The 57671-nt window shown below is 68.3% G+C and carries 54 protein-coding genes (2 of these 54 cut by a window edge); 18 read left to right on the top strand and 36 right to left on the bottom strand.

All coding sequences use genetic code 11. The annotated features are described in order from the left end of the window. Positions 1–359 carry the 3' portion of a TetR/AcrR family transcriptional regulator gene (locus tag NM2_RS15340; RefSeq protein WP_067669004.1) on the top strand. It extends 286 nt beyond the left edge of the window, so the window shows 359 of its 645 coding nt (coding positions 287–645); its start codon lies beyond the left edge, outside the window; it ends in the stop codon at positions 357–359. 17 nt (positions 360–376) lie between these two features. On the opposite strand, the gene NM2_RS15335 is transcribed toward NM2_RS15340, so the two are convergent. Both NM2_RS15335 and NM2_RS15330 read right to left on the bottom strand, forming a co-directional pair. Next, positions 377–598 carry a Trm112 family protein gene (locus tag NM2_RS15335; protein WP_067669002.1) on the bottom strand — a complete coding sequence of 74 codons (222 nt, stop codon included), beginning with the start codon at positions 596–598 and terminating at the stop codon, positions 377–379. A gap of 59 nt (positions 599–657) precedes the next feature. Beyond that, entirely contained in the window at positions 658–3612 is a 2955-nt protein-coding gene (locus tag NM2_RS15330) for an AMP-binding protein (protein ID WP_067669000.1), read from the bottom strand. Positions 3613–4405: 793 nt separating this feature from the next. Here NM2_RS15330 and NM2_RS15325 point away from each other — a divergent pair. From NM2_RS15325 to idi, 4 genes are all read left to right on the top strand, one after another. Further along, positions 4406–5812: a family 2B encapsulin nanocompartment shell protein gene (locus NM2_RS15325; protein ID WP_067668998.1), complete on the top strand. Its 1407-nt coding sequence runs from the start codon at positions 4406–4408 to the stop codon at positions 5810–5812. 13 nt (positions 5813–5825) lie between these two features. Continuing rightward, on the top strand, positions 5826–7439 hold the full coding sequence (locus tag NM2_RS51610) for a family 2 encapsulin nanocompartment cargo protein terpene cyclase (RefSeq protein WP_245718042.1): 1614 nt from the start codon (positions 5826–5828) through the stop codon (positions 7437–7439). A gap of 80 nt (positions 7440–7519) precedes the next feature. After that, complete coding sequence (locus NM2_RS15315; RefSeq protein WP_067668996.1) at positions 7520–8392, top strand: geranyl diphosphate 2-C-methyltransferase; 873 nt, start codon at positions 7520–7522, stop codon at positions 8390–8392. Continuing rightward, complete coding sequence (idi, locus tag NM2_RS15310) at positions 8389–8970, top strand: isopentenyl-diphosphate Delta-isomerase (RefSeq protein ID WP_067668994.1); 582 nt, start codon at positions 8389–8391, stop codon at positions 8968–8970. The genes NM2_RS15315 and idi overlap by 4 nt, the downstream gene beginning before the upstream one ends. 102 nt (positions 8971–9072) lie before the next feature. Here the strand turns inward: idi and NM2_RS15305 are convergent, their stop codons facing one another. The 7 genes from NM2_RS15305 to NM2_RS15270 all read right to left on the bottom strand — a co-directional run bounded on the left by NM2_RS15305 (position 9073) and on the right by NM2_RS15270 (position 15000). Then, positions 9073–9372: a helix-turn-helix domain-containing protein gene (locus tag NM2_RS15305; RefSeq protein ID WP_067668993.1), complete on the bottom strand. Its 300-nt coding sequence runs from the start codon at positions 9370–9372 to the stop codon at positions 9073–9075. 13 nt (positions 9373–9385) lie between these two features. Next, entirely contained in the window at positions 9386–9730 is a 345-nt protein-coding gene (locus tag NM2_RS15300; protein ID WP_067668991.1) for a type II toxin-antitoxin system RelE/ParE family toxin, read from the bottom strand. 233 nt (positions 9731–9963) lie between these two features. Beyond that, on the bottom strand, positions 9964–10506 hold the full coding sequence (locus tag NM2_RS15290) for a hypothetical protein (protein ID WP_067668989.1): 543 nt from the start codon (positions 10504–10506) through the stop codon (positions 9964–9966). Between the two features lie 9 nt (positions 10507–10515). After that, a complete protein-coding gene (locus tag NM2_RS15285; RefSeq protein WP_067668987.1) occupies positions 10516–11118 on the bottom strand; it encodes an NUDIX hydrolase in 603 nt (200 codons plus the stop codon). Positions 11119–11265: 147 nt separating this feature from the next. After that, positions 11266–12687: an argininosuccinate lyase gene (argH, locus tag NM2_RS15280; RefSeq protein WP_067668985.1), complete on the bottom strand. Its 1422-nt coding sequence runs from the start codon at positions 12685–12687 to the stop codon at positions 11266–11268. 70 nt (positions 12688–12757) lie between these two features. After that, a complete protein-coding gene (locus NM2_RS15275) occupies positions 12758–13651 on the bottom strand; it encodes a class I SAM-dependent methyltransferase (RefSeq protein WP_067669086.1) in 894 nt (297 codons plus the stop codon). A 146-nt stretch (positions 13652–13797) separates the two neighbouring features. Beyond that, complete coding sequence (locus NM2_RS15270) at positions 13798–15000, bottom strand: argininosuccinate synthase (RefSeq protein ID WP_067668983.1); 1203 nt, start codon at positions 14998–15000, stop codon at positions 13798–13800. A 466-nt stretch (positions 15001–15466) separates the two neighbouring features. Here NM2_RS15270 and NM2_RS49035 point away from each other — a divergent pair, with 466 nt between their 5' ends. Continuing rightward, positions 15467–15622, top strand: a complete 156-nt coding sequence (locus NM2_RS49035; RefSeq protein WP_157121097.1) for a hypothetical protein — start codon at positions 15467–15469, stop codon at positions 15620–15622. A gap of 59 nt (positions 15623–15681) precedes the next feature. Here the strand turns inward: NM2_RS49035 and NM2_RS15265 are convergent, their stop codons facing one another. Continuing rightward, positions 15682–15876 carry a hypothetical protein gene (locus NM2_RS15265; protein WP_067668981.1) on the bottom strand — a complete coding sequence of 65 codons (195 nt, stop codon included), beginning with the start codon at positions 15874–15876 and terminating at the stop codon, positions 15682–15684. 150 nt (positions 15877–16026) lie between these two features. Then, complete coding sequence (locus tag NM2_RS15260) at positions 16027–16956, bottom strand: ketopantoate reductase family protein (protein WP_245718041.1); 930 nt, start codon at positions 16954–16956, stop codon at positions 16027–16029. 262 nt (positions 16957–17218) lie between these two features. On the opposite strand from NM2_RS15260, the gene NM2_RS15255 reads away from it, so the two are divergent. Then, complete coding sequence (locus NM2_RS15255; protein WP_084531010.1) at positions 17219–18532, top strand: MFS transporter; 1314 nt, start codon at positions 17219–17221, stop codon at positions 18530–18532. A 42-nt stretch (positions 18533–18574) separates the two neighbouring features. Here the strand turns inward: NM2_RS15255 and NM2_RS15250 are convergent, their stop codons facing one another. Genes NM2_RS15250 through argC form a run of 6 tightly spaced genes read right to left on the bottom strand, consistent with a single transcriptional unit; the run spans position 18575 to position 24496 of the window. Then, positions 18575–19099, bottom strand: a complete 525-nt coding sequence (locus NM2_RS15250) for an arginine repressor (protein ID WP_067668979.1) — start codon at positions 19097–19099, stop codon at positions 18575–18577. 13 nt (positions 19100–19112) lie between these two features. Beyond that, positions 19113–20054 (bottom strand): ornithine carbamoyltransferase, encoded by a 942-nt coding sequence (gene argF, locus NM2_RS15245; protein ID WP_067668977.1) that lies wholly within the window; start codon positions 20052–20054, stop codon positions 19113–19115. A 2-nt stretch (positions 20055–20056) separates the two neighbouring features. After that, positions 20057–21265 carry an acetylornithine transaminase gene (locus NM2_RS15240; protein WP_067668975.1) on the bottom strand — a complete coding sequence of 403 codons (1209 nt, stop codon included), beginning with the start codon at positions 21263–21265 and terminating at the stop codon, positions 20057–20059. Then, positions 21262–22233: an acetylglutamate kinase gene (gene argB / locus NM2_RS15235; protein WP_067668973.1), complete on the bottom strand. Its 972-nt coding sequence runs from the start codon at positions 22231–22233 to the stop codon at positions 21262–21264. Before argB ends, NM2_RS15240 begins: the two co-directional genes overlap by 4 nt. Next, on the bottom strand, positions 22230–23435 hold the full coding sequence (gene argJ / locus NM2_RS15230; protein WP_067668971.1) for a bifunctional glutamate N-acetyltransferase/amino-acid acetyltransferase ArgJ: 1206 nt from the start codon (positions 23433–23435) through the stop codon (positions 22230–22232). Before argJ ends, argB begins: the two co-directional genes overlap by 4 nt. Continuing rightward, entirely contained in the window at positions 23432–24496 is a 1065-nt protein-coding gene (gene argC, locus NM2_RS15225; RefSeq protein WP_067669080.1) for an N-acetyl-gamma-glutamyl-phosphate reductase, read from the bottom strand. Before argC ends, argJ begins: the two co-directional genes overlap by 4 nt. Positions 24497–24589: 93 nt before the next feature. Between argC and NM2_RS15220 the strand changes: the two genes are divergently transcribed. After that, positions 24590–25072: a MarR family winged helix-turn-helix transcriptional regulator gene (locus NM2_RS15220; RefSeq protein WP_067668969.1), complete on the top strand. Its 483-nt coding sequence runs from the start codon at positions 24590–24592 to the stop codon at positions 25070–25072. A gap of 34 nt (positions 25073–25106) precedes the next feature. Next, positions 25107–26450, top strand: a complete 1344-nt coding sequence (locus NM2_RS15215; RefSeq protein WP_067668967.1) for an FAD-dependent oxidoreductase — start codon at positions 25107–25109, stop codon at positions 26448–26450. An 11-nt stretch (positions 26451–26461) separates the two neighbouring features. Here the strand turns inward: NM2_RS15215 and NM2_RS15210 are convergent, their stop codons facing one another. Genes NM2_RS15210 through NM2_RS15195 form a run of 4 tightly spaced genes read right to left on the bottom strand, consistent with a single transcriptional unit; the run spans position 26462 to position 31500 of the window. Further along, positions 26462–27922 carry a GntP family permease gene (locus NM2_RS15210; protein WP_067668964.1) on the bottom strand — a complete coding sequence of 487 codons (1461 nt, stop codon included), beginning with the start codon at positions 27920–27922 and terminating at the stop codon, positions 26462–26464. Positions 27923–27929: 7 nt separating this feature from the next. Further along, positions 27930–28550 (bottom strand): bifunctional 4-hydroxy-2-oxoglutarate aldolase/2-dehydro-3-deoxy-phosphogluconate aldolase, encoded by a 621-nt coding sequence (locus NM2_RS15205; RefSeq protein ID WP_067668962.1) that lies wholly within the window; start codon positions 28548–28550, stop codon positions 27930–27932. Then, positions 28547–30172, bottom strand: a complete 1626-nt coding sequence (locus NM2_RS15200; protein WP_067669078.1) for an N-acyl-D-amino-acid deacylase family protein — start codon at positions 30170–30172, stop codon at positions 28547–28549. Before NM2_RS15200 ends, NM2_RS15205 begins: the two co-directional genes overlap by 4 nt. A 14-nt stretch (positions 30173–30186) precedes the next feature. Beyond that, positions 30187–31500, bottom strand: a complete 1314-nt coding sequence (locus NM2_RS15195; RefSeq protein ID WP_439956874.1) for a type III PLP-dependent enzyme domain-containing protein — start codon at positions 31498–31500, stop codon at positions 30187–30189. A 92-nt stretch (positions 31501–31592) separates the two neighbouring features. Between NM2_RS15195 and NM2_RS15190 the strand changes: the two genes are divergently transcribed. From NM2_RS15190 to NM2_RS15180, 3 genes are read left to right on the top strand one after another with little or no spacing between them, the layout of a single operon-like run. After that, positions 31593–32660, top strand: a complete 1068-nt coding sequence (locus tag NM2_RS15190; RefSeq protein ID WP_245718040.1) for a sugar kinase — start codon at positions 31593–31595, stop codon at positions 32658–32660. Continuing rightward, complete coding sequence (locus tag NM2_RS15185; RefSeq protein ID WP_067668960.1) at positions 32657–33442, top strand: IclR family transcriptional regulator; 786 nt, start codon at positions 32657–32659, stop codon at positions 33440–33442. The genes NM2_RS15190 and NM2_RS15185 overlap by 4 nt, the downstream gene beginning before the upstream one ends. Next, positions 33439–33846: a RidA family protein gene (locus NM2_RS15180; protein ID WP_067668958.1), complete on the top strand. Its 408-nt coding sequence runs from the start codon at positions 33439–33441 to the stop codon at positions 33844–33846. Before NM2_RS15185 ends, NM2_RS15180 begins: the two co-directional genes overlap by 4 nt. Before the next feature lie 16 nt (positions 33847–33862). On the opposite strand, the gene NM2_RS15175 is transcribed toward NM2_RS15180, so the two are convergent. From NM2_RS15175 to pheS, 6 genes are all read right to left on the bottom strand, one after another. Further along, complete coding sequence (locus NM2_RS15175) at positions 33863–34903, bottom strand: hypothetical protein (protein WP_067668956.1); 1041 nt, start codon at positions 34901–34903, stop codon at positions 33863–33865. A gap of 33 nt (positions 34904–34936) precedes the next feature. Beyond that, entirely contained in the window at positions 34937–35431 is a 495-nt protein-coding gene (locus NM2_RS15170; protein ID WP_067668954.1) for a PspA/IM30 family protein, read from the bottom strand. A gap of 80 nt (positions 35432–35511) precedes the next feature. Then, entirely contained in the window at positions 35512–36300 is a 789-nt protein-coding gene (locus tag NM2_RS15165; RefSeq protein ID WP_067668952.1) for an alpha/beta hydrolase, read from the bottom strand. A gap of 211 nt (positions 36301–36511) precedes the next feature. Continuing rightward, complete coding sequence (locus NM2_RS15160) at positions 36512–37288, bottom strand: L,D-transpeptidase family protein (RefSeq protein ID WP_218025918.1); 777 nt, start codon at positions 37286–37288, stop codon at positions 36512–36514. 207 nt (positions 37289–37495) lie between these two features. Beyond that, positions 37496–39997 (bottom strand): phenylalanine--tRNA ligase subunit beta, encoded by a 2502-nt coding sequence (gene pheT, locus NM2_RS15155; RefSeq protein ID WP_067668950.1) that lies wholly within the window; start codon positions 39995–39997, stop codon positions 37496–37498. Between the two features lie 73 nt (positions 39998–40070). Continuing rightward, positions 40071–41219, bottom strand: coding sequence for a phenylalanine--tRNA ligase subunit alpha (gene pheS, locus NM2_RS15150; RefSeq protein ID WP_067668948.1), 1149 nt, complete (start codon positions 41217–41219; stop codon positions 40071–40073). Positions 41220–41398: 179 nt separating this feature from the next. Here pheS and NM2_RS15145 point away from each other — a divergent pair, with 179 nt between their 5' ends. Beyond that, the gene (locus NM2_RS15145; RefSeq protein WP_174575636.1) at positions 41399–44062 is read left to right on the top strand and encodes an ATP-dependent RNA helicase; all 2664 of its coding nucleotides are present in this window, start codon (positions 41399–41401) and stop codon (positions 44060–44062) included. A 196-nt stretch (positions 44063–44258) separates the two neighbouring features. Here NM2_RS15145 and NM2_RS15140 read toward each other — a convergent pair whose 3' ends face one another. Together NM2_RS15140 and NM2_RS15135 are read right to left on the bottom strand one after the other, a co-directional pair. Beyond that, positions 44259–45044 (bottom strand): N-formylglutamate amidohydrolase, encoded by a 786-nt coding sequence (locus NM2_RS15140; RefSeq protein ID WP_067668946.1) that lies wholly within the window; start codon positions 45042–45044, stop codon positions 44259–44261. Next, a complete protein-coding gene (locus NM2_RS15135; RefSeq protein ID WP_067669069.1) occupies positions 45041–45604 on the bottom strand; it encodes a TetR family transcriptional regulator in 564 nt (187 codons plus the stop codon). The genes NM2_RS15140 and NM2_RS15135 overlap by 4 nt, the downstream gene beginning before the upstream one ends. 141 nt (positions 45605–45745) lie before the next feature. On the opposite strand from NM2_RS15135, the gene NM2_RS15130 reads away from it, so the two are divergent. Then, positions 45746–46621: an SDR family oxidoreductase gene (locus NM2_RS15130; protein ID WP_067668944.1), complete on the top strand. Its 876-nt coding sequence runs from the start codon at positions 45746–45748 to the stop codon at positions 46619–46621. Positions 46622–46681: 60 nt separating this feature from the next. Here the strand turns inward: NM2_RS15130 and NM2_RS51605 are convergent, their stop codons facing one another. The 5 genes from NM2_RS51605 to infC all read right to left on the bottom strand — a co-directional run bounded on the left by NM2_RS51605 (position 46682) and on the right by infC (position 49494). Further along, positions 46682–46888, bottom strand: coding sequence for a hypothetical protein (locus tag NM2_RS51605; RefSeq protein WP_245718039.1), 207 nt, complete (start codon positions 46886–46888; stop codon positions 46682–46684). A gap of 274 nt (positions 46889–47162) precedes the next feature. After that, positions 47163–48032, bottom strand: coding sequence for a TrmH family RNA methyltransferase (locus NM2_RS15120; RefSeq protein WP_067668940.1), 870 nt, complete (start codon positions 48030–48032; stop codon positions 47163–47165). Between the two features lie 42 nt (positions 48033–48074). Next, positions 48075–48455 carry a 50S ribosomal protein L20 gene (gene rplT / locus NM2_RS15115; protein ID WP_025348785.1) on the bottom strand — a complete coding sequence of 127 codons (381 nt, stop codon included), beginning with the start codon at positions 48453–48455 and terminating at the stop codon, positions 48075–48077. Positions 48456–48541: 86 nt separating this feature from the next. Then, positions 48542–48736: a 50S ribosomal protein L35 gene (gene rpmI / locus NM2_RS15110; RefSeq protein ID WP_040821367.1), complete on the bottom strand. Its 195-nt coding sequence runs from the start codon at positions 48734–48736 to the stop codon at positions 48542–48544. Positions 48737–48804: 68 nt separating this feature from the next. Then, complete coding sequence (infC, locus tag NM2_RS15105) at positions 48805–49494, bottom strand: translation initiation factor IF-3 (protein ID WP_067669066.1); 690 nt, start codon at positions 49492–49494, stop codon at positions 48805–48807. A 343-nt stretch (positions 49495–49837) separates the two neighbouring features. Between infC and NM2_RS15100 the strand changes: the two genes are divergently transcribed. From NM2_RS15100 to NM2_RS15090, 3 genes are all read left to right on the top strand, one after another. Then, a complete protein-coding gene (locus tag NM2_RS15100; protein WP_067669065.1) occupies positions 49838–50185 on the top strand; it encodes a DUF1844 domain-containing protein in 348 nt (115 codons plus the stop codon). Positions 50186–50309: 124 nt separating this feature from the next. Next, entirely contained in the window at positions 50310–50534 is a 225-nt protein-coding gene (locus NM2_RS15095) for a hypothetical protein (protein WP_067668938.1), read from the top strand. Beyond that, on the top strand, positions 50531–51841 hold the full coding sequence (locus NM2_RS15090; RefSeq protein WP_067668936.1) for a hypothetical protein: 1311 nt from the start codon (positions 50531–50533) through the stop codon (positions 51839–51841). The genes NM2_RS15095 and NM2_RS15090 overlap by 4 nt, the downstream gene beginning before the upstream one ends. A gap of 49 nt (positions 51842–51890) precedes the next feature. Here NM2_RS15090 and uvrA read toward each other — a convergent pair whose 3' ends face one another. Together uvrA and NM2_RS15080 are read right to left on the bottom strand one after the other, a co-directional pair. Next, positions 51891–54887, bottom strand: coding sequence for an excinuclease ABC subunit UvrA (gene uvrA, locus NM2_RS15085; protein WP_067668934.1), 2997 nt, complete (start codon positions 54885–54887; stop codon positions 51891–51893). A 216-nt stretch (positions 54888–55103) separates the two neighbouring features. Next, positions 55104–56246, bottom strand: coding sequence for a beta-ketoacyl synthase N-terminal-like domain-containing protein (locus tag NM2_RS15080; RefSeq protein ID WP_067668932.1), 1143 nt, complete (start codon positions 56244–56246; stop codon positions 55104–55106). A 252-nt stretch (positions 56247–56498) separates the two neighbouring features. Between NM2_RS15080 and NM2_RS15075 the strand changes: the two genes are divergently transcribed. Then, positions 56499–57671: the 5' portion of a diguanylate cyclase domain-containing protein gene (locus tag NM2_RS15075; RefSeq protein ID WP_067668930.1), read on the top strand. The gene runs 162 nt beyond the window's last position; 1173 of the gene's 1335 nt are visible here — the first part of the coding sequence; it begins with the start codon at positions 56499–56501; its stop codon lies off the right edge, out of view.

Genomic DNA, 57671 nt, shown 5'->3' with positions numbered 1-57671 from the left:
ACGGGCTCGGCGAAACGATCGTGCGCACGGTGATCGGCGTGTGGGACTCACCCGTCGGCGCCTCCGCGATCGCCGCGTTCCGCGCCATACTCGGCGGCGGTGACGCCGCGCTGGTACGCAGCTTCGTACTCGAGGTCATCCTGAGAGACGTTCGCGACCGGGTGGATTCGCCACCCGGCTCCGGGTATGCGCGGGTGGCACTGGCGGTGGCGCAGATGGGCGGGGTGCTGATGGCCCGCAAGATCATCGGCATCGAACCGATCGCCTCGATGAGCGCCGACGAACTCGCGCGGCTCGTCGGGCCATCACTGCAGCGCTATCTCACCGGCGACCTGGACCTGCCGCCCTCGGACGCCTGACGGCCGGCCAACGGCATTCAGCCCTGGGCGATGAACGCCTCGTGCTCGGCGTCGCCGACCTCGCGGGCCTCGTCCACCAGCAGCACCGGAATCCCGTCATCGATCGGGTAGGCCCGGCGCAGCCGCGGGTTGTAGAGCACGCTCGCGCCGTCCTCGGTGCGGACCAGCGACAGCGGGCCCTTGTCCTGCGGGCAGGCCAGCAGGCTCAGCAGAGTGGGGTCCAAGGTTTCCTCCGGCATGACCGACAACCTACCGGGCCGCCCGCGGGCCCCGATGACGGCATGGGCGGCTCGCGGAGTCAGGCGGTGAGGGTGGCCAGGACCGCGTCGCTGAGGGGTTCATAGGTTTCGGCGGCGGGAGCGCGATACCAGACCGTGGGGCCCGACCGCAGTTCGAATGCCGCCTCCACGGCTCGGGTCGAGGGACGGTAGGTGGAACTGCGGGGGATCTCGTCGACCAGATAGATCAGATCGGGGCGACGGGCCGGATCCAGCGAGCGCAGCGCCTCGGTGACGTCCTTGGGTTCGAGGCGGTGCCCCTCGCGCACACTCACCCCGGCCACGGCCAGGACGCGGCCCGGGGCGGCGGCGTATCCGAACGCGACCTCCATGTCCACGGCGCTGATGTCGTTCAGCGCATCCACGATCGGCTGGGTGTAGACCGGGCCCCGCGGGGTCTGGATGACGGTGTCGCGACGATCCATCAGCCAGTAGTCGCCGTCGCTGTCGCGGCGGAACAGATTCTCCGTCGGCATCCACGCATCGCCCGGCGCGAATACCCCGCGCAGGCCGCCCTGGGAGATGTCGACGGCTTCGGATGCCTTGCCGATCAGCAGACCGACCTCGTTGTCCGCCGCGCGGCGCGCGAAACCCTGTGCGTCGGTGAGGATCCGGCCGGTCGCCGAATCGTAGGAGATCAGCTCGACCCGTGCGGTCCCCGGCACCGGACGGCCCTTGCAACCGATCTTGGTTCCGGCCACATTGGCCAGCACCACGTCACCCTCGATCGAGGCGTAGAACTCCAGAACCCGTGCGGGCGCGAATCTCTCGACCGTCCGCCGCCACAGGCCCGCGGGCATGCCCGAACCGATGAACAGCCGGATCGGATGCGAGTGACCGTTGGGGAAGGTGTCCGCGTCGAGGATGTCGCGCAACATCGTCCAGGTGTAGGTGACGACGGTGACCCCGTAGCGGTGCACCTCCTCGGCGAATCGGGGCGGATCCAGCGAACGGGCCAGCGCGATCCGGCTGCCGCCCGCCACCGCGCCGCCCAGGCTGACCAGCAGACCGGACGAATGATGCAGCGGCGCAAGGCAGTACACGGTGTCGCGGCGGTCCAGATCCGCCGCTGTCGCGGTGCCGAACGCGGACAGCGCCCAGCGATGATTGGTGATGTACTTCAGATCCAGTTTCACGCCGGTGCCGGTGACCAGGACGAAGGCCAGCTCGCGCGCCAGCCCGGGATCCGGGCGGTACCAGCCTGGCAGACTCACCCGCGCCGGATCGACCTGCTCGAGGTCGATCACGTCGGCGCCCGGCGGGATCAGCAGCTCGCGAGCATCGCCGCCGCCGAGCACCAGAACCCGCCGGGCCGCGGCGGCGGCGTCGCGCAGATTCTCCGGATCGGCGATGATCGTGCTCGCGCCGGTCAACTCCACCGCCCGCGCGATCTCGCTGCCCGGCGCCAGCAGCACCGCCACCGCGCCCAGGCGCGAGAGCGCGGCCACCGCCGCCAGCGCACTGGGGCGGGTCTCCATCAGGACCCCGACCCGGCTCGCCGGACGCACACCCGCCGAGATCAGCCCGCGCACCACATTATCGATCCGCGCGCCGACTGCCTCGTTGGTGTGCGCGCGATCGTCGAACAGGAAGCATTCCCGCAGCGGCGCGCCGCGCTCCTGCTCGGACAGCAAGCGGCCCAGGGATATCCGGGTGTGCGGCTGGATCATCCCCAACCGGGTCAGCCGCGGCAGCGCGCGGGCGGCCTCACCGGTCAGCTCCACCGAACCGCGCAACGTATTGTTCGCGATCGCACCCAGCGCACTGCCCAGTCCGGCGCCCGCCTCGGCCAGCGTGCCCGCGGCGTGCACGACCCGCGTCGCGGCCGAACGCTGTGGATTCACCTCGACGTGCTCGCTCATCGGAACGATCGCCTCGGGCAGTTCGCCCTGTCCGGCGAGCCACCGCACCCAGTCGCGCACCAGCGGCCAGGTCCGGTTGGTGGCCGTACTCCCGGCCACGAGCCCGAAATGTCCGGCCACCACCGACGCCTCGTAGACCTCCGCCTTCGGTGCGGCGCGCACGATACCGCGCACGGCCGCGGGCTGGCCGATGTCGTCCACCTCGCCGACGAAGGCCAGGATCGGGCATTCGAGTTCGGCCAGCGAAACCGGACGGTCGCGAATCACGAAGCCGCCCACCATCATCCGGTTGTGCGCGACGAACTGTTTGAGCAGGTCGGCGGCGGCGGGCCCGGAATAGCCCACCCAGCCGTCGTGTTCGAGGAACCGGCGCTGACGTTCCTTGGGCAGCAACGCCTCCCGATCGTGCAGCTGGCGCAGGAAGTCCACGCGGGATTTGGCGGTCTTGACCGGATCGAGCAGCTGGAAACCCAGCCGGACCATCGAATCGGTGATCGGCAGCCTCGTCAGCACGTGGTCGGCGACGAAATCCGCGACCTCGGACACCAGCCCCTGCGGCAGCCCGAAGGGCAGTCCGGCGACGATGTCGACCGGGCTGCCGAAGGTGACGATGCTGTCCACGCCCTTGCCGTAGCGGTACGCGGCGGTCTGGTAGGCGAACATGCCGCCCTGGGAATATCCCATCAGGTGCACGCCGCGGCCGGTCAGCTCGTTCACCGTGTCTATGGCGCTGTTCAGGGCGACGACGTGGTCGGCCAGGTCGCGCTGCCAGCCGCCCTCCTCGGTGGCCGGAGAGCCGAAATCCAGGACCCAGCAGTCGATTCCGGCGCGATTGAGGATGCCGACCGCGCCGCCCTCGGCGTTCACGTCGTAGATGTCGGCACTGACCATCAGGGGCGGGACGAGCAGTGCGACCGGCCGGGTCGCGCCGTCGGGGACGTCGTCGGGGAAGTAGTGGCGCAGCCGGTACATCCGCTTGCGTTCGGTGACCTCGTACGGTGAGGCCTCCACGTCATGGGCCAGCCCGCCGAACCGGATCACTTCCAGCCCGTTCTGCGCGGTGGCCACCAGCCGCCGCACCGATCCGATCACCGACCGCCCTGTCAACTTCACGCTAGCTACCAGCCCTCACCGTCGTGCGTGGCTCCCCACCACGGACCACCTAGTCTGACAAAGTCGAGCTTAGCCGGATCTTCGGCTGGATTTTCTGCCTCCGCTTCGCTCCGTCGGGTTTGCGGCCCCCTGAGTCCCGCCGCCCGGCCCCGTGTCGGGCACTCGTTCCCCGCACCCGCCACGCGTCCGAGCGACGGGACGGGCCGCAAACCATGGGTGGGTGTTGTCAGGGGTCGGCGGAACGCGGTGTGCGAAACGCTCGAGTCGCCGCGGAGGGGTGGTCCGACGGTGAGCATCATGGTGACCTCTTCGTTGCGGCCCGGTTCCGGGCCGAACTCCCTCGGCACGAACGGTCGCGGCGGCGCGATACCCGGGTAGGTCATCACTACCGGTGTGCCGGTGGGGAATCCGCGCCGGGGCGGGGATATGCCCGAGTCGGTCGAAAATATGAACTCCCAAGGCCTACACAGGGATACGGGCCGGAGAGGAGATGCGGCGGGTGCCACGACACGCGGTAGCCGGACGGCTCCGCGTGTCTGTGAAAACCGTCGCGGATTGGTCCTTCTCCCGCGCCGTTGCTACATCGTTACGAGCTGTTTGCTGTTGCGTCGTCTTCTGCGATTCCGCCACGATCCCGTGCGCGTGCCGCCTATCATCTAGATGCTGGATCGCACTGTCGCGCTACCCAATTCGCTCGATCGACCGGTTTCCGCAGGCATTTCTCGCCTGCCGCATCTCCCTGTACGCATTTGCCCCCAATGTCGTGTGGCAATCTCGAGGTGAGGACCGCAGCATGACCATCGAACTTCCGGTTAATACCGACAACCACGTCCGTAAAACCCTGTCCACCACCGCCGCTCACCAACTCGCGCACACCACCAAGTCCGAACCGCAGATGCAGGGCATCAGCTCCCGGTGGCTGACCCGCGCACTGCCGTGGGTCCAGGTGCACGGCGGCATCTACCGGGTCAACCGGCGTCTGACCCACACGCTCGGCAACGGCGAGGTGGAATTCGCCATCGACGGCGGGCAAGCCCGCGTCATTCCGCTGGAACTGCGGGAACTGCCGCCACTGCGCGACTTCGAGGATGAGGAGATCCTGCGCGCGCTGGCACAACGCTTCGAGCAACGGGATGTCGAACCCGGCACTGTCCTGGCCGAATTCGGCAATCCGGTGGACCAGATCCTGCTCGTCGTGCACGGCAAACTCAGCAAGATCGGCACCGGTGATTACGGTGAGACGACCAAGCTCGGCATGTTCGCCGACGGCGACTACTTCGGTCACGACATGCTCATCGATCCCAACGCGATCTGGCCGGCGACCGTCCGGACCGCGACGCACACCACCCTGCTTTCCCTGCCGCGCACCGCATTGGACCAGATCACCGAGGAGATCCCCGCACTGCGCGAACAGCTCGACCGGATAGCCGCGATACCGGCCAAGGCACAGAACAAGCACGGCGAGGCCGAGATCGAGATCCACTCGGGCCACGCGGGCGAGCCGCTGTTGCAGGGCACGTTCGTGGACTACGACGCCTCGCCGCGGGAATACGAATTGAGTTTGGCCCAAAGCGTTCTGCGCGTGCACAGCCGCGTCGCGGATCTGTTCAACGAGCCGCACAACCAGATCGAGCAGCAGTTGCGGCTGACCATCGAGGCGCTGTACGAGCGGCGCGAGAACGACCTGGTCAACAACCCGGATTTCGGCCTGCTGCACAACTGCGACCTCAAGCAGCGCATCTACACCGAGCACGGCGCGCCAACCCCGGACGACATGGACGAGCTGCTCAGCATGCGCCGGAGCACGAAACTCTTTCTGGCACACCCGAAAGCGATCGCCGCGTTCGGCCGCGAATGCAACAGGCGCGGGCTGTACCCGGACCCGGTGGAGATCAACGGCCACCGAATTCCGTCCTGGCGCGGCGTGCCGATCTACCCGTGCGGCAAGATTCCGGTGAGCGAGAACCAGACCACCTCGATTCTGGCGATGCGCACCGGCGAGAAGGAACAGGGCGTCATCGGCCTGCACCAGACCGGAATTCCCGATGAGTACGAGCCGAGCCTGAACGTCCGTTTCAAGGGCATCGACGACCAGTCGATCATCTCCTACCTGATCAGCTGTTACTACTCCGCGGCGGTCATGGTGCCCGACGCGCTGGGCATCCTGGACAACGTCCTGGTCGCCCGGCAGAGCGACTGACGAAAGGGCCGCCATGTCGGTGCTCTCACGCGCCGCGGCGCCCCCGGCCACCACCGAGGTGGCCTCGGTGATCGCGGCTCTGCTCGGTAATCTCGACAACGCTCCCCCGGCCACGCCCACGTGGTCGGAGAAGCTCGACACCGCACTCCCCCAATCGGATTCGGATGCGCTGACCGCGATGACCGCGGGCACCACTCCGCTGCGCCTGCTCGGCCCGGCCGGGCTCGGCTCGGCGGGACTGCTGCTCACGCCCCCGTCCGCGGGCACGTCGGTCCCCGACACGTCGGCCTCCGGCATCGGTGGCGAACCCAGCTCTGCCGGAACGGAATCCGCCGCTCGTCCCGGCACGCGAGCGGCGCCGGAGCCCGAAACTCCGGACAGGTCGCGGGCGCGTCCACGGATCCCATTGGGGCCCACCGGGATCGGGACGGCATCGACCCGCATCCCCGCTCTGCGCGGTACCGCACCCGAACTCACGCCGGAATCGCCGATCCTGCCCGCACGCGACGACCCCCTACTATTCGGATCACCCAGCAGCGCAACAGATTCGGGCCTGTCCCGAATACTGGCAACCGGGCCTGCCACCGGCTCGACCGGTCCCGATGATGCGACATCCGGCGATTCCGGACGGGACTCACGCCCGCCGATCCCGACGCTGTACTGCCCGCCCCCGATCCGCGACGATCCGGCACTCGCCGAGGCCGTCAACGAGGGAATCCTGTTGTGGGCCCGGTCGATCGGGCTCTACGAGGGTCGCCTCGACGACCTACGCAAAGCCGATTTCGGACGCCTGATCATGCTGGCGCATCCGGATTGCGACGATCCGGATCGTCTGCTGGCGGCGGCGAAATGCGCGGTATCGGAGTGGTCGGTCGACGACTACTACTGTGAGGAGGACGCGGACGACCGCGCGCCCGACGGCTCCCCGTCGAGCGCGGAGGCCGAACTGGGCCCGAGGCTGGAAATGGCTGCGGCCGTGATGGATCCGGTACATCTACCGGCGAGATATCAGGTTCAGCTCGAGCGGGCGCTGGGAGCCGATCCGATCCTGCGTGCCTTCCGCACCTCGTTCGACCATCTCGCGCAATTCGCCACACCGGCTCAGGTGGCGCGGTTGCGCACCGAGATCGCCGGCTGGTTCATCGCGCTCACCGCCGAGGCCGGATGGCGAGCAGCGCACCGGATGCCACCGGTGTGGGAGTACCTGGCCAACCGGCAGCCGCACAGTTTCCTGCCCTGTATGGCGCCCATCGATGCGGTCGGCGGCTACGAACTCGGGGCCGCCGAATACACCGATCCCCGGGTTCGGCGGGTGGTGACCACCGCCGCGCTGGCCGCTCAGATGGTCAACGACCTGTATTCGATGGCTCGCGAGGACCTGTCCGACGGCCGGGAGTTCAACCTGCCGACCGTGCTGGCCGCCGAACAGCATTGCAGCCGCCACGAGGCGATCCTGCAGACCGCCGAGGTACACGACGAGCTGATGCATCGTTTCGAACGCGAGGCCGGGATCCTCGCGGCGAACGGCTCACCGGCTCTGCACCGGTTCCTGAGCGGTCTGTGGGCGTGGCTGGGCGGAAATCGCGCCTGGCATGCCGCCAGTCGCCGGTACAGCGACATCTCCTGATTCACCCACCCCTACCGACGCCGTGTATCGGCGCGATGAGCACTGCCCGCAGCACCAACGATCGAGAGGACTGATTCGTCATGACCACGCTCGACCCCCAGACCGATGGCGTACTGCAGACGAGCTACCAGCGTTCGGTGGCGGCGTATTGGAACGACAATCCCAACGATGACCGGGTGAATACCAAATTGGGCGAGGTCGACGGCCTCTATCACCATCACTACGGCATCGGCGAGCCGGATCTGTCCGTCCTGGAGGGGCCCGAGGACACTCGCCAGGACCGGATCGTGCGCGAACTGCACCGGCTCGAGACCGCACAGGCCGATCTGCTGCTGGACAATCTCGGCGATGTGCGCCCCGGAGACCGGCTGATGGACGGCGGATCGGGTCGCGGCGGCACCAGCATCATGGCCAATCAGCGGTTCGGCTGCCGGGTGGACGGGGTGACGATCTCCGAATACCAGGTGGGATTCGCCAATGAGCAGGCCCAGCAGCGCGGGGTCTCGGACCGCGTGCAGTTCCACTTCCGCAATATGCTCGACACCGGCTTCGACTCGCGGTCCATGCGCGGTATCTGGACCAACGAGACCGATATGTACGTCGAGCTGCCGGATCTGTTCAGCGAATTCGCGCGGCTGCTCGAACCGGGCGGGCGCTACGTGTGCATCACCGGCTGCTCCAACGACGTGACCGGCGGGCGGTCGGCGGCGGTGAGCTGGATCGACGCCCACTACGGCTGCATGATCCACCCGCGCAGCGAGTATTTCCGGGCGCTGGCCGCGAACAATCTCGTGCCGATCGCCGTCACCGATCTCACCGCGGCCACCATTCCGTACTGGGAGTTGCGCACCCATTCCGAACTGGCCACCGGCGTGGAGAAGCCGTTCCTGACCTCCTACAAGGAGGGCAGCTTCCAGTACCTGATGATCGCCGCCGATAAGGTGGGGCGGTGACCGCCGCACCAGAAGACAGCGCCGGGGCACCGCCGGTCGACCGTGAGGCCCTGCTCGTCGAGCTCGTGGACGAGCAGGGCCGGGCGATCGGCTCGTGCCCGGTGGCGCGAGCGCACACCGCGCCCGGACGGCTGCACCGCGCGTTCTCGGTGCTGCTGTTCGATGCGGCCGGGCGGATGCTGCTGCAGCAGCGGGCGGCGGTCAAGACCCGCTTCCCGCTGCTGTGGAGCAACACCTGCTGCGGACATCCCGCGCCCGGTGAGTCGATCACCGGCGCCGCCGCAGTGCGGCTCGGTGAGGAGCTCGGTATCGCGGCCGAGCTGACCGAGGTCGGTGTGTTCCGCTATCAGGCGGAGGATCCGGCGACCGGCCGGGTCGAACACGAATGGGATCACGTCCTGGTGGGTCGTTTCGAGGGAGCCCCGCCGAACCCCGATCCGGCGGAGATCGCCGATTACGCCTGGCTGTACCCGGCCGATCTGCATACCGCACTCGAATCCGACCCCGCCCGCTACACCCCGTGGTTGCTGGGCGTCCTGTCGATCACCCACCCGCCCGTCGCCAGTCTCCAGGACTGACGCCGAGCGAACATCCGAAGGGACGACACATCCGAACGCGGGAGGGGCGGCTCCCGCTCGGCGTGTACACCCGGATCGCGAATCTGCCCGAGGCCGAGCGCCCTATCCGGCCTCCCGCAATGGCCTGAACTCGACACTCAACCGCACCCCCAACGCCTCTGCGATCCGTTCCAGCACGGGGATCGTCGGCATCGTGCCGCCCGCTTCCAGACGTGCCACGGCCGGTTGTTTCAAACCGGCCCGATCAGCAAGCTCGACCTGCGTCAACCCCGTGCGCTCACGCAGATCACGCACCGCCGCACCGAGTTCGAACTTGATCCGCGCCGCCTCATAGGCAGCACCGGCCCCAGGGCGCGCCATAACCTCCGCACGAATCTCCGCCCAGCTATTACGTTCATCCATGGGACCTATTCACCTATTCCTCCTCGACGGCATGCGCCTCGGCGATGCAGCGGATCATCGCACGCTTCGCCCGCGCTATCTCGGCGGTCTCCCGCATCCGATGCTTGCGAAACACGATCAACAGGATGATGCGTCGTCCCGAAGCAATCCAGTATGTGATCCGTACGGAATCGCGCGCCAGATAGAAGCGCAGTTCCCGCAGCTTTCCATCCAACTGTTTGGTGTACGGCTCTCCCAACAGCACTCCGCGCTCGGCCAATTGATCGACGTAGAAGATCACGGTCTCCTGATCGTCTCGAGCGAGCGATAAGAACCACCGCTTCACCTCCGGCTCGAGTTCAACCTCTCCCCAATTCATAACACAGACGTTATATTCAGGACAAGGGCGTCGGCCACAGAATCCCGAGAGCGAAACAGGTCCAGAAGCTGGGCGCTCACATGGTCCTCGCCCACTTAGAGCTTCCTGCGATCGAGTGGGTGGTCAGTGGGCTCGGCCGAGTTCCAGGGCCAGGACGCCGAGGATCACCAGGGTTATTCCGCCGAGTTGGATCAGGGTGAGACTTTCTCGCAGGAACATCGCGCCGATGGCGGCTACCGCTGCGTGCCGGTTCCGGCGGCCGGGTCCGCACGAGTCGGGCGAACGGTGCGGCGGGTCGGCCGCGGGGTGGGGCGATCGACTGCCGACGCTGCGCGCAAGGGGGACGAATACTGTTGCGGGGAATGCTCATCGGGCTGGATGGCCGAGGCGCGGGGGGCCGCGATCGGGCGGTTCCGGTCGCGGTCGGGCCGGCGATCGACCTCGATATCGCGTTCCAGGGTGACCACCAGATTGCGTTCGGCGCGGTCCTGCGGCCAGTCGCGGTCCTTGCTGCGAATCACCTGACGCTCGACATTGCCATCGGCGATCCAGTCATCGATGAGGAGGCGAATATTCGACCGCCATCCCCCGTCGACCCAATGCTGTAGCAGCAATTCCCAACTGTCCTCATCGATCCCGCACGACGCACCCGGCGTGCCCGGAAGCACGGCCGCGTAGGTGTGCCGCTGGCTGCCCACGCGAACCGCCACCCGTTGCGGGAACAGGGCCTCGACGGAGGTGACGATGATCCGGCAGGGGCCGTGGTATTCAGGCATGGCACACCATCATTCGCGGGTGAACTCGGGCTGGTGCAGATCACCGACCCGGGTGTGCCGACCCAGCAGGGCCACCTCGCGGAACTGGTACAGGATCGCGCCGGTGGGTGCGTGGATGGTCATCCGCTCCCGCAGCGGCATCTGCAACAGCCGAACTCCGGACGGGGTGGTCGTCCAGCGCGGCAGATCATCGCCGACCAGGCGTTCCAGGGTGACCCGGTGGACCGAATCGACCTCGTCGGGGTTGGGGTCCAATCGCGCTGGGGCACAGGTCAGGGCGACGAACGGGGTCATGACGAATCCGGAGTCGGTGACGAAATCGTCCAGCACCCCGAGCACATCCGACTCGGCGAGATCCAGCCCGATCTCCTCCCGGACCTCGCGCAGCCCGGCCGCCACCGCGCTCTCATCGGGATCGATCTTGCCGCCGGGAAATGCCCACTGACCACTGTTCATTCCGCGATACGCCCGCCGGATCAGCAGTACGTGCGGCTCGTCGGGATCATCGACGACGCAGATCACCACGGCCGCCGCGCGCCCACCCGTCGCGGCGATCCGCTCGAATCCCACCATATTGCCGCGAATCCGCTCGGCGACAGCAGAATTCGTCATACCCCGACACCCTGGCCGACACACAGCTCGACAACCACAGCTGCTCCCTTCGTCACAGTCACAGTACGTCGGGCGCCGCCTCCCCTGCCCGAGCGCCTCGCTCACCGAGCCTTCATCGGGAAATCCCCGGCAACAGGCGGGCCGAGCTCAGCCCAGCCAGGCGCGTGCCTCGGTGGCGGACTGGCGGACCTCGTCGAGTTGCTCGGCGACCTGGATTCCGGCGGTGCCGCCGCGAGCGTTGCGGGAGGCGATGGAACCCTCGACGGTCAGCACCTCGCGGACCTTCGGCGTCAGAGCCGGGTCCACGGCGGCGAATTCGGCGTCGGTGAGTTCGTCCAAGCCCACACCGCGGGACTCCGCGGCGCGGACGCACGCACCGGCCGCCTCGTGCGCGACGCGGAACGGAACGCCCTGGCGGACAAGCCATTCGGCGATATCGGTGGCGAGCGTGTAACCGGCGGGGGCCAATTCGGCCATGCGGTCGGTGTGGAAGGTCAACGTGGAAACCAGACCCGCGATGGCGGGCAGCAGCAACTCCAGCTGAGCCACCGAATCGAACAGAGGTTCCTTGTCCTCCTGCAGATCCCGGTTGTACGCCAGCGGTTGTGCCTTGAGCGTGGCGAGCAGACCGGTGAGGTTGCCGATCAGCCGGCCCGCCTTACCCCTGGTCAGCTCGGAGACGTCCGGATTCTTCTTCTGCGGCATGATCGACGAGCCGGTGGACCACGCGTCGGCCAGGGTTATGTAGCCGAATTCCGGTGTGCTCCACAGGATTACCTCCTCGGCCATCCGCGACAGATCCACCGCGGTCATGGCCAGGACGAAGGCGGCCTCGGCGGCGAAGTCGCGGGAGGAGGTGGCATCGATCGAATTGGCCGCGGCCGCATCGAAATTCAGATCGGCGGCGATCGCCTCGGGATCCAGGCCGAGCGAGGAACCCGCCAGCGCACCCGAACCGTACGGGGAGATCGCAGCGCGCTTGTCGAAATCGCGCAGCCGATCGATGTCGCGCAGCAGCGGATGGGCGTGCGCGAGCAGGTGGTGGGCCAGCAGCACCGGCTGAGCGGCCTGCAGGTGGGTCTTACCGGGCATGACCGTCTCCGGATGCGCGGCGGCCTGCGCGACCAGCGCGTCGACCACGTCCAGCACCCCGGCCGCGACGCGACGGACCGCATCGCGCAACCACATCCGGAACAGCGTGGCTACCTGATCGTTGCGGGAGCGTCCCGCGCGCAGGCGTCCGCCCAGCTCGGTTCCGACCCGCTCGATCAGCCCGCGCTCGAGCGCGCCGTGCACGTCCTCATCGGATTCGGCAGGGCCGAACGCGCCCGAATCCACGTCCGCGGCAAGGTGATCCAGCCCGGCCAGCATGGCGTCCAGATCCGCCGCCGACAGCAGCCCGGCTTTGTGCAGCACCCGCGCGTGCGCCTTGGACGCGCGAATATCGTAGGGAGCCAGGACCCAATCGAAATGAGTCGATTTGCTCAGCGCGGCCATCGCCGCGGCCGGACCGGACGCGAACCGCCCACCCCACAGCGCCCCTTCGTTGGTGCTGCCGCCGTCGGTCATCGGTTGTGGTCTCCTCACCCGCGGATCGCGGTCATATGTGTCGTTTCGCCGGATACGCCGCCCGCGATCGTCAGGGACGGGCAGCGGTCATCAGGATGTGGCTGCGCAGGTCCGCACGCACCTCGTCGGATACCTCGCGGCCGTGCTCGGTCAGCACCGTGACCACGTCGGACGCGCTCACCTTCCAACCGTGCGCGCCGAACCAGTCACGGGGGTCGGTGCGATTCTCGGTGCCGTACCAGAGGTTCTCCACGTCCATCCGAATCCCGGCCTGCGCCATCATCTTCTCCCGGGCCGCGCGGATCTCGGGGTTCCGCGTCTGGGGCTGCCCGAACCCCATGTTCAGCGCGATCATGCTGCCCGGGACGCTGAGTTCGGCGATATTGTCGAACAGCCTGTCCTGCGCTTCGGCCGGGAGATAACGCAGTAGCCCCTCGGCCAGCCACGCGGTCGGCCGGGTCGCGTCGAAACCGCTCTCGCGCAACGCCTTCGGCCAGTCCTGACGAAGGTCGATCGGCACCTCGCGGCGATCCGCGGCGGGCCGGTCCTGAGCCAGCGCAGTCGCCTTGAACTCCAGCACCTTCGGCTGATCCAGCTCGAAAATCACTGTGCCCGAAGGCCATTCGAGCCGGTAGGCACGTGCATCCAGTCCCGAGGCCAGGATCACGATCTGCCGGATTCCGGCGGCGACCACCGTGCCGAAGTACTCGTCGATGTACACCGTGCGCCCGGTCATCATGCTGCGCACCGAGCCGTAGACCCGGGCGCGCTCGGGATCGAGGTCCGCCTCACCGCCGATGAGCTTGCTCCACCCGGAGCCGACCGCCTCCACCAGCTTGGCGGCATAGGGATCCCGGTACAGCGCATCGGGCCGTTGGGTCTCGACCGCGCGCATCACCGCGACGCCCACGGCCGTCGCGCCCACACTCTCGGTGATGTCCCAACTGTCGTCGTCGGTCCGCACGAGCACCTCCTGGGCTCATCCCGCCCACGCGGGGAAGTCGCCGCCGACGCGGGGACGTGTTCCCACGGCCGACGGAAATCCGGTCACCGACGAACGCCGACCGCCCGGCGATCGAGGGCGGGCGGCGCGCACGGCTACCCGATAAATTACTTCTTGTTCAGATCCCGGCGTGCGGCGACCTTCGAGGACAGGCCGTGGATCTGCACGAAGCCCTTGGCCAGCGACTGGTCGAAGGAATCGCCCTCGTCGTAGGTGGCCAGGTTGAAGTCGTACAGCGACTCCTCGCTGCGACGGCCGTTCACCACGACGTTGCCGCCGTGCAGCACCAGGCGGATATCGCCGGTGACGTGCTCCTGGGTGTCGCGCACGAACGCGTCCAGGGCGCGCTTGAGCGGGGAGTACCACAGGCCGTCGTAGGCCAGCTCGCCCCAGCGCTGCTCGACCTGCCGCTTGTACCGGCCCAGTTCCCGCTCCAGGGTGACGTTCTCCAACGCCTGATGCGCGGTGATCAGCGCGATCGCGCCCGGAGCCTCGTAGATCTCGCGGCTCTTGATGCCGACCAGCCGGTCCTCGACCATGTCCAACCGGCCCACGCCCTGACGTCCCGCGCGCCGGTTCAGCTCCACGATCGACTCGAGCACGGTGACCTGGCGGCCGTCGATGGCCACCGGCACACCCTTGTCGAAGCTGACGACCAGCTCGTCCGGGGCCTCGAAGTTGATCGTCGGGTCGACGGTGTAGTCGTAGACGTCCTTGGTCGGGGCGTTCCACAGGTCCTCGAGGAAGCCGGTCTCGACCGCGCGGCCCCAGACGTTCTGGTCGATGGAGAACGGCGACTTCTTGGTGACGTTGATCGGCAGCGAGTTCTCCTCGGCGAAGGCGATGGCCTTCTCCCGGGTCCAGGCGTAGTCGCGAACCGGGGCGATGACGTTCAGGTCGGGTGCCAGCGCGCCGATGCCGACCTCGAAGCGAACCTGGTCGTTGCCCTTGCCGGTGCAGCCGTGCGCGACGGTGCTGGCGCCGTGGAACTTCGCGGCCTCGACCAGGTGCTTGACGATCAGCGGGCGGCTGATCGCCGAGACCAGCGGGTACTGGCCCTGGTAGAGCGCGTTGGCCTGCACGGTTGGGAGGCAGTAGTCGTCGGCGAACTCCTCGCGCGCGTCGACCACGACCGCCTCGACGGCGCCGCAGTCCAGCGCGCGCTGGCGCACGACGTTCATATCCTCGCCGCCCTGACCCAGATCGATCGCGACCGCGACGACCTCGGCCCCGGTCTCCTTGCCGATCCAGCTGATGGCAACGGAGGTGTCCAGCCCGCCGGAGTAGGCGAGTACGACGCGATCGGCCATGTCTGTAACTCCTCGAGTAATTCGTGCGTATCCAAGTCTGTGTGCCCGCTTCGCCGGGCCCGCGGCGCTCCCCGCCCCACTCCCCAGGCGGCCCGCACCACGCACAAATGATTATGCACGACGATGCAAGCCCATTCATAACTGGGGGTATGCCGTATCTTCTGCCTCCGCTTCGCTCCGGCGTGTTCGCGGCCCCCTGGGTCTCGCCGTTCGGCCCGTGTCGGGCACTCGTTCCTCGCACCCGCCACGCGTCCGAACGGCGAGACGGGCCGCGAACCTTGGGGTTGGCGTTGTCCCGGGCTGGTGGAACCAGGTGTGCGGTGTGGGCCGCGACAGGAGGCGATACTCCGCCCAATACGGACAATTGCCGTGAAAACCGAAGGTGTTCAACGAGATTGCCACGTCAACATGGGCGCGTGTGCGAGCCTGGAAGGGCCAGCGGTCCGGCGGCAGAAGGGCGATCCAGATGTTTTCGAGTATCGGGAGTTTCTTCGAGCTGATCGGTGATGACGTGCTGTCCCTGGGGCAGGCCGTCGTGCAGATCATCGGCGATCTGTTGAATTCGGGTACGTACGGCGGCGGTGGCGGCGGCGTCCCGCCGGGGCAATACCCGCTCGCCTAGCACTCATGGTGGTCCGGCACCCGGAACCGACCGCCGGGCCACCACACATCCCTGCCTGATCAGCGTGTTCGTCTCCGATAGAACGCGGAGACGACCGCCACGACGCCGACCAGGATGAGAACGACGCCCAGATACGTCCACTGGGAGTGGCCGGTCATCGGCGAGCCGCTCACGTTACCGGTGCCCTGCCCGATCCACAGCGCCCCGACCAGGCACAACACCACACCCACCACCACGCTGATCACGCGCCGCACAGTTCCTCCTGGCTGTAACTTCGGCCTCCGCTTCGCTCCGGCGGGTTCGCGGCCCCCGAAGTCTCGCCCTTTGGAGTTGACGTTCCTACCGGGTCGGCGGAACCAGGTACAGAGAACCTCGTCTTGGAACAGGGTAGGCGCTGCGTCCGGCTACCGCTCCCGGGCGAGCGTCTCCGAGGGCAACTGCGAGGCGTAGATCGTCTGGTGGATCGGCGTGGCAATACCTGCGGCCCTGCCGAACCGGACGACCGCGCCACTCTGGTAGTGCAGTTCCGACGGACGGCCCGCGGCCAGATCACGCTGCATCGATGCGGTGGTCTCCGGACCGAAGCCCGCGTAGATCTTCATCATCTGATCGACGTCGTGTTCGTCCAGCGCGATACCCCGGGCGCGGGCCACCTCGAGCACCTCGGCCATCGCCGCGCGCACCAGCGCGACGGTCTCGGGTTCGCTGGAGACGACCCCGACGGGCTGGCGGGCCAACGCGCCGACCCCGCCATAAGAGGAGATCAGCATCAGCTTGCGCCACAGGGTCGCTTCGATGTCGCTGGTGCGGGTCACCGTGATACCCGCCGGGGTCAGCGCCTCGACCACCGCTTCGACACGTTCGGCCGAATCCGGTGCCAGCGCACCGATTTCCACCGCGGCGTGCGCGCCGAGGCAGCGCACCGACCAGGGCTCGACACGTTCGGCGATCACGACGCAGGTGCAGCCGAGGACGCGCTCGGAGCCCAGTACCGCGGCCAGATCGCTGACCGCCTCGACGCCATTCTGCAACGGCAGGATCGTGGTCTCCGGACCGACGACCGGTTCCAGCGCCTCGGCGACATCGCGAACCTGCCACGCCTTCACCGCGACGATCACCAGATCGGCCGGATCGCCACCGGGAGCGAGTTCGGTGACCACCTGCACGTCGGGTACCGAACTCTCTTCTCCCGCACGCGAAACCAGCAGCGGCCCCGCCGCCGCGGCCCGGACGGTCTCCTCCCGCCCGACCACCGTCACCTGATGACCGGCGCGCGCCAGCATCCCGGCGAAGTACAGTCCGATTCCACCCGCCCCGAATACCGTAATCCGCACGAGTCAGGGCCTCCACATCGTCGACAACCGCACGTGATTCATGCGTTTGCATACAGTATCGCCGACCGGCCGAGCATTCAATTGGTACCGCAGGTAACGGATTTCACGTTCGCGAGGCTACCGAAAGGGGCACACGAAGACTCCCGTCGGCATTTCGGCTCGCCCGGAGTCCTGCGGAAGCCGGATATCTCCGGTTAGTGTGTGAGCGATCACACCACCGCGGCGGACCGCGGTACGGCAGCACCTGGAAACGAGTTACACCGTGACGATCGACGACGATCCCGCACAGGCCGCCTCCCGCGACGCCCCCGCGCCTCCGCTGACCTCGGCGCAACGCCGTGCGTTCTGGGGATCTTTCGGCGGCTGGGCGATGGACGGTTTCAACTGGACCGTGTTCGGGCTGGTACTCGCGCCCACGATGACCGCACTGCTGCCGCGCGCGGGCATCGCCGCGACATCGGCGAATATCGGCTGGTACGGCCAGATCAGCGCGGCGCTGTTCCTGCTCGGCTGGGGCTGTTCGGCGATCTGGGGGCCGCTGGCCGATCGCTTCGGCCGGATGCCCGCGATGACGGCCTCCATCGCGATGTACGGCGTGTTCACCGCGTTGGCGGGACTGGCGACCAACCTGTGGGAGTGGAACGCCTTCCGATTCCTCGCGGCGATCGGCGTCGGGGGCGAATGGGCAATGGCGGGAACGCTTCTGGCCGAGGTGCTGCCCGAACGGGTGCGTGCGCGTTTCGGCGGGCTGATGCATTCGGCCGCCTACATCGGCGTGCTGATCGTCTCGGCGCTGTATCTCGCGGCCGGGCCGCAACTGGGCTGGCGGGGCATGTTCCTGATCGGCGGTATTCCGGCGCTGGCGGTCTTCATCATTCGCCGCACCACGCCCGAACCCGAACGCTGGCAGAAGGATTCGGCCGAGCAGGAGCGAAAATCGTTCTGGCAGCCGGTGATCGACGTGCTGACCCCGCCCTATCGGGCGCGCACCCTCGGCAATCTGGCGCTACTGGTGGTCTGCGTGATCGGGCTGTGGGCCGGGTCGACGTATGTGCCCACCGCGATCACCGATCTGGCGCATCACGCGGGTTACGGCTCGTCCGGGACGGTGCGGCTGGCCGGGATCTCCTCGATGACGGTGGCCGCGTTCACGATCATCGGCTGCGTGGTGATTCCGCGACTGGCGGACCGATTCGGGCGGCGGGCCACGCTGGCCGGACTGTTCGTGCTGATGGCCGTCGGTGCGGTCGGGGTCTACGGAATCGCCTACCCGATGCATTCGATCGTGCTGACCTTCGTATTCCTGCCGGTGCTCGGGCTCGGCGGGGCGAATTTCGCGATCTTCACCATCTGGCTGCCCGAACAATATCCGACCCGGATGCGCGCCACGGCGTTCGCGTTCACCACGACGCTCTCGCGCTGGTTCGCGGCCGCGGGAACATTTCTCATCGGTTACGGCATCCACGCGAGCGGCTCGCTGGCCATCCCGCTGAGCGCGACCGCGGTCGTCTTCCTGATCGGCATCGGCATGGTCGGGCTGGCCCCGGAGACCCGCGGGCAGGTACTGCCGGACTGACGGCCGATCCGAATACCGTTACCGCCCAACCGATTCGGCGTGTCAGGCCCACTGCTCGATCTTGGCGGCCAATTCCGCCCCGGTGAGCGGCTCGCGGGCGATCACGGCGATGGTGTCGTCCCCGGCGATGGTGCCCACGATCTCCGGCAGCGAGGCGCGATCGAGCGCACTGGCCAGGAAATGCGCCGCGCCGGGCGGTGTGCGCAGGACCGCGATATTGCCGCTGTGGTCGGTGGAGACGAGCAGGTCGCCGAGCAGTTTGGACAGCCGGTCGGTGCCGCCGGTGACCCCGCGAACCGGACTGCCGTCCTCGGGCACGACGTAGACACCCGCGCCGCCGTCCGCGGCCCGCAGCTTCACCGCGCCGAGTTCGTCCAGATCTCGCGACAACGTCGCCTGGGTGGTCTCGATGCCTGCCTCGGCGAGCAGCGCGGCCAGTTCGGTCTGGCTGCGCACCGCGTGGCCGGACAGGATCTCCACGATGCGCTGCTGGCGGCCGGCACGCGTGCGGGCGGTCGCCGGGCCGGATCTGTTCGGCTCGGCGCTAGCTCGGTCCACGGTACTCACGAACGTCTGCCGTTCACGATCGTCGCTCCTGCCCGCCGTTCTTGCCCAGCAACCAGACCAGCAGCGCCTTCTGCGCGTGCAGCCGGTTCTCCGCCTCGTCCCAGACGACGCTGTGCGGGCCGTCGATCACCTCGTCGGTGATCTCCTCCCCGCGATGCGCCGGAAGACAGTGCAGCACAACCGCGTCCGGGGCCGCATGGGACAGCAGTTCGGCGTTGACCTGGAAGGGCCGGAACGGTCCGACCCGGTCCAGGCCGTCGTCCTCCTGCCCCATGGAGGTCCAGGCGTCGGTGACCAGCGCATCCGCGCCGGTGGCCGCGGCGACCGGATCACCGGTGACCGTGACGCTCGCCCCGGTCTCCGCGGCGCGCTTGCGGGCAGCGTCGAGCACCCAGTCGGCGGGTTCGAAACCCGCAGGCGCGGCGATGATCACGTTCAGGCCCGCGGTCACGCCGCCCAGCAGCAGCGAGTGCGCCATATTGTTCGCCCCGTCGCCGAAGTAGGCCAGGGTGCGGCCGGTCAGGTCGCCCTTGCGTTCGGTGAGGGTCAGCAGATCGGCCAGCACCTGACAGGGGTGGAATTCGTTGGACAGCGCATTCACCACGGGAACCGTTGCCGTGGAAGCCATCTCGTCGAGCCGGACCTGTTCGAAGGTGCGCCACACGATCGCGTCGACGTAGCGCGAGAGCACCCGGCCGGTGTCCGCGAGGGTCTCCTCGCGGCCCAGCTGGGTGGTCCGGCCGTCGACCACCACCGCGTGCCCGCCGATCTGGGCGATGCCCATTTCGAAGGAGAACCGGGTGCGGGTGGAGTTCTTCTCGAAGATCACCCCGACCCCGCGCGGACCCTCGAGCGGCCGCCGCGAGAACGGCGCAGCCTTCAGTTCCGCTGCCAGCGCGAGGATTTCGGCCTGTTCGGCCGGGCTGACGTCGTCGTCGCGTAGGAAATGACGCATGCTCACTCGTCCCCCTTCTCCAGGGTGGTCTGCTTGTCCAGGGCGGTGTCCAGGATGCCGGGCAGATCCGCCAGCAGGCTCCCGGCTTGAGTCTCGGTCAGGATCAGCGGCGGCGCCAGCCGGATGACGTCCGGCTTGGCCGGATTCACCAGATAACCCCGCTCCCGCGCGGCCAGTTCCACCTGGGCGGCGGCGGGACGGGTCAGCTGGATGCCGATCAGCAGGCCCGCACCGCGCACGTGATCGACCAGCGGATGTCCCAGTTCGTCGATGCCGTCGACGAGTTTCTTGCCGACCGTCTCCACGTTGTGCAGCAGATCGTCCCGGTCGATGGTGCGCAGCACCGCCAGCGCGGCCGCGGCGCAGACCGGGTTGCCGCCGAAGGTGGTCCCGTGCGCGCCCGGGGTGAGCAGGTCCGCCGCGCGGCCCTGCGCCAGCACCGCGCCGATCGGCAGCCCGCCGCCCAGCCCCTTGGCCAGGGTGATCACGTCGGGCACCAGCCCCGCGGCCTGATGGGCGTAGAAGTGGCCGGTGCGTCCGATGCCGGTCTGCACCTCGTCCAGGATCAGCAGCGCGCCGTGTTCGGCGGTGATCGCGCGGGCGGCGGCCAGATAGTCCGGCGGCGGCACCACGACGCCGCTCTCGCCCATCATCGGTTCCAGGAATACCGCGGCGGTATCCGAATCGACCACGGCGGCAAGGGCTTCGATGTCGCCGTAGGGCACGTGCACGACCCCGGCCGGCATCGGCTCGAACGGCTCGCGCTTGGACGGCTGGCCGGTCAGCGCCAGCGCGCCCATGGTGCGCCCGTGGAATGCCTCCTCGCAGGCGACGATCTTGGTGCGTCCGGTCAGCCGGGCGATCTTGAACGCAGCCTCGTTCGCCTCGGTGCCCGAGTTGCAGAAGAACGCCCGGCCCGCCCCGTCACCGAAATGCGCCAGCAGACGCTCGGCGAGTTCGATCACCGGTTCGCTGGCATACAGATTCGATACGTGCCCGAGGGTGTTCAGCTGCGCGGTCACCGCCTCGACGATCGCCGGATGCGCGTGCCCGAGGCTGTTCACCGCGATACCGCCGAGGAAATCGAGGTAGCGTTTGCCGTCGGCGTCGTAGAGCTCCGCGCCCGAACCGCGCACCAGCGCGATCGCGGGGGTGCCGTAGTTGTTCATCAGCGAGGCGGACCACCGCTGCTGAATGTCCTGAGTACTCATGGGTTTTCCGTGCCCTCCTGCGACTCGGTGGTCCGCGGTGGGGTCGAGGGCGAGATCATCGTACCGATCCCCTCCCCGGTGAACAGTTCCAGCAAGACCGCGTGCGGCACGCGTCCGTCGATGACGTGCGCGCTCGGCACGCCGCCGAGCACCGCACGCAGGCAGGCTTCCATCTTGGGCACCATGCCCGAACCCAGCGAGGGCAGCAGTTCGGCGAGCGCGTCGGCGTCGATGTGCGTGGTCAGCGAGGACCGGTCGGGCCAATTCGTGTACAGCCCTTCGACATCGGTCAGCACGACCAGTTTCTCCGCGCCCACCGCGGCGGCCAGCGCACCCGCGGCGGTATCGGCGTTGACGTTGTGCACCACGCCGTCCACGTCGGGGGCCAGGGTCGACACCACCGGGATACGGCCCGCCCGGACGATGTCCAGCACCGACTCCGGGTCCACCGCGGTGACATCGCCGACCAGGCCGATATCGGTTGTCTCGCCGTCGATTTGGAGGGTTCGGCGGGTCGCGGTGAACAGCCGCGCATCCTCGCCGGAAATGCCGACCCCGTACGGTCCGTGCGCGTTGATCAGCCCGACCAGTTCCCGGCCGACCTGGCCGAACAGCACCATGCGCGCGACATCGAGCACCTCGGGCGTGGTGACCCGCAGCCCGCCGCGGAATTCACCCTGTAGACCGAGGCGTTTCAGCATGGCGCTGATCTGCGGTCCGCCGCCGTGCACCACGATCGGATGCACGCCCACCGTGCGCAGGAAGACCATATCGGCGGCGAAGGCGCGCTTGAGATCCTCGTCGATCATGGCGTTGCCGCCGTACTTCACCACCACGACGGTGTCGCGGAACTTCTGCAGCCAGGGCAGCGCGTCGGCCAGCACATGCGCCTTGTCCAGGGCGGACAGTCCCGCCACGGCATGCGGAATCGATGGTGACACAGCGGTATTCGACCCGTTCTCGGTCATGAGCTGTAGGCCGAGTTCTCTTCGACGTACCCGTGCGACAGGTCCGTGGTGCGGATGGTGGCCTCGCCCTGGCCCAGATCCAGATCGACCACGACGTGGATGTCCGCGCCGGACAGATCGACCTCACGTGCGCCCGGAGCGCCCGTCCCGCCGATGCACACCGGACTTCCGTTGAACGACACCGAGATTCGGTCGGGTTCCAGATCGATGGGCGCGATGCCGATCGCGGCCAGCACCCGGCCCCAGTTCGGATCCGACCCGAAGAACGCGGTCTTGACCAGCGAGTCGCGGGCGATCGCGCGAGCGCCGATCAATGCCTGATCCTCGTCCACCGCACCGCGCACGGTGACCACCACCCGCTTGGTGACGCCCTCCGCGTCGGCCATCAGCTGCGCGGCCAGGTCGTCGCAGACGGCCAGGACCGCCGCGTCCAGATCCTCCTGCGCGGGAGTGACCTCGCTCGCACCGCTGGCCAGCAGCAGCACGGTGTCGTTGGTGGAGCAGGAGCCGTCGACGTCGAGCCGGTCGAAGGTGCGCGAAGTCGCCTTGCGCAGAGCCGAATCCAGCTGTTCGGGCGTGGCCACGGCATCGGTGGTCAGCACCACCAGCATGGTCGCCAGCGAGGGAGCGAGCATGCCCGCGCCCTTGGCCATCCCGCCGACGTTCCACTTGTCGTGATGGTGGTACGCCGTCTCCTTCGGGACGGTGTCGGTCGTCATGATGGCGTGCGCGGCATCGGTACCGCCGGATATGCCACCGGCCATCTCGTGCACGATCTCGGTGACGCCGGGAATCACCTTGTCCATCGGCAGCCGGTCCCCGATCAAACCGGTTGAGCAGACCGCGATCTCGCCCGCGCCGGTCTCGGTTCCCCAGTTGCTCAACGCCTTCGCCAGTTCCTCGGCGGTGGCGTGGGTGTCCTGGAAGCCGCCGGGACCGGTGCAGGCGTTCGCACCGCCGGAGTTCAGGATCACCGCGCGCAACCGGCCGCCGGTCAGCACCTGCTGCGACCACAGCACGGGCGCGGCCTTGACCTTGTTACGGGTGAACACCCCGGCCGCGGCGCATTCCGGCCCCTCGTTGACGACCAGCGCCAGATCCGGTTTGCCGGTCGCCTTGATCCCGGCGGCGATCCCGGCCGCGCGGAACCCCAGCGGCGCGGTCACTCCCTGGGTCCGGACCAATTTGTCGCTGGATGTCACGGTGCCACTCCTACGGTGGGAAGTCCGGCGGTCTCCTCGTAGCCGACCGCCAGATTCATCGATTGCACCGCGGCCCCCGCGGTGCCCTTGGTCAGGTTGTCGATCGCGCCGATCACGACCAGGAGTCCGGCGTCGGCGTCCACGGCGACCTGCAGGGTCACCGCGTTGGAGCCGAGTACCGAACCGGTCTGCGGCAGTTGCCCTTCGGGCAATAGATGGATGAAAGGCTCGTCGGCGTAGGCCTTCTCGTACACCGCGCGGGCCTGCGCGAGATCCACTCGCGTCGGCGCGGTGCAGGTGGCCAGGATGCCACGCGGCATCGGCGCGAGCACCGGGGTGAACGAGACCGCGACATCGGCGGCATCCGCGGCCACCGCCTTCAGGTTCTGCGCGATCTCCGGGGTGTGCCGGTGCGCACCGGCGATGCCGTAGGCGCGCACCGAACCCATCACCTCCGAACCCAGCAGTCCCACATCGGGTTTGCGGCCCGCGCCGGAGGTTCCGCTCACCGCGACGATATGCACGTTCGGCTCGACGATTCCGGCGGCCACCGCCGGGGCCAGCGCCAGACTCGACACCGTGGGATAGCAGCCCGGCACCGCGATCCGGGTCGCGCCGCGCAGCCGCTCACGCGCACCCGGTAGTTCGGGCAGGCCGTAGGGCCAGCTGCCCGCGTGCGGGGTCTTGTAGTACCGCTCCCATGCCTGTGCGTCGGTGAGCCGGAAATCCGCGCCGCAGTCGATGATCACCGTGGACTCGGGCAGCGCGGTCGCGATCGCCGCCGACTGGCCGTGCGGCAGGCCGAGGAAGACGATTTCGTGCCCGGCCAGAATCTCCGGCGTCGTCTCGGTCAGCACCCGATCGGCCAGGGGCAGCAGATGCGGCTGCGACTCCCCGAGCGGCGTGCCCGCGTTCGACCCAGCGGTCAGCGCCCCGACCTCGAGGCGCCCGCTTCGGTACGCCGGATGCCCCAGCAGCAATCGCAGGACCTCACCGCCCGCGTATCCGCTCGCACCAGCCACCGCGACCCGAAGTACGGGCCCACTCGAGGTATCCGCCATGTGATGATTATGCACGATCATGCAATCCCATTCATAGCGGGGTTACCGGAAATAATACTTGTTTCACAGGAGCAAGTAATTTACTGTTGCTTCATGCAAGCAAGTAAGTCCCAGATCGCCGACCTGGTCCGCACCGTCTCCCAGTTCGCCGAGGCGAATCGGCAGGGTCAGGCGCGGATGTTCGACGCGGTGCGACTGGGCGTCCTGCAGCTGGCCGTCGAACACGGGCCGCTGCGGGCGGGCGAAGTCGCCGAGCGGCTGGACGCCCTCCCCTCCTCCATCACCCGGCACATCCGGGCGCTGAGCGAGGCCGAGTTGGTGACCACCGAGCCCGATCCAGCGGACCGGCGCGCGGTGCTGCTGATGGCAACCGACACCGGACGCGCGGAATTGCGCCAGTTTCTCGATGTCGGCGAGCAGGTCTTCGGAGCGGTGATCGCCGAATGGTCCATCGAGGATGTGCTCACGCTGACCCGGCTGCTCAACCGCCTGACCGAGGACTGGGCGCGCTACGGGGCCGAGCAGCAGCAGGCGGCCCGCAAACGGCACCGGCCGTTCGGCTGGAGCCAGGGCTGAAGCTGAATCTATTCAAGGATTGGAAGTAGACATCATGTCCGCCAACACATCTGTGCGGGTGATCATCGCCGGTGGCGGGATCGGCGGCCTCGCCCTGGCGCACGGGCTTCGCAAGGCCGGAATCGACGTCGCGGTGTACGAACGCGATCGGCATCGCACCGATCGGCTTCAGGGCTTCCGCATTCACATCAGTCCGCGCGGCAGCCGGGCACTGCACGAGCTGCTGCCCGAACAGCTGTACCGCGCGTTCGTGGCACATTCCAACCCGGTCGAGAGCGAGTTCGGATTCGGATTCGCCACCGAGCGGATGAGTACCCTGCTCGAACTCGATCGCGAGACCATCGAGGGCAATCCGACCGATGACGTCGACCGCAACTTCGGGGTCAGTCGCATCACCCTGCGCCAGGTCCTGCTGTCCGACCTGGACGACGTGGTGCACTACGACAAGGCGATCACCGGATACACGCAGTTGCCCGACGGCCGCGTCGAGGCCCGATTCGCCGACGGCACAACGGCACTCGGCGACGTACTGGTCGGCGCGGACGGCGGCACCTCGCGCGTGCGCGCGCAACTGCTCCCGCACGCCCAGCGCGTCGACACCGGAATCGTCGCCATCGGCGGTAAGTACATGCTGACCGAGCAGAGTCGCCGCCGTCTCGCGCCCCGGCTGCAGATCGCTCCGGTCAGCGTCATTCCGCCCAAGAGCTGCGGCATGTTCGTCGCGCCGCACGAATTCGGCGCCGCCGGTGCCGATTCCGGGACGATCGGCGGCAACGACGGTGCCGCGCAACTGTATCCGGGCGCGTTGTTCGACAACACCCGACCCTATGTGCTGTGGAGCTATGCCGCCAAACGCATTGACTATCCGGCGGATCTGGAAGCGTTGGGGCCCAGGGAACTTCAGGATCTCGCCGATCGTCTCACCGCCGACTGGTCCCCGCAGCTACGCGAGCTGATCACCGGTTGCGACACCGACACCGTCACACTGCTGCCGATCCGCACCTCGGTCCCGGTCGCGCCTTGGGAGACGACCAATGTCACGCTGCTCGGCGATGCCATCCATAGCATGACCCCGTTTCGCGGTATCGGAGCCAATATCGCTCTGCGCGACGCTCACGTGCTGACCGGCGCGCTCACCGCCGCCGCACGCGGTGAGCGACCGCTGCTCGAGGCCCTGCACGATTACGAGACGCAGATGATCGGCTACGGTTTCGCCGCCGTGCGCGCCTCCCTGCAGGCCGCCGAACAGACCGTCTCGGACAGCCGCGTCTCGCGCACCATGGCCCGCACGGTCTTCCGGCTGGCCGGTGCGCTGCCTCCGCTGAAGCGAAAGATGTTCGGCGGCATGGGCAGCGAACCGGAACCGGCGGAGATCTAGTTTCGGCGCGGTCAGCTCACCAGGGCGAACAATATCGCCGCGACCGCGAAGCTCACTACCGACAGCACGGTCTCGAGCACACTCCAGGTCTGCAGGGTCTGCTTCACCGACAGGTTGAAGAATTTCGAGATCATCCAGAAGCCACCGTCGTTGACGTGGCTCAGGATGATCGAACCGGCCGCGATCGCCATGGCGATCAGCGCCAGCGACATCTGCGAATAGCCGTGCCCGGCGACCAGCGGGCCGACGATGCCGCCGGTGGTGACGATCGCCACGGTGGCCGAGCCCTGGGCGATGCGCAGACCACAGCTGATGATGTAGGCGAGCACGATCACCGGCAGTCCGGCCTCGGACATGGTGTGCGCGAGCACCTTTCCGATGCCGGTGGCCGAGATGACCGCGCCGAAGAACGCGCCCGCGCCGATGACGAGCAGCAGCATGCCCACGGGCCGCAGCGATTCCGCGGTCAGCACGCCGAGCTGCTGCACCGTCGAGCCCCGCCGCAGCCCCAGGATGTAGAAGGCGACCAGGACCGCGATCAGCAGCGCGACGGCCGGGTTGCCGAGGAAGGTCAGCACTTCCAGCAGCGCGGACTTCGCCTTCAGCAACTGGCTGCCGAACGTCGCGCCCAGGATGAGCACCAGTGGGATCGCGATGATCGCACCGATCAGGGCCACCGACGGCCGCCGGTCCACTTCGGTTTCGACTGCTGTATCCCCTTGTGCCCCATCGGAATACGTGCCATTTTTCGGTTCCGCCGCCGCACCCGAGGGGCGCACCAGGAACTCCGCCGGAACGTCCACCGTGATCCGCTTGCCGATGAAGGTGCCCCAGACCAGGCCCGCCGCAGCGAATCCCGGCAGACCGCACACCAGGCCCATGATGATCAGCCAGCCCAGGCTCACCCTCATCAACCCGCCCAGCGCCACTGGTCCCGGGTGCGGGGGAAGGAACGCGTGCGTCATGGACAGGCCCGCGACCATCGGCATCGCGTACAGCACCAGCGATCCACCGCCGCGCTTGGCGGCCACGTAGATCAGCGGTGCGAGAACGAAGATGCCGATGTCGAAGAACACCGGAATGCCGAAGATGAGGCCGACCAGGCCCATGGCGACCGGAGCGCCCTTGGGCCCGAACAGATTCTGCAACTTCTCCGCGAGCACATCCGCGCCCCCGGAGCGTTCCAGGATCGCGCCGAGCACCGTGCCCAGGCCGATGATCACCGAGATGTGCCCCAGAATCCCGCCGAATCCCGTCTCCAGCAGCGAATCCGAGGATTTCAGCGGGGTGCCGACGATCTTGGACACCGGTAGTCCGGCGGCCAACGCCAGTATCAGGCCGGTCAGTAGCAGCGCGATGAACGGCTCGAGTTTGAACCGGATGATCGCCACGAGCAGCACGACGATCGCGAGACCGCACAGAATCAGCAGTCCCGGTGTGGTGGTCCGCAGCCAATCGACGGTGGCGGCCATACTTACCTCACTTCATGGATGAAACGAAAGATGCCGCCCGCGAGGCGATTTCGGACCATCGGCCCGCGGCGACATCGGCCGGTGCGACGACGTCGGTGCCGGCCGTGACCGCCACCGCGCCGTGCGCCAGGAATTCGGCGGCGTTACCGGCGTTGACGCCGCCGGACGGAATGAGCGCCGCATCGGGGAAAGGCCCCCGCAGATCCTTCAGATAGCCGGGCCCGAGCACACGAGCGGGGAAGATCTTCACCGCCGCCGCGCCCATGTCCAGCGCGGCCATCACCTCGCTCGGGGTGAGCGCGCCCATCAGCACCGGAATGTCCTGCCGTGCGGCCACTTCCGCCACGGCCGGGCGCAGCCCCGGCGTCACCAGGAACCGTGCCCCGCTGCCGATGGCCTGCTCGGCCTGCTCACCGGTCAGCACCGTGCCCGCGCCGACCACGGCATTCGGCACGGTCGAGGCAGCGGCCAGCGCGTCCGTTACGCCCGGCGTCGTGAAAGTCAGTTCCACCGCGCGGATTCCGGCGCCCGACAGCGCTTCGGCCAGGGCCGCCGGGTCGGGGATGACCGGGGCGCGCACGACGGTGAGCACCCGGTCGGCGCGGATCATGTCCATGGCTGTGTTCATTGGTTCTGTCCGTCTTTCACATAGGTGCCGCGGGAGGTCATGCGCAGCGCGCGCCCGGCGAGCATTCCGGTGGGCGTGCCGCCGTCGATCGCGAATTCGCCGTTCACCAGCACGTGCGTGATACCGCGTGCCTGCTGCTTGGGGTGCTCGAATGTCGCGGTGTCGGTGATCGTTTCGGGATCGAACAGCACCAGATCCGCGGCGTAACCGGGCCGGATCAGGCCACGCTCACGCAGGCGCAGCCGCTGTGCGGGTCGTCCGGTCAGATGGTGTACGCACTCCTCGAGTCCGAGCACGCCGAGTTCGCGCACGTAGCGACCGAGGTATCGCGGGAACGCGCCCCAGGCCCGTGGATGCGGTCGATCCCCGACGAGCAACCCGTCACTGCCGCCCATGTGCCGCGAATGACGCATGATGGCGCGCACATTCTCCTCGTGCCCGACGTGCTGCAGGATCGTGGTGGCCAGCCCGTCCCGCCGAAGCAGATCGAAGAAAACCTCGACCGGTGAAATATCCTGTACCGCAGCGATATCGGTGATCGTCCGGCCGACGTACCGGCTCAGACCCGGTTCCGCGACGCCGCTGATCTGGATGGTGTCCCAGTCGGCCGTGACCCCGTGGCAGCCGTCCGAACCGCGCACGGTGACGTCGGCGGCGATCCGCGCCCGATCCGCCGGATCGTCCAGGCGGGCCAGCGTCGCATCCGGTCCGCCCGAGGAGGCCCAGCTCGGCAGCAGCGCCGACAGGGTGGTCGATCCGGGCAGATACGGGTAGGTGTCGAGACTGATATCGCAGCCCTGCGCCAGCGCGTCGTCGATCATGTCCAGCAATTCAGGTGCGCGCCCGCGGTTCACGCCGAAATTCATGGTGGCGTGGGTCAGGTGCACCGCGCAACCCGTACGGCGGGCCAGCTCGATCATCTCGGCATAGGCGTCGAGCGCTCCCGCGCCGTAGGAGCGGGTGTGCGGGGCGTAGAAGCCGTCCGCGGCCGCGACCACCTCGCACAGTGCCGCCAATTCCGCTGTGTCCGCGTACATTCCGGGCGTGTAGGTCAGACCGCTGGACATCCCGGCCGCGCCCTGCGCGAGCCCCTCGGCGAGCAGCGCGCACATGCGGTCGATCTCCCGCGCGGTCGCCGGCCGCCGCTCGGGGCCGACGACGAGCAGTCGCAGCGTGCCCTGCGGCACCAGATAGACGGCATTGGGGGTGATCCCCGCATCGAGCCGGTCCAGGTACTCCCCGACGGTGCGCCAGGAGAAGTCGAGATCGGCGGGATTGCCGTTCCACCCGGCGATCTGGCGGCGCAGCACCGCCAGGGCGGCCGCGTCGACCGGTGCGTAGGACAGCCCGTCCTGCCCGATCACCTCGGTGGTGATGCCCTGGCTGATCTTCGGGAGATGTCCCGGATCGGTGAGCAGATGCAGGTCCGAATGCGCGTGCATATCGATGAAACCCGGTGCCAGAACCAGATTCTCGCCGTCGATGACACGCTCGGCCCCGGCGATGGTGCCGGGTCCGGCGAGTTCGGTGATGCGCCCGCCCGCCACCGCGACGTCGCCGCGGCAGCGGGGCGCGCCCGTTCCGTCCACGACGTCCACTCCGCGAATCAGCAAACTGCCCATCATCTTTCGCTGCCTCAGAAGAAGGTGTGCAGCAGGTCGACGAGGCGCGGACGGTCGGCGGCGGCGGCGTCGATCACCGGGATCAGCCGCCACTTGTCGAAGGCCGTACACGGATGCGAGAGCCCGAGCCGCACGACGCCGCCGATGGGCGCCACCCCGTCGGCGGGTAGACGCAGGAAAGCATGCTGGTCGTTGAGCGCCGACACATACGCTCCTTCCGGCATTCCCTCCTGCCCAATTCCCCGCGAAAGTCGTTGCGGTACCGGCAATCCCGAATCGAACGGGAGGTCCCGCCGACCGGCGTCCAGCAGTGCCAGTCCCGGCTCGGGCTGCGACACCACGCGCGCCCAGCCGTGCATGGCCGAGCGCAGCGGGCGCTCGGTGCGCTCGGCGGCCAGCGGCGAGATGCCGGAGTAGAAGCCGTCGTCGTGGATGATGTACGCGCCCGACCGCAGCACGACGGTCGTCGCCGGGCCGTGTGCGCCGTGCTCGTCGGCCGATCCGGCGAGCCGATCGATCACCAGATCTTGGAAGGCGCTGCCACCGGCGGTGAGAATCGCCGGACGCTCGTAGGTCTCGGCGAGTTCACGGTGCAGGCGGGCCAGATCGTCGAGATAGCCGCGTACCGCCGCGACCGCTCCGGCCTCGCGGTCGTGCGCGAACGCGCCCTCGTATCCGCCGACGCCCGCCAGCTCGAGCCGCGCGGAACGTCGCACCGCGGCGGCGACGGCCAGGGCCTCCTGGACGCCCCGGGCGCCGGTGCGTCCGCCGGGGCCGCCCAGCTCGACCAGCACCGCGACGCGGACACCCGCCGGAGCGCCGGCCAGATGCCGATCCATCATCTCGACCGTCGCCACGCTGTCCACCCAGCTGCGGAACTCGAAACCCGGGTCGCGGGCGAGTTCGGCTGCGAGCCAGCGTAATCCGACGGGATCGACCAGCGCGTTGGCCAGGATGATGCGGGCCACGCCGAACGAGCGCGCCACCTGCACCTGCCAGCCGGTGGCCAGGGTGATGCCCCAGGCGCCGGCCGCGAGCTGTTCGCCCCACAGCTGCGGGGACATCGTCGTCTTGCCGTGCGGGGCCAGCCGCACTCCGGCCGCCGCGGCCCAGTCGGCCATCCGCCGCACGTTCGCATCCAGCGCGGCGCGTTCCACGGTCAGCACCGGCGTTTGCAGGTCGTCGAGATGCGGTGCGGTGGCGAGGAATTCGCGCACGGTACGCCCCCATGCCGCGGGCGGCAGCGATTTGTGTTCCGGGCCCAGGACCCGCTCGTGCAGGGCCGCGACCATCGCGGTGTCGATGGGCGGTGCGCCGACGATCGCCACGACACTCCTCTCACCAGGTTCACATCTTCAAGCTATTGCATAATCTGCAACGCAGATTGCACATTGTGTTGTCCCTGGTTATTCTGCACAGGATGCCCGACAGCCGCAAGCGTTCGAAGGAGATGAGTGTGATCTGGCCTACGCCGCCTCGAATTCGGGCGGTCACCGTGGGCGAGGGACTCGCCGTGCTCGTCGCGCGACCCGGCCCGCTCGAGGACTCCCCCGCCTTCGAGCGCACCGCGGGCGGGGCCGAGGTGAACGTCGCGACCGTCCTGACCCAGCTGGGAATCGGCACGGCGTGGATATCGCGCGTCGGCCGAGACGGATTCGGCCGCTATCTGATCCGGCATCTGCGCGAGCGCGGAGTCGACACCTCCGCGGTGCACGTGGATCCCGCCCGGCCGACGGGCCTGTACGTCAAGGAACGCGGCGGCGGTTCCGCACTATCCACCGATCTGCCCGCTGGTTCGAGCCGAATGCTGTACTACCGCACCGGATCCGCCGCGAGCGCCCTGTCTCCCGCGGATCTGACCGCCGCCGCCGGAGTGCTCGAGCACTGCGAGCTGATCCATTTCACCGGCATCACCACCGCGCTGTCCCCTTCGGCGACCGAACTCACCGATGCGATCCTCGCGCTGCCCAGGCACGGCCGGTTGGTCAGCTTCGACCTGAATTACCGTCCGGCGCTGTGGATCCGGCGCGATGACGATGCCGCCGACACCCTGGCCCGCCAGATCCGCGCCGCCGACGTCGCGTTCCTCGGGGCCGATGAGGCGTTGGAGGTGTTCGGCACCGGCGATCCCGCCCGGCTGCGTGAGATGTTCCCGCAGCCAAGGCATCTGGTGGTGAAGAACAGCGAACATTCGGTGACCGGATTCCTCGGCGACGACCGGTGCGAGACCCCGGCGCTGCGGCTGCTGGTGACCGAGGCGATCGGCGCGGGAGACGCCTTCGCCGGTGGTTACCTGGCCGCCCTGTTGCGGGGTCGTCCACATGAGCAGTTGCTGCGCTACGGCCACCTGTGCGCGGCCGCCGCGCTCACCGGAACGGGCGATGTCGCCGAGCTACCGGCCCCGGACGTCCTCGAATCATTCGCTGCGGCAACACCTTCCGCATGGTCCGCACTGCGGTATGCCCCCGGTGCGATGGAGGCGTCATGAGTCAGAGTCTGCAACGCGCCCTGACCATCCTGGTCGAACTCGGCGAGGATCCCAAGACGCTGGATCAGCTGGCCGCCACACTGGCGGTGCACAAATCGACGGTGCTGCGGCTGCTGCAGACCATGGAGGCCGACCGCTTCGTCACGCACGACACCGGCCACCGGTACACGCTCGGCTCGCGACTGTTCGAGCTGGCCAATCATGCACTCGAACGCCGTGATGTGCGCACCCTGGGCCGTCCGCACCTGGAGGCGCTCAATGCCGACACCGGGCAGACGGTGCACCTGGCGACCTACGAGTCCGGCGAGGCGATCTACATCGACAAGCTCGACGCCACCCAGAGCGTGCGGATGTACTCGCGAGTCGGCCGCCCGGCCCCGCTGCACTGCACCGCCGTCGGCAAGGTGTTGGTCGCCGCGCATCCGCGGGCACAGTGGCCCGCCATCGCCGAACGACTGGACTACCACCAGTTCACCGAGCGCACGATTCGCACCCCCGAGCAATATCTGACGGAACTGGATCGCGTTGCGGCCCAGGGCTTCGCCGAGGATCACGAGGAACACGAGAGTTTCGTCAACTGCGTCGCGGCCCCGGTGCGCGACGGCACCGGCGCGGTCGTGGCCGCGATCTCGGTGTCGGTACCGGAGGTACTCCTGGACCACGAACAGGTCCTCGGCCTCCTGCCGCGGGTGCGGGCCACCGCCGAAGCAGTCTCCGCCGAGCTCGGCTGGAACCCGCGCGCCGACCCCCGTCCGTCCGAACATCCGAAAGGCACACCGTGAGCGAGAAAATCGCCGTCCGCACCACCGATGCTCCCGCCCCGGCGCACACCTTCTCCCAGGGCGTGCGCAAGGGCCCGTTCGTCCAGGTCTCGGGTCAGGGCCCGGTCGACCCCGCCACCGGCGAGTACCTGCACCCGGGCGACGTGGCCGCTCAGACGACGCGCACCCTGCGGAACGTCGCGGCGATCGTGCAGGCGTCCGGAGCCACCTTCGACGATGTGGTGATGCTCCGGGTCTACCTCACCGAGCAGAACGACTTCGCCGCCATGAACGACGCGTACGGCGCCTTCGTTCGGGAGCACACGCCGAGCGGCGTCCTGCCCTGCCGCACAACGGTTTTCACCGGTTTGCCACGGCCGGAGATGCTGGTGGAGATCGACGCGGTCGCGATCATCTCCGAGTAGCGGAGATCCGCGACACTCAGGCGGTGGCCTCACCGAGGATCGCCAGCACCGCGCCGGAGACGTAGAACGGCTCGAGGCGTTCGCGAATCAGCCCGGCCAGCACACCATTTCGCTCGGCCGCCTCGACCACCGCCGGACCGTAGCGCAGGATCTCGGTGCGGATGTCCTCCTCGGACAGACCCAGTTCCGGGAGCAGTCCGGCCAGGGTGTGATCGCCGTACTTGGTGAAGAACACCTCGACGCACTCGTCCAAGAGCAGGCCGAAGTACTCCTTCTCCCGGGTGGTCAGCGCGATGCTGTGCACGATCTGGGCGAGTTCGCGCACGTCCTGCTGGCTCAGGTAGTCGCGCAGGCCGCTGACCGGCTCGTCCGCGTGCAGATCCCAGAACTCCATGGCCGCACTGTGCACCGGCGCTTCGCGCAACATCTCGCGAATCGCGTTGTTGGTGCGCTTGAGCGCGAAAAGCGCTCCCTTACCGGCCATTTCACCGATGAACGTACCGTCCGCGGCCTTCTCGGCGGCCTTGCGGGCCGATTTGGCGGCCGAGGTGCCGAACGAGACCAGCGATCCCACACCCGGAATCTTCGAGGCCATCTGCCGATTGGACTCCATGAAGTCATCGATCAGCCGATCGACGAACTTGGACGCGACGGTGGCCACCAGCGGGCTCTCGGTGAGCCGCTCGAGCAGACGTTCCTGCGCCTGGTGCATGCCGAAGATCTTCTCCAGCAACGCTTCCACCGGTTCGCGATCCACCACGTCACCGAGGGTGTAGTCCTTGTTGCGGGCGATGTCGTCGTAGATCGCGTCGGCGAACACGCCCACCGAATCCCCGAGCGCCGGACCGCCGCCGATCCGGTCGACGACCACGCGCAGGGTCTGCTTCGCGTCCTCGACGGTGACCACGTCACGGAAGACGATGGCGTCGGCGACCTCGAGCACCGCTGCCACGTCGCGGCCGACCACCTCGGTGAACCGGTCGCCGGTCACCTCCGCGAGAATGAAATCGACTTGCGCGTCGAGCAGTCGCTCGGCGATCTCGCGCGGCTGGGCCATCGGCACCCCTAGTTCGTTCGGTGGCCCGCCCGATCAGCCGGGGTCGTTGCGGTGCAATGACTTCCGGATCTCGTCCAGGCGCTCTCGTGCGGATTTCGACCGCGCTTGCCACTGTTCCTGCACACTGCGGCCCGCCGGGGTCTGCCGATCGAGTTCATCCATACCCTGCGCGTTGCCGAAGCGTCGCTCGACTTTATCGCGAACTGACTCGAAAGTAGGGACACCGGATTCGGAATACCCGCCGAGATCGGGCACGGACGTCGGCGTCATCGGCACGGCGGATGCGGAACCCCGCAGGTCGTACGAGGTCGGCGCACCGGACGGGCCCGGCATCGCGGCGGGATCGGTGGGCGAATTCACATCCGGATCCCAGCTCATATGACCGCTCTCCGCGGACAGCTCCGCCGCCACCAGATGCAGCCGTTCGAGGCCGGGCCGCCCGGCGGTCGCGGCGAGCACCACACTCAGCATGTCCTCGTCCGGCAGCGCCGCGAGCAGCACCGCCAGATCTTCCACCGGATCGGTCACGACTCTCACCTCACAGACGCTCGGTCACGACATAAACCCAGGTTACGTACTTCCAGCCGAGGTGCCACTCACCGGCACGATCAGGCCTGCGGCGGATCGGCCACCGCCGACCCGGCCAGCGCCGCACGCGCCCAGTCGGCCACGGTTCGCGCCCAGCCGGGGATCACGATCAGATCGTTGTGCCCCGCCCCGGGATAGATGTGCAGTCGCTTGGGCTCCGGAGCGGCCGCGTAGAGTTCGTGGCCCATCCGCACGGGCAGCAGCTCGTCCTGATCGCCGTGCATGATCAGCACCGGAGCGCGCAACGAGCGGATCCGGCGCAGGTTCGGAAAGGCATCGGGGACAAGCGGTCTCGGGATGTAGGGATAGACCGCGCCCGCCGCGTCACGCAGGCTGGTGAAGGTGGACATGAGCACCAACGCGCCGGGCGGATATCGGGTCGCCAGTTCCGTCATCACCCCGCCGCCGAGCGACTTGCCCAGATACACAACACGATTCGGATCCACCCCGGGCCGGGCGAGCAGCGCGTCACGCGCGGCTCGGGCGTCCAGATACATCCCGCGCTCGCCGGGACGCCCCGCGCTGCGGCCGAATCCGCGATAGTCGAACACCAGCACGTCGAATCCCGCGGCCGCCAGCAGCGCCAGCACCGGCGACCGATCGCCGATATTGCCCGCGTTGCCGTGGGCGAACAATATGTGCCCCAACGGATTCGCCGCACGCACGAACCACCCGTTGACGAGTGTGCCGTCCGCGGCGGTGAAGTACAGATCCTCGTACTCGAGCCCGAATCGCTCGGGCGTCACCGTGATCTCCCGCACGGGCAGGAAGGTCAGGGCGTTGAGAATCGGCGTCGCCGGATGTCGCACTGTGTTTTTGGCCTCCGCTTCGCTCCGGCGGGCCGGGGCCCTCGTGACCCCGGTCCTTCCCTCCCTCCGCTCCCCCGCTTCGCTCCTTCGCTCCGGTCAGTCCAGGACCGGGGCGGGCCCCGGCCAGGAGCTGGCGTGTTTTGAGGTGGGCGGAACTCAGATGCGCTGAAATGTTATGCCGCTATGGTAGGTCTCCGCATAGTTCGCTCGGCTAACGGTATCCGATGGTGATGTCCGGACGACGGCTCGGATCGAGCCATTTCAGCAGGGCGACCACCGCATTGCGCGGCGTCTCCACGCAGCCCTGCGACGGGATCCCGGCATCCACGTGAACGAAGAAGGCCGAGCCCGCGCCCCGGCGCACCGGGACGGTGTTGTAGCCGATGACGATCGCGTAGTCGTAGCTCGTGCCGACCCGGCCCAGATTCTCCCCGGCCCTCTCGTTGAACGGGCAGGTACCGGGCGCGCAGTGCCGATAGGTGTTGTACTGCGGACTGTTCTGATCGCTGACCCACCAGTCGCTGTCGCCGACCTGCCGATACGGCATCCGCGTCCCCGGATTCGCCTGACGCCCGAATGCGGACGGCAGCCCGAACGTGCCCACCGGCGTGCGGTTCATCCCCTCATGCGTCTGTCCGACGCCCTGCGTGCCGACTCGAACCGTCACGGGCGCAAGGGCACTGGTCCACCGGCCGCCCGACCGCTGCCACGCCTGCAACGATCCCGACGTACTGCCCGGTCCGGCCACCAGCACCGTCACCAGCTGATCGGTCCCGGCCGGCGGCGCGGGCACCCCCGCCGGAAGTCCGGCGTTCCCGCCGTCGTAGTTCACCGGCTGCGCGGCAGCCCGGGTCGGCGACACCGCACTCGGCACCGCACTCGACGGAGCCGGACTCGCCGACCACGCCTGCTGCCCACAACCGGCCGCCACCAGCACAAGCGCCGCGGCCAGCACACCGCGACGCACGAGATCCCGGGACACGCTCATCGGCTGAGCTTAACCGCCGCGAATCGCAACCCTCGTCGCACGACGGATTTGCCCGTGTTCCCGGAATGTGCGAACGTCCGATCCGCATACCGGGCCCGACCGCTGACCCGGTGACGTACCAGGCGCGGTCGCCTGCGCTCGACCCGCAGGACATCGACCCGAGCAGACCGCGCCGGGGTGCTTTTCAGCGCCGCACCCGGAATCGAATCAGGCGCGCAGTACGGCTCCGACCGACGCGGCAGCCGCCTCGACCGCCGCGTCACGCGCGGCGCTCGCCTCGTCCTCGGTCAGTGTTCGGTCCGCGGCGCGGAAGCGCAGGGCGTAGGTGAGCGACTTGCGGCCCTCACCGGCCTGCGCGCCCTCGTAGACGTCGAAAAGGGCGATGTCCTCGAGCAGATCGCCCGCACCCGAGCGCAGGGCCGATTCGAGGGCGGCGGCGGGGATCGAACGTTCGACGCTCACCGACACGTCCTGCAGCACCGCCGGGAACGGAGAAATCCGCGGCGCGGGCCGGGATTCGCGCAGCGGCAGGGCATCGAGGTCCAGTTCCAGCGCGCAGGTGCGCGGCGGGAGGCCCGCGCGTTCGAGCACCGCGGGATGCAATTCGCCCGCATGGCCGACGACCTCGCCGTCCACGACCAGTTCGGCGCAACGCCCCGGATGAAACGGCAGATAGGCCGCCGCCCGGCGCTCGATCCGCACTCCGGCGGCATCGGCGACCGCATCGGCGATCGCGAAGGCGTCGGCCGCCTCCACGGCCCGGCCCGGCCCCCACGGACCGCGCGGTTCCCGGCGTCCGGTGAGCACCGCGGCGACGTGCACCGGCTGCTCGGGCAGCGATTCGATCAGCTCGGTGATCTGCTCGTCGGTGGGCCGCCGGTCCACCGGAAGTTCGGCGACCGGACCGGTCTTCGGTCCGGGCAGCACCACCTGTTCGATGCCGTAGATCGACAGATCGCGTTCACCGCGGGAGATGTTGCGCGCGGCCACCTCCAGCAGTCCGGGCAGCAGGGTCGTGGCCAGTTCGGCCCGCTCGACGTCCAGCGGATTGAGCACGCGCATGGTCGTGCGGCGAACGTCGTCGGCGTCCAGGCCCCACACGTCGAACACCCCGCTCTGCAGGAAGATCGACACGGGCACCTCGACACAGCCGGAGAAGGCCAGGGCGCGGCTGACCGACCGGCGACGACGCTGCGCGGGCGTGAACCCCCGGCCCGCGGGCGCGGTCGGCAGCACCGAGGGGATCTGCTCGAGCCCTTCGAGCCGCAACACCTCCTCGACCAGATCGGCCGGCTGCACCAGGTCCGGACGCCAGCTCGGCGGAGTCACGACGAGCTGACCATGGCCGCTCTCACTGACGTCGACGTCGACCGCGCAACCGATCTGCGCCAGCCGTCGCGCGGCCGTCCCGGTCGGGTAGCTCACCCCGGCGGTGCGGTCGGGCAGGTCCAGATCCATCCGGATCGGCGTCACGTCCGGCACCGGCAGCCGCACGTCGGTCAGCGCGGATTCGACTGTGCCACCGGCGATCTCGGCCAGGAGCGAGGCCGCGCGATCGAGCGCGACCACATTCACCTCGGGATCGACCACCCGCTCGTAGCGGCGGCCCGCCTCGGACACCACCTTGTGCCGCCGCGCGGTGCGGTAGACCGCGAGCGGATTCCAGGTGGCGGCCTCGAGCAGGATGTCCGTGGAATCCGAGCTCACCTCGGTCGACGCGCCACCCATGATCCCGGCCAGCGAAACCACTCCGGAATCGTCGGCGATGACGGTGTCCGCGCCGTCCAGGACCCGCTCGGCCTCGTCGAGGGTCCGCAGCGTCTCGCCCTTGTTGGCGCGCCGGATCACCAGCCCCCCGGTGAGTTTCGCGGCATCGAAGGCGTGCAGCGGCTGGCCGAGCTCGAGCATCACGTAGTTGGTGACGTCGACCGCGGGCGAGATTGGCCGCACCCCGGCCAGCAGCAAGCGCCGCTGCAACCACCACGGGCTCACCGCGGACGGATCGATGCCGGTGACCCGCCGGGCCGCGAAACGCGTACAGCCCGAGTCGGGTTCGACCCGCACCGGCCACGCCTCGGCCTCGTCGTCGGGCAGGGTGCGCACCGCCGGGTCGGCGTACTCCAGATCGAAGCCGCAGGCGAGTTCGCGGGCCAGGCCGCGCACCGAGAAGCAGTAGCCGCGGTCTGGGGTGATGTTGAGCTCGATCACCGTATCGTCCAGGCCCAGCAGCTCGTTCGCGTCGGCGCCCGGCTCGGCGGTACCCGGCTCGAGCACCAGAATGCCCGAATGATCCTTGCCGATACCGAGTTCGGCGACCGAGCAGATCATGCCGTTGGACACATGCCCGTAGGTCTTGCGCGAGCTGATCGCGAACCCGCCGGGCAGCACACCGCCGGGCAGCACCACGACGACAAGATCCCCGACCGCGAAATTCCGTGCGCCGCAGACGATCTCCTGCAGGTCCGGCTTGCCCACCTCGACCTTGCAGAACCGGATCGGCTTCTTGAACTCGGTCAGCTCGGTGATCTCGGCGACGCGGCCGACCACCAGCGGATGTTCCAGATCACCGGTGATCCGCTCGAGCTGGTCGAGCTCCTCGACCTCCAGACCGACCCGGACGAAGCCCGCATCGAGCTCCTCCGGCGTCACCGACCAGCCGGGGGTGGTGCGCTGCAGGATTTCCGTCAGCCAGGACTGCGCTACTCGCACTGGACATTTCGCTTTCTCGTGTGCCCGCCTCTCGCGGGTTCGTATGGTGTGCGGATGTTGCGGACCTCGATGGTCAGGACTGGATGCCGAAGGGCAGGGTGAACCGCACGTCGCCCTCGACGATGTCGCGCATATCGGGAATACCGTTGCGGAACTGCAGGGTTCGTTCCAGGCCCATACCGAAGGCGAAGCCGCTGTACACCTCGGGGTCGATTCCGCTGGCGATCAGCACCTTCGGGTTGACCATGCCGCAGCCGCCCCACTCGACCCAACCGGCCCCGCCCTTCTTGTCCGGGAACCACACGTCCACCTCCGCCGACGGCTCGGTGAACGGGAAGTAGTTGGGCCGCATACGAGTTCGCGTCTCGGGGCCGAACAGTGCCCGCGCGAACGCGTCCAGCGTGCCGCGCAGATGGGCCATGGTCAGGCCCTTGTCCACCGCCAGGCCCTCGACCTGGGAGAAGACCGGCGTGTGCGTGGCATCCAGCTCGTCGGTGCGGAAGGTGCGGCCCGGGCACACCACGTAGATCGGCAGCTCGCGCGAGAGCAGCGAGCGCACCTGGACCGGCGAGGTGTGGGTGCGCAGCACCTGACGCGACCCCGCCGCGTCCGAGGCGTCAGGGCCGGAGGCGGTAGCGGAGCGTGACCCCGCAGGCCCAGCCTCGGGCGCCCAGGTGAACGGCGCGACGTGGAAGGTGTCCTGCATGGTGCGCGCGGGATGATCGGGCAGGAAGTTGAGCGCGTCGAAGTTGAAGTGCTCGGTCTCCACCTCCGGCCCCTCGGCGACCTCCCAGCCCATACCCACGAAGACGTCGGCGACCTGCTCGGAGATGACGGTGATCGGATGCCGTGCGCCGACCGGGTCGCGACGAGCCGGGAGCGTCACGTCGATGGCCTCGGCGACCAGGACCGCGGCGTCGCGCTCGGCGAGCAGTTCGGCCCGGCGCGCCTCGAACGCCTGGCTCACCCGCTGACGTGCCACGTTGACGCGCTTGCCGGCGTCGGCCTTGTCCTGTTTGGGCAGGCTGCCCAGCGATCGCTGCGCCAACGAGATCGGCGACTTGCCGCTCATGTGCTCGGTCTTCGCGGCCGCGAGCGCATCCAGATCCGCGGCCGCGGCGAATGCCTTCTCCGCCGCCTCGGCCGCGGCGCTGAGCGACTCCTCGCTCAGTCCCGCCTGCGCTGCCGGATCCTGGTCGGCTCGTGCGTTGTCCTCGGCCACGATGGTTCGTCTCTCCCCTTGGTTCGGGTCTGTACTCACATGGGTCTGCACTGACATTGTTCCTGGTCGAATCGTAAGCGATGCGATCGGCCCGGTTCACGGCCTTTTCCCGGCCTCGCGCGGACCGCGGAACCGGCTCGTTGGCGGGCGATGCGCCCGGCCCGGCACACTGGTCGGCGATGGAATTGCCCGAACTTCCCGATCTCCCGGTCCGCGAGGTCCTCGGCCGCATCGTCGAGACGCTGGCCCGGCACGAGACCGCCGTCCTGGTCGCCCCGCCGGGGACGGGAAAGACGACGCTCGTCCCGCTCGCGCTGGCCGCCGGGACGACCGGCCGGGTGCTGGTGGCCGAGCCGCGCCGACTGGCCGCACGGGCCGCGGCCGCGCGGATGGCCGCACTGCTGGGCGAACCGGTCGGCCGGACGGTCGGATATTCGGTGCGCGGCGATCGGAAGGTGAGTGCGGACACCCGCATCGAGGTGGTCACCTCCGGGTTGTTGGTGCGACGGTTGCAGAGCGATCCAGAACTGGCCGGAGTGGACGTCGTCGTCCTGGACGAATGTCATGAACGTCATCTGGACGCGGATCTGCTGCTGGCCCTGCTGCTCGACGCGCGGGCGGGACTGCTGCCGGATCTGCGCGTGCTGGCCACCTCGGCCACCGTCGCCGCCGATCGGCTCGCGGCACTGCTCGGCGATGGCGAGCCCGCACCGGTCCTCGAGGTGGAGGCACGAACCTATCCGGTGGATATCGCCTACCTCCCCGCACTGCCGCGCGAGCGGACCGAGGCACAGGTGGCCCGCGCCACCCGCGCCGCGCTCGACGACGCCGCCTCCGGTGACGTGCTGGTCTTCCTGCCCGGCGCGGCCGAGATCCGCCGGACCTCCCAGCTGCTGTCCGATCTGCGCGATGTCGACGTGCTGGCCCTGCACGGCAGGCTCTCGGCAGCCGGACAGGACGCCGCGCTGAGTCCCGGGCCGCGCCGCCGCGTGGTGCTGTCCACGGCGGTGGCCGAATCCAGTCTGACGGTGCCGGGCGTGCGTGCCGTAGTGGATTCCGGGCTCGCCCGGGTGCCGCGCATCGATCGCGGCCGCGGGCTGTCCGGCCTTGCGACGGTTCGGGTTTCGGCGGCGGTCGCCGAACAGCGTGCCGGGCGCGCTGGTCGGCAGGCTCCGGGCCGGGCGTGGCGATGCTGGCCCGAACATGAGCACTCCACCCTGCCCGCCTATCCCGAACCGGAGATCCGCACGGCGGACCTGACCCGGCTGGCACTCGAACTGGCGTGCTGGGGCACCCCCGACGGGCGCGGCCTTGCCTGGTGGGACGATCCACCGCCCGGCGGACTGGCCGCGGGCCGAGAAGTGTTGCGCGCGTTGGGCGCTGTGGACGAGGACGGCGTGGTGACCGACCGCGGGCGGCAGCTGTCGCGGGTCGGTCTGCATCCGCGGCTGGCTCGCGCGCTGCTCGACGGCACGTCGGAGGTCGGTGCGCGAACCGCGGCCGAGGTGGTCACCCTCCTGGATGACGAGACACTCACGCCCGCAATCGATCTCGTCTCCGCGCTGCGCGGCCTGCGCCGGGAACGCCCGGACCGCTGGCGGCGCGAGGTCCAGCGGCTGGCCCGGCTCGCGACGGAGATGGTCGGTGAACAGCCCCGAAGCATCGGGCGCCCGGTGCCGAACTCGTCGAGCAGCACACAGCCGGTCCGGCAATCGGACGCCGCATCCGATGACGGTGCGGGTGCGCGGCGCACCGGGCAGCACCAGGAGCCGGAGCCGGACATCGTGATCGGCGGCGCCGGGCACGGTGGGACCCCGCCCCAGCGAAACCGCGCCGACGACAGATCACCGGACGGATCGGACGAGACCGGCGATCCGGCGCTCATCGTCGCGCTCGCCCATCCGGAACGTCTCGCGCGACGACGTGGCGCGGGATCATCCAGCTACCTCATGGCAAGCGGTACCGCGGTGACATTGCCGCCCGGTTCCGGGCTCGGCGACGCGGAATGGCTCGCGGTCGCGGTGGCGACCCGGGACCCGGGCCGGGCCGAGGGCCGGATTCGATCGGCCGCGGTCGCCGACGAACGACTCGCCCGCGAGGCCGCGCCGAATCTGCTCACCGCCGAGGACGAGGTGGACTGGGTCGACGGCGAGGTCGTCGCCCGGCGGGTCGAGCGGCTCGGCGCGATCACCTTGTCGGCGAGACCACTTCGCAATCCCGCCCCGGGGATGCTGAGCACGGCAGTGCATTCCGGGCTGCGCTCGGCCGGACTCGGCCTGCTGCACTGGGATTCGACCGCGACCGATCTGCGCCACCGTCTGGACTTCCTGCATCGCACCCTCGGCGCGCCCTGGCCTCGCGTCGACGACGAGGCCCTGCTGGCCGACGTCGACGCGTGGCTGGGCCCCGAACTGGCCACCGCCCGCCGCCGCGCCGATCTCGAACGCATCGATGCCGGACAGGCTCTGCGCCGCCTGCTGCCCTGGCCCGAGGCCGCGCGGCTGGACGAACTCGCACCCGACCGCATAAAGGTTCCCTCCGGCAGCAGTCTGCGTCTGGACTACGCCGCCGATCCGCCGGTACTCGCGGTGAAGGTGCAGGAGGTCTTCGGCTGGACCGATACTCCTCGGCTCGCCGACGGGCGGGCGCCGATCCTGCTGCACCTGCTCTCACCGGCCCAGCGCCCCGTCGCGGTCACCGCCGATCTGGCATCCTTCTGGCACACCGGCTGGCCGCAGGTCCGTGCCGACCTGCGCGGCCGTTACCCCAAACATTCCTGGCCCGAGGATCCCGGCAGCGTCACGGCGCACCGCGGCACGGCTCGCAACGCGAACCGCGCCTGAACCGCCGCAGCACCCGGCTCGACCCCGCCACCAGGAACCCCGATGCGGTCGAGCTTCCCTGAATCACCTTGCGCCCCAGACAATCTCATTCAACAACCGGCCAGGCGGCACGGCCGGTGCCACGAACCGCGCCGGAATCGCCCGCGACACGGCTCGAGCATGCCGCCCGGACCCGATGCACAGCCCCTTCCTCTGATCACCTGGCAATCTCGTCGAGTAACTCGGCCAGGGCGGATACCAGTGCGGTCACGCCCGCGTGCGGTTCGCCACCCGGTTCGATCATGTAGGTGTCGCGGCGGATCTCCACCATCAATGCCGAGACCTCCGGTCTCCGGCCGTAATGCCGCAGCGGGACGTAGGTTCCGGAGAACGGCGAATTCACCTCGGCCTCGAAGTCGGCGAACGCATTCCGGGCGGCCGCGAGCAGCAAGGGCGGAGTGTGGAACGGGTCTGTGCCCAGGCAGATCTGCGGGCGCGGTCCCGCGCCGTGCAGCTCGTACGGCAGCGCCACGCTCGGATAGGAATGCAGGTCCACGATGATCGCCCGGCCGGTAGCCGACACCCGGCCATCGACAGCCTGGGCCATCGCCGCAGCATATGGCTCGTAATATTTTGCCAGTAAGCCCTTTTCGTGTCCCGTGTCGTCCCGCCGGAGTCGCGCCCCATGGGACGTCCGGGTGTACACGGCCCCCATGCCGACCGCGCGCATCTCCTCCCGCTCGTCCGGGAAACGTTCCGGATCCACCACCAGCCGCGACAGTGCGTTGACGAACAGCCACGGCCGCAACATGGTTCGCGCCGCCGCCCGTTCGGCCAGCATCGCGGTGTGCCCGTCGGTCATCAGAGACAGCTCGGCAGTCAGTTCGGCGTCGTCCAACAGGATGTGCTCGCGCACGGCAGCCGGGATCGCCCGCGAACCGTGCGGAACATGAATCAGCACGGGCGAATCCGCCGCGCCCGGAATCACACCGCCCTCGATCATCTTCCGGCCGTTACCGTTTCGAGCACTGCCAACGCCTCGGAGACGAATTCGGTCAGCTCTCGATCGTCGTCCTGGATCCAGCGGGTGAACGCGACCCGGAATGCCGCGATCCCGGCCTCGGCGGCCAGGCTGGCGGCGGGCTCGGTGACGCCCCTGTCGCGTAGCGCCCGCGCGGCAGTGGCGGCGAGTGAGGTGAGCTTGATCAACTCGCGTTCCTGGAGCGAGGCGTTGGCATCGATCACGATCTGACGCTGCCGGGCGAAATCCCGGCGCTGCCCTAGCAGTTCGGCGAACGTCGCCAGCGCGGCGCCCATCGCCGCCATCGGCGCGGCCGAATCAGGCTGTGTGGCAATGGTGTTCGAGACGAGCTCGTGCAGGGCCTCCTGCCCGCCGAACAGCACCTCGCGTTTGTCGCCGAAGTGCCGGAAGAAGGTGCGCTCGGTGAGCCCGGCCCGTTCGGCGATCTCCGCCACCGTCGCCTGATCGAATCCACGCTCCAGATACAGCTCCAGCGCCGCCTGAGCCAGGCGGCCGCGCGCATCCGGTTCCCATCGAGCCATCTGTTCATGATAAGTGATGCCACCCACTGACATCACTTGATGACAGCGGCTGACATAGCTGATATATTGATGTCATCAACTGACATCACGCCGGAGGGGCGTTCCGAACGCCCGGACGGTCTCAACGAAGGTGGTCATCTCATGCGTCTCTTCGTCACCGGTGCATCCGGATGGGTCGGATCCGCCGTCGTCCCCGAACTCGTCAGCGCAGGTCACGAGGTCATCGGCCTGGCACGGTCGGATGTCTCGGCCGCGGCCCTCACCGCCGCGGGGGTCCAGGCGCGGCGCGGCGATCTCCAGGATCAGGACAGCCTGCGCGCCGGTGCGGCCGACGCCGACGGCGTGATCCATCTGGCATTCATCCACGACTTCTCGAAGTTCGAGGAGAACCAGCGCATCGATCGCGGCGTGGTCGACCTGTTCGGCGAGGTGCTCGAAGGCTCGGACCGGCCGCTGGTCATCGCATCCGGACTGGTCCCGCTGGACACCGGCAAACCCGGCTCCGCCGCAGGCCCGATGATCCGGCACGCCACCGCCGCCGCCGCGATCCAGCTGGCCGACCGGGGTGTGCGCTCCGTGGTGCTCGGACTACCGACGACCGTGCACGGCGAGGGCGACCACGGCTTCATCCGCCGCCTTGTCGAAATCGCCAGGGAGAAGGGCGTTTCCGGCTACATCGGCGACGGCGCCCACACTTGGCCCGCAACTCACCGGCTCGACGCCGCACACCTGGCCCGCCTCGCGGTGGAGAAGGCGCCGGCCGGAATCGTCGTGCACGCACTCGCCGAACCGGGCATCCCGACCCGGGAGATCGCCGAGGCCATCGCCCGCGAACTCGACATCCCCGCGGTCTCGATCCCCAGCGAGAACGCCGCCGACCACTTCGGCTGGTTGGCCGCCATGTGGGGCACGAGCATCACCGGCGACAGCGGCCCCACCCGCGAACTGCTCGGCTGGGAGCCGACCCACCCCACCCTCCTCGAGGATCTGGCCCAGCCCTACTATTTCGAGAGCTGACCCGCCTCGTATTCACCCGGCCGTCCCGTCGCAATCACGCACGGGGCGGCCGGGTTTCACTCAACTCCCGTTCGAGGTCCCGCTGGACACCCGAACCACCACCTTGTCCTCGGTAACCTGCTGCACGGTCACCCCAACTCCGGAAGTCGACCGCGTCTGCCCCACCGGCACCGAAACCTCCTGCCCCGCCACCGACAACACAACCGTATCCCCCTCGACCGAAACAAGTTTCGCATCCACCCCGAGCACACTGGCCTTCGCACTCACCCCCCGATCGAACGTGATAACACACCCGTCGACCTGACACCGGCTCGTCGTACCACCCCCGGTAACAGTGCAGCCGACAGCCCCGAACAACCCCGGAGCGACAAGCAGAAACACAATCAACAACCGTCGAGAACGCACGCCGCGCAGTGTAGGCCACCCGCCGGTTTCATCCAGGTTTTCCGGCCTCACACCCCCTGAACGAGAGAAGCACGCTTGATGCGACATCGGAACAGCCTGTGCTAGTGGCTGATTCGACGATGCAGGCGGCGGCGGGTCAGCGATGTTGGACTCTCGCGCCCGCGTAGAGGCAGATGGCCGCTGCGGCGGCGAGGTTGAGGCTTTCGGCGCGGCCGTGGATGGGGATGCGGATGCGGTGGTCGGCACGGGCGGCCACCGCGGGGTCGAGGCCGTGGGCCTCGTTGCCGAAGAGCCAGGCCACCGGGCCGGACAGGATCTCCTCGGCGTCGTCCAGGTCCACTTCGCCGCGGGCCGTGGTGGCCAGCACGGTGATTCCGGATTCGGACAGTGCGTGCAGCACAGTGCCGATATCGCGTTCGCGAGCCAGCGGGACGTGGAAAAGACTCCCAGCGCAGGCGCGTACGCATTTGCCATTGTGCGGGTCGACCGAATCACCGGCCAGGACAACGCCGTTCGCGCCGACCGCGTCCGCGACGCGGATCAGGGTGCCCGCATTGCCCGGATCGGAGATCTCGACGGGCACGGCCAGCATCAGGGGGTGAACCGAGCGCGTGACATCCGAACTCCCCGACTGCCCCAGCGCCACTGCCGATTCAGCGACAACGCCGCTCGTGTCCGGCGAGAGTACCTGTGCCAGCGGCACATCCACCTGACGGCAGATCGCGACCAGGCCGGGCGGGGTCACCGTCTCACCGAGGTGTTCCGCGGCGCGCTCGCTCACCAGCGTCGTGCGCACACCGGTGGCCGCGGCTCCCGCCACCAGCTCGTGATCTCGTTCGGCGGCCCGAGGGGAATAGAACAACTCCTCGATCCGGCCCGCATCCAGCGCTGCGGCAACCGAATTCGCGCCTTCCGCGAGAAACAGCCCGGTCTTGCGGCGGTGTGCGCCGCGATGCAGCTTGACAGCCGAAACGACCCGCGGATTGCGCTCGGAGAGCGCGTCCACGGGTCGTTCTCGATGCTGAGTGGTCAAGTGCCGGATGCCGAATCAGGCGGCCGGAGCGTTGACATCCTCGGGCAGCGCGGCCTTGGCCACCGCGACCAGGCCCGCGAAGGCCTCGGCGTCGGAGACGGCCAGCTCGGCCAGGATCTTGCGGTCGACCTCGACACCCGCGGCCTTGAGGCCCTGGATGAAGCGGTTGTACGTGATGTCGTTCAGCCGAGCCGCAGCATTGATGCGCGCGATCCACAGCTTGCGGAAGTCACCCTTGCGCGCGCGGCGGTCGCGGTAGGCGTAGGTGAGCGAGTGCAGCTGCTGTTCCTTGGCCTTGCGGTACAGCCGCGAGCGCTGCCCGCGGTAGCCCTTGGATGCCTCGAGAACGGAACGGCGCTTCTTCTGAGCGTTGACGGCCCTTTTGACGCGTGCCACTGGTCAGTCCTTGTTAGATCGTGGGGCGCGCGCGGCGCCCGGAGGTGGTCGGTTGTTGGCGTCCGAAAACGGATCGCGAGGCCGGCTCAGATACCGAGCAGCTTCTTGACGCGACGGACGTCGGCGGGCGCGACGGCCTCCGTGCCATCCAGACGACGAGTCCGGCGGCTGGACTTGTGCTCGAGCAGGTGGCGCCGGTTGGCCTGCTGGCGCAGCAGCTTGCCGCGACCGGACACCTTGAATCGCTTCGAGGCGCCGCTGTGGCTCTTCATCTTCGGCATGGATTCCTCAGTTCTGTCTCGTGCCGGTGGCAGCCTGCACTCGCGCCGCCACCGGAGCTGAATCGTTTCTACTGCGGGTTCGCCGCTTGCGCCTCGGGCGCGTTCGCCGCGGTCTCCGGCGCGGCCGGACGCTGCTGCTGAGCGTTCGACTGCTGGGAAACCGTCTGCTGCGCCTTGGCCCGCGTCTTCGCGCCCTTGTGCGGCGCGAGGACCATCGTCATATTCCGGCCGTCCTGCTTGGCCGACGTCTCCACGAAGCCCAGATCAGCGACGTCCGCAGCCAGACGCTGCAACAGCCGGAACCCGAGCTCGGGCCGCGACTGCTCGCGACCGCGGAACATGATGGTGACCTTGACCTTCGACCCGGCCTCGAGGAAGCGCATCACGTGGCCGCGCTTGGTCGCGTAATCGTGGTCGTCGATCTTCGGTCGGAGCTTCTGCTCCTTGATCACTGTCTGGACCTGGTTCTTCCGAGACTCGCGCGCCTTCTGCGCGGTCTCGTACTTGAACTTGCCGTAGTCCATGATCTTGCACACCGGCGGACGCGCGTCCGGCGCGACCTCGACCAGGTCGAGGTCTGCCTCCATGGCGACGCGCAGTGCATCTTCAACACGCACGATCCCAACCTGCTCGCCACCGGGCCCGATGAGGCGTACCTCGGGGACGCGGATGCGATCGTTGATGCGGGTCTCAGTGCTGATGGGGCCTCCTAGGTCAAGCGGTGTCGTCCAACGACCGCGCTGTAATGGCAACCCCATATCCAACACGAAGGCCCCGTTACGGTATTTCACCGCCACGGGGCCCGATGTCGACCGGCCATCGATGTGCACACTCGCCACATCGGCCGCGTACCGGGAAACCAGTACACGGAAACTCATCCATCATGATGAGCGACCGGACCGCTTTGCCTGGCGTTTCGGCCGGCAGGCGGTGGGAGTCGGGCTCCACTTACTGCCCCGGCGCAGTGCAATCCGGCGATTCGGGCCGAAAATACACGGGTCGGGACGGTCGTTGCCGTACACCATAGCATCACCGCATCGCGAACTCACAATCGGCGTCCCCGTGACCTGCGACGCCGTGGAAAATGCGATGCTACCGGACATGAACGACGCCACCCCGATCGAACCGGATGTGCGCGAACTGGCCGACATCCCCGCCGTCGAGGTGATCAGCCGGGCCGCGGTCATGCTGATGAGCTCGGCCGCCGAGAAGCTCGGCCTGGCCGATCCGGATCCGGACACCAGTCCCCGCCGCGACCTCGACGAGGCCCGCCGGCTGATCACCGCCCTGGCAGGTCTGATCACCGCTTCGGTGGAATACCTGGGTCCGCACGCGGGTCCCCTGCGCGACGGACTGCAATCGCTGCAGCGCGCATTCCGCGAGTCCTCCGCGCACCCCGACGAGCCGGGCACAGGGCCCGGTGAGAAGTACACCGGGCCGGTCTACTGAACCGCTCAGTGACCACTATCACCCCATCCGAGATGATTTCCGGCAACGAAAGTTGTTGGCACTCCTATGATTCGTGTGCGCGCACATGGGTAATCCCGGGCCCAACGCGTAAATCAGGAGAATTATGAGTGCCAGAACCGATCTCGCGGCGGAATTGGACGGCCACGTCGCGGCATTAGATGAGCTGTCCGAGCAAGAGGCAGCCGACCTGCTGGGCCTGTTCCGCAATGCGCGCAAGACCGAAACCGCCGCACTGAACTCGGCCATCGATGACATGGTCGGTGTGCTGCCCAAGCCGTTCCGCGGGGTGACCAAGCGAATCATGTTCGGAGACATGACCGGACAATGACCAATCTGGTAACTCGCGCTCAAATCGTTCTGCTGGCACGCACCCTGCACGTACCGCCCGAGCGGCTCGCGCATCTGGAACGGCTCGGCGCCCACCGGCTACACGAACTCCAGGAGCGCATGTCGCGCGTCGTGTTCGACGATCACGCCGAAACCTTCCGCCGCATCAGCAGACTCGTGCCGTTCATCCCACTGAGCGTCTCGATGCCGCTGATCCAGCGCATCGTGCCGCCCGCCATGACCGGCCGCGCCGCGGGAGCCGTCGGCGCCGACCATCCGAAGAAGGCCGCGGAGACCGTCGCCCTGCTGGGCACGTTGTACGCCGCGGACTGCGTGCCCTACATAGACCCGGTCACCGTCGGGCACCTGGCGGACGGCGTGCCGCCCGAACCGCTGGTCGAGGTCGTCAACGAGATCCTGCGCCGCCACGACTACATCACCGTCGGCCCGTTCCTGGACTACGCGACCCCGACGTTGATCGAGGCGATCGAACTCGGCGCGCGCGATGACGAGGGCCTGATCCACGCGACCGCCTACGCCTTCTCCTCCGAGGCCGTCAACGCCATTGTGCGGCAACTGCTTTCCGGTCAGTCGCAACGGATTCCGCGGCTGGTCCGCACGGTTCTGGCCGGAACGCCCGAACTGCAGCGCGCGGGACTGTCGATCTTCGCGCGGTGTGAACCGGAGATCATCCGTGCCGTGGGCGAGGCCCTGTTCTCGGTCGGATCGCCACCGGCGATCGGGAATCTCATCACCAATGCGATCCGGATCGGCTCGGTCCCGGATCTACTGACCTTCACCGGCAATCTGAGCCGCCAGGCGCTGGGCCGGATGGCCGGCAATCCGGTATTCGGCGATCAGGGCGTGATGGCCGCGATCGTCGCCTCGCTCAACGGCCGCACCGAGCCTAACTACTGGCGCGGCTTCTTCGCGCTGGCGGCGCGGACCAGCACCGAGATCCAGCGGCGGACCGTGCGGCTGCTGGCCGAACTGCCGGATGACAACGTGGTGGATCTGCCGATGCGGGCCACCGAGTCCGACGGCTGGCCGATGCTGCTGCAACTCATCGCGGTCGCCGATCCGGCCGCGCAGCAACGGTTCGGCGCGGCCTGGGCCGCCCTGTCGGCCGAGCGGCGAGCCGGATTGCAATGGCACATCCACGAACACCACCTCGATGCCCGGCTGGCCGCGATCACCGAGGCCGCGCCGACTATGTCGGTGGAGGAAGTGTTCTACAAGCGCCGCCAGGCCCGGCGGCACCTCGGCGCCGCCGGAACCGGGCCCAGCGACACCTGGAATCCCTGGTAGCACATCGCGTCCGGGGCGGCCCGACGCGGCCGCCCCGGAACGCCGATGTTCATCGCAGCGCGGCAGCCCTGCGCCGCGCGGCGGCGGCCTTCTTGGGATCCTTGTCCGCGGGCTTCTTCGTCGCGGCCGCCGACTTCTTCACTGCGACAGGCTTTTTCGACGCCGCCTTGCGCGCCGGTGGCTTCGCCGCGGGGACGGCCAGGGTCTCCTTCAGGAACTGCCCGGTATAGCTGTCGGCCACGGCCGCGATATCTTCCGGGGTCCCCTCGGCGACAACCGTGCCGCCGCCCGAACCGCCCTCGGGACCCATATCGATCACCCAGTCGGAGGTCTTGATGATGTCCAGGTTGTGCTCGATGACGATGACGGTGTTGCCCTTGTCGACCAGGCCGTTGATCACCTTCAACAGCTTGCGGATGTCCTCGAAGTGCAGGCCCGTGGTCGGCTCGTCCAGGATGTAGACCGTGCGGCCGGTGGAACGCTTCTGCAGTTCGGCGGACAGCTTCACGCGCTGGGCCTCGCCGCCGGACAGCGTCGGGGCGCTCTGGCCCAGGCGGACGTAGCCCAATCCGACGTCGACCAGCGTCTTCAGATAGCGATGGATCGAGGTGACCGGTTCGAAGAACTCCGCGGCCTCCTCGATCGGCATATCGAGCACCTCGGCGATGGTCTTGCCCTTGTAGTGCACTTCGAGCGTCTCCCGGTTGTAGCGCGCGCCGTGGCACACCTCGCAGGGGACGTACACGTCGGGCAGGAAGTTCATCTCGATCTTCAGGGTGCCGTCGCCGGAGCACGCCTCGCAACGCCCGCCCTTGACGTTGAACGAGAACCGGCCCGGCTGATACCCGCGCACCTTGGCCTCGGTGGTCGCCGCGAACAGAGTGCGGATCTTGTCGAAGACGCCGGTATAGGTCGCCGGATTCGAGCGCGGGGTACGGCCGATCGGAGACTGGTCGACCTGGACCAGCTTGTCCAGATGATCCAGCCCGTTGACGCGGGTGTGCCTGCCGGGCACCTGGCGAGCACCGTTGAGCTTGTTCGCCAGGACCGTCGCCAGGATGTCGTTCACCAGGGTGGACTTGCCGGATCCGGACACGCCCGTCACGGAGGTCAGCACGCCCAGCGGGAAGTCCACCTCGATGCCGCGCAGGTTGTGCTCGGTGGCGCCGACCACGGTGAGTTGCTTCTTCTTGTTCACCGGACGACGCACCAGCGGCACATCGATCTGCTCCCGGCCCGACAGGTAGGCGCCGGTGAGCGAATTGGAGTCGCTGAGCAGTCCCGGGTAGGGACCGCTGTAGACCACCTGACCGCCGTGCTCACCCGCCAGCGGGCCGATGTCGACCACCCAGTCCGAGGCGTGGATGGTGTCCTCGTCGTGTTCGACGACGATCAGGGTGTTGCCCAGATCGCGTAGCCGCGTGAGGGTTTCGATCAGGCGGCGGTTGTCGCGCTGATGCAGGCCGATCGAGGGCTCGTCCAGGACGTACAGCACGCCGACCAGGCCCGAGCCGATCTGCGTCGCCAGCCGGATGCGCTGCGCCTCACCGCCGGACAGGGTCGCCGCGGCGCGCGAGAGCGTCAGGTATTCCAGGCCGACGTCCAGCAGGAAGCCCAGGCGCGCCTGGATCTCCTTGAGCACCTGACCCGCGATCGCGGCCTCGCGCTCCCCCAGCCGCAGGCCGTTGAGGAATTTCGCGCAGTCCCGGATGGACAGATCCGACACCTCGGCGATGGACCGGCGGCCCTCGCCGGAATCCAGTGTGACGGCGAGGATTTCGGGGCGCAGTCGCGCACCGTTGCACACCGGGCACGGCACGTCGCGCATATAGCCGTCGTAGTGTTCCTTCATCTGCTCGGACTCGGTGTTCTCGAGCCGGCGCTGCAGGAACGGCATCACGCCTTCGAAATCGGCATAGTACGAACGCTTGCGGCCGTAGCGGTTGGTGTAGGAGACGTGCACCTGATCGGAACTGCCCTCCAGCACCGCCTTGCGCGCCCGCACGGGCAGCTGATGCCAGGGGGTGTCCATGGAGAAACCGATGGCCTCGGCCAGACCCGACAGCAGGCGCGTGAAGTATTCGGCGGTCTGCCCGCGCGACCAGGGCGCGATCGCGCCCTCGTTGAGGCTCAGCGCGGTATCCGGTACGACCAGTTCCGGGTCGACCTCCTTGCGGATGCCCAGACCCGTGCAGTCCGGGCAGGCACCGTACGGCGAGTTGAACGAGAACGAACGCGGCTCGAGATCCTCGATGTCCAGCGGATGCGCGTTGGGACAGGCGAGTTTCTCGGAGAAGCGGCGCTCGCGATCGTGCGCGTGCTCGTCGCGATCGACGAAATCGAGGACCACGATCCCGTCGGCCAGGCGCAGCGCCGTCTCGATCGAATCGGTCAGGCGCTGTTTGGAACTCGGCTTCACCGCGAGGCGATCGATGACCACCTCGATATCGTGCTTCTCCTGCTTCTTCAATTTGGGCGGCTCGGTGAGCGAATGGACCACCCCGTCCACCCGGACGCGCGAGTAGCCCTGGGAATTCAACTGATCGAACAGGTCGACGAATTCGCCCTTGCGGGTGCGCACCACCGGGGCCAGCACCTGGAACCGGATGCCCTCCGCCATGGCCAGCACCTGATCCACGATCTGCTGCGGCGTCTGCTTCGCGATCAGCTCACCGCAGACCGGGCAGTGCGGGGTGCCCGCGCGCGCGTAGAGCAGCCGCAGATAGTCGTGCACCTCGGTGATGGTGCCGACCGTGGAACGCGGATTGCGGTTGGTCGACTTCTGGTCGATCGAGACCGCGGGCGAGAGGCCCTCGATGAAATCCACATCGGGCTTGTCCATCTGGCCGAGGAACTGGCGCGCGTACGCCGACAGCGACTCGACGTAACGCCGCTGCCCCTCCGCGAAGATGGTGTCGAACGCGAGACTCGACTTGCCCGATCCGGACAATCCCGTGAAGACGATGAGACTGTCGCGCGGCAGGTCGATATCGACCCCTTTGAGATTGTGCTCCCGCGCTCCGCGCACCGTCAGGCGATCCGCCACAGGCCGTCCCTTCTCATTCGTATTCCGGCGTCCTCTACTACCCCGGCCGCCATGCTAGGCAAACCCACCGACAAGTTTCGTCCGGCAATCGGCGACGCTTGGTCGGACCAGGGATTTCGGCAGTTCGAAGACCGCCCGACCGCGCGGCGCATTCGCCGCGACCGACCTGAACCAGCGTACTTCGCCGCGCCGGGATCGCGATGTGATCCGCCCCGCTCAGACCCCGTCCAGGACGATCACCGAATTGTGCCCGCCCATGCCCAGCGAGGTCTTGACGGTGATCCCGCCGGTGAACTCGGTGCTCCCGTCCAGCAGCCGCGGATGCGCGGGCGCGACGATCGGCGGGGCCGGCACGACCCCGCGCTCGTAGGCCAGCGCGGCCACCACGACCTCGACCCCGGCGGCCGCGCCCTGGCAGTGGCCGGTCAGCGGTTTGACCGAGTACAACGCCGGGCGATCGTCGAAAATCCTTGTCAGGACCTCGGTTTCGGCTTCGTCGCACTGCCGGGTTCCGGGTCCGTGCGCGTTGTAGTAGCGGACCTGCTCAGGCCGTACCCCGGACACCTCCAGCGCCCGGCCGACGCAGTCCAGAATCTGTTCGTGGGACGGATCGACCGACACCACGTGGTAGCCGTCGTTGGACATGGCCCCGCCCAGCACGCGGGCGTACGGCCGCTCGGCATCGCGGGTCAGGACGAAGGCCGTGGAGGCCTCCCCCATGCTGAAACCGCGGCTGCCCTGCTGGAACGGGCGGCAGGCGTCGAGCGGTTCGGCATCGCCGACCGCCGCGCCCAGCCCGATCATGTGCTCGAGCAGCTCGGGTGTCGCCGATAGATCGGTGTTCACGCACAGCACGTCGTCGGCCATGCCCTGGGTGAGCCACAACTGCGCGGTGATCAGGGCGACGTTGGCCGAACTGCACGCGGCCGAGATGTCCATCGACGGGCCGCGGAAACCGAATTCCTGCGCCAGCATCGCGATCGGCGTCGAAGGCAGCAGCGACATGAATCCGCGCGAACGCCGGTGTCCCTCGTCCACGAGGTAGAAATCCCGCCAGTTGCGGACGTCGCCGAGCACGATCGAGTGCAGGATCCCGACCGTGCGGCCGGGCCGCCAGCCGCGGGCGCGGGCATCGTCGATCGCCTCCCGGGCGGCATCCTGCACGGCCCGCCCATAGCGGCTCGGGCCGAGCTCCGCATCCCCGCCGTCGGGAATCAGGGCCACCCAGGCATACTCGTCACGCCCGGGCCCGTACCCTGGATGTAGCCGGGCGGCGGACTTTCCGCTCAGCAAACCACGCCACAAAGCCTCACGACCCCAGCCGTAACCGGAAACCACACCGATTCCGGCAATGGTCATATGATCTTGGTGTCTCGGGGTAAAGCCTGGCATCGCCTCGCTCCTTCACCGGTTCGAGCAGAATAGCGAACAGTCCGCCATCGCTGAGCAAACCTTTTGCCTCAATGCTGTCCGATCAATGCTCGTAGAAGTGCTCGAACTGTGACCGATCCGACAACGTCGGCGCTGAGATCTTCCATACGCCGACAGCAGAATGATCCCATGCTGAAAATGACATAGATAGTCTTTGATCAGGGGGTACGCGTGGCTGACATGGGCGACGAGAAAGGCGACGGCGCGGTAGACGCCGAGCAACTGGCACAACGGTACCGGTCACTGGTGGAACACAGTCCGGACGGTGTCGTCGTACATGAGGGCGGCAAACTCGTTTATGCAAATCCGGCAATTGTTCGGCTACTTGGCGCGAATGCCGTCCGGGATATTCTCGGCCGCCCGGTGACGCAGTTCGTCGCACCGCGTGACATCAGACCGATGCTCGCGCGAATCGCCCGTCTCAACCGCACCGGCGACGCCTCCGAACCCGCCGAGATGACCCTGATCCGGCTCGACGGGCGAACGGTCGACGTGGAAACCGTGTCGGTTCTGACCGTCTGGCACGAGCGCCGCGCACATCAGGTGGTCATCCACGACCTCACCGCGCAGCGCCGGGCCGAAGATGCGCAACGTCGCGCCGAACAGCACTTCACCACGGTGGTCTCCCAACTGGAGGAGGGTGTGGTGGTGATCGATCGGAACGGATGCATCGAATCGATCAACCCGGCCGCGCGGCGGATCTTCGGTCACGAGGGCGGGGATCTGGTCGGCACCGCGATCGCCGCGCTGCCGCTCGCGCTGCTGGATCCCAACGGGCAGCCGCTGTCGGCGACCCGGCATCCGGTCGCGCGCACCCTCGCCACCGGTGAGACCATCGCGCGATACGTCTTCGGCGTCGACCGTGCCGACGGCCAGCGCCGCTGGCTTTCGGGTTCGTCCCGGCTGCTCAATCCGGGCGATCCGGATTCGCCCGCGGTCTCCTCCTTCAACGACATCACCGAATTCCGCGCCAGCCGCAGGCAGCTCGAATATCAGGCCACCCACGATCCGCTGACCGGTCTGGCGAATCGGTCACTGGTGCTCTCCCGGCTGGCCGGGGCGCTGGGCACCACCGAGGATCTGCCGGTCTCGACGGTGCTGTTCATCGATCTGGACGGGTTCAAATCCATCAACGACACCCTCGGTCACGCCATCGGCGACACCGTCCTGCAGATCGTGGCCCAGCGCCTGCAGCGCAGCCTGCGCCAAGACGACGTGGTCGGCCGCATCGGCGGTGACGAATTCCTGGTGCTGCTGTCCGGGCGCGCGCTGCCGTTGGATCTGGACGGCCTGGTGTTACGCCTGCGCCAGGCGATGTCCGAGCCGATCATCGCGCGCGGCCACCGGATCCAC

Origin of the sequence: Nocardia miyunensis NBRC 108239, assembly GCF_001613065.1 — a bacterium.
GTDB classification, from domain to species: domain Bacteria; phylum Actinomycetota; class Actinomycetes; order Mycobacteriales; family Mycobacteriaceae; genus Nocardia; species Nocardia miyunensis.
The sequence above is the reverse complement of the archived record's forward strand: the minus strand, read 5'-3'. Positions and strand labels throughout refer to the sequence as shown.

What these genes read in the sequence shown, in the direction of transcription:
- NM2_RS15285 (WP_067668987.1), bottom strand. Translation starts at nt 11,118, where the DNA reads ATGACGAATTCTGCTGTCGCCGAGCGGATTCGCGGCAATATGGTGGGA.
- NM2_RS15190 (WP_245718040.1), top strand. Translation starts at nt 31,593, where the DNA reads ATGCCCGACAGCCGCAAGCGTTCGAAGGAGATGAGTGTGATCTGGCCT.
- NM2_RS15220 (WP_067668969.1), top strand. Translation starts at nt 24,590, where the DNA reads ATGCAAGCAAGTAAGTCCCAGATCGCCGACCTGGTCCGCACCGTCTCC.
- NM2_RS51610 (WP_245718042.1), top strand. Translation starts at nt 5,826, where the DNA reads ATGTCGGTGCTCTCACGCGCCGCGGCGCCCCCGGCCACCACCGAGGTG.
- NM2_RS49035 (WP_157121097.1), top strand. Translation starts at nt 15,467, where the DNA reads ATGTTTTCGAGTATCGGGAGTTTCTTCGAGCTGATCGGTGATGACGTG.
- NM2_RS15205 (WP_067668962.1), bottom strand. Translation starts at nt 28,550, where the DNA reads ATGAACACAGCCATGGACATGATCCGCGCCGACCGGGTGCTCACCGTC.
- rpmI (WP_040821367.1), bottom strand. Translation starts at nt 48,736, where the DNA reads ATGCCGAAGATGAAGAGCCACAGCGGCGCCTCGAAGCGATTCAAGGTG.
- NM2_RS15335 (WP_067669002.1), bottom strand. Translation starts at nt 598, where the DNA reads ATGCCGGAGGAAACCTTGGACCCCACTCTGCTGAGCCTGCTGGCCTGC.
- argH (WP_067668985.1), bottom strand. Translation starts at nt 12,687, where the DNA reads ATGACCGACGGCGGCAGCACCAACGAAGGGGCGCTGTGGGGTGGGCGG.
- NM2_RS15325 (WP_067668998.1), top strand. Translation starts at nt 4,406, where the DNA reads ATGACCATCGAACTTCCGGTTAATACCGACAACCACGTCCGTAAAACC.
- NM2_RS15270 (WP_067668983.1), bottom strand. Translation starts at nt 15,000, where the DNA reads ATGGCCGATCGCGTCGTACTCGCCTACTCCGGCGGGCTGGACACCTCC.
- NM2_RS15135 (WP_067669069.1), bottom strand. Translation starts at nt 45,604, where the DNA reads ATGGCTCGATGGGAACCGGATGCGCGCGGCCGCCTGGCTCAGGCGGCG.
- NM2_RS15300 (WP_067668991.1), bottom strand. Translation starts at nt 9,730, where the DNA reads ATGAATTGGGGAGAGGTTGAACTCGAGCCGGAGGTGAAGCGGTGGTTC.
- NM2_RS15215 (WP_067668967.1), top strand. Translation starts at nt 25,107, where the DNA reads ATGTCCGCCAACACATCTGTGCGGGTGATCATCGCCGGTGGCGGGATC.
- NM2_RS15305 (WP_067668993.1), bottom strand. Translation starts at nt 9,372, where the DNA reads ATGGATGAACGTAATAGCTGGGCGGAGATTCGTGCGGAGGTTATGGCG.
- NM2_RS15210 (WP_067668964.1), bottom strand. Translation starts at nt 27,922, where the DNA reads ATGGCCGCCACCGTCGATTGGCTGCGGACCACCACACCGGGACTGCTG.
- NM2_RS15090 (WP_067668936.1), top strand. Translation starts at nt 50,531, where the DNA reads ATGACCAATCTGGTAACTCGCGCTCAAATCGTTCTGCTGGCACGCACC.
- NM2_RS15100 (WP_067669065.1), top strand. Translation starts at nt 49,838, where the DNA reads ATGAACGACGCCACCCCGATCGAACCGGATGTGCGCGAACTGGCCGAC.
- argC (WP_067669080.1), bottom strand. Translation starts at nt 24,496, where the DNA reads ATGGCGGATACCTCGAGTGGGCCCGTACTTCGGGTCGCGGTGGCTGGT.
- NM2_RS15315 (WP_067668996.1), top strand. Translation starts at nt 7,520, where the DNA reads ATGACCACGCTCGACCCCCAGACCGATGGCGTACTGCAGACGAGCTAC.
- NM2_RS15140 (WP_067668946.1), bottom strand. Translation starts at nt 45,044, where the DNA reads ATGATCGAGGGCGGTGTGATTCCGGGCGCGGCGGATTCGCCCGTGCTG.
- NM2_RS15080 (WP_067668932.1), bottom strand. Translation starts at nt 56,246, where the DNA reads ATGACCATTGCCGGAATCGGTGTGGTTTCCGGTTACGGCTGGGGTCGT.
- NM2_RS15200 (WP_067669078.1), bottom strand. Translation starts at nt 30,172, where the DNA reads ATGGGCAGTTTGCTGATTCGCGGAGTGGACGTCGTGGACGGAACGGGC.
- NM2_RS15095 (WP_067668938.1), top strand. Translation starts at nt 50,310, where the DNA reads ATGAGTGCCAGAACCGATCTCGCGGCGGAATTGGACGGCCACGTCGCG.
- argB (WP_067668973.1), bottom strand. Translation starts at nt 22,233, where the DNA reads ATGACCGAGAACGGGTCGAATACCGCTGTGTCACCATCGATTCCGCAT.
- NM2_RS15185 (WP_067668960.1), top strand. Translation starts at nt 32,657, where the DNA reads ATGAGTCAGAGTCTGCAACGCGCCCTGACCATCCTGGTCGAACTCGGC.
- NM2_RS15240 (WP_067668975.1), bottom strand. Translation starts at nt 21,265, where the DNA reads ATGAGTACTCAGGACATTCAGCAGCGGTGGTCCGCCTCGCTGATGAAC.
- NM2_RS15145 (WP_174575636.1), top strand. Translation starts at nt 41,399, where the DNA reads ATGGAATTGCCCGAACTTCCCGATCTCCCGGTCCGCGAGGTCCTCGGC.
- NM2_RS15130 (WP_067668944.1), top strand. Translation starts at nt 45,746, where the DNA reads ATGCGTCTCTTCGTCACCGGTGCATCCGGATGGGTCGGATCCGCCGTC.
- NM2_RS15160 (WP_218025918.1), bottom strand. Translation starts at nt 37,288, where the DNA reads ATGAGCGTGTCCCGGGATCTCGTGCGTCGCGGTGTGCTGGCCGCGGCG.
- argF (WP_067668977.1), bottom strand. Translation starts at nt 20,054, where the DNA reads ATGCGTCATTTCCTACGCGACGACGACGTCAGCCCGGCCGAACAGGCC.
- infC (WP_067669066.1), bottom strand. Translation starts at nt 49,494, where the DNA reads ATGGGGTTGCCATTACAGCGCGGTCGTTGGACGACACCGCTTGACCTA.
- NM2_RS15175 (WP_067668956.1), bottom strand. Translation starts at nt 34,903, where the DNA reads ATGGCCCAGCCGCGCGAGATCGCCGAGCGACTGCTCGACGCGCAAGTC.
- NM2_RS15290 (WP_067668989.1), bottom strand. Translation starts at nt 10,506, where the DNA reads ATGCCTGAATACCACGGCCCCTGCCGGATCATCGTCACCTCCGTCGAG.